This is a genomic window from Streptomyces sp. NRRL F-2664, assembly GCF_000719345.1.
Taxonomy (GTDB): Bacteria; Actinomycetota; Actinomycetes; order Streptomycetales; family Streptomycetaceae; genus Streptomyces.
In genome coordinates, this window is the sequence record NZ_JOFX01000009.1 from 1 (window position 1) to 57,671 (window position 57,671).

The 57,671-nt window shown below is 73.9% G+C and carries 45 protein-coding genes and 1 pseudogene (1 of these 46 running past the window's edge); 23 read left to right on the forward strand and 23 right to left on the reverse strand.

Going from position 1 to position 57,671, the window contains the following annotated elements; genetic code table 11:
* Positions 1-94: 94 nt before the first annotated feature.
* On the reverse strand, positions 95-319 hold the full coding sequence (locus IF89_RS0111790; RefSeq protein WP_030765212.1) for a DUF397 domain-containing protein: 225 nt from the start codon (positions 317-319) through the stop codon (positions 95-97).
* A gap of 13 nt (positions 320-332) precedes the next feature.
* Complete coding sequence (locus tag IF89_RS0111795; RefSeq protein ID WP_030765215.1) at positions 333-1,214, reverse strand: helix-turn-helix domain-containing protein; 882 nt, start codon at positions 1,212-1,214, stop codon at positions 333-335.
* Between the two features lie 196 nt (positions 1,215-1,410).
* Between IF89_RS0111795 and IF89_RS0111800 the strand changes: the two genes are divergently transcribed.
* The 7 genes from IF89_RS0111800 (at position 1,411) to IF89_RS0111830 (ending at position 6,793) form a co-directional block, all read left to right on the forward strand.
* On the forward strand, positions 1,411-1,860 hold the full coding sequence (locus IF89_RS0111800) for an ATP-binding protein (protein ID WP_030765218.1): 450 nt from the start codon (positions 1,411-1,413) through the stop codon (positions 1,858-1,860).
* Positions 1,861-2,239: 379 nt separating this feature from the next.
* A complete protein-coding gene (locus IF89_RS0111805; protein ID WP_030765221.1) occupies positions 2,240-2,542 on the forward strand; it encodes an urease subunit gamma in 303 nt (100 codons plus the stop codon).
* A gap of 16 nt (positions 2,543-2,558) precedes the next feature.
* Positions 2,559-2,870 carry an urease subunit beta gene (locus IF89_RS0111810; protein ID WP_030765224.1) on the forward strand — a complete coding sequence of 104 codons (312 nt, stop codon included), beginning with the start codon at positions 2,559-2,561 and terminating at the stop codon, positions 2,868-2,870.
* Positions 2,863-4,584, forward strand: coding sequence for an urease subunit alpha (locus IF89_RS0111815; RefSeq protein ID WP_030765227.1), 1,722 nt, complete (start codon positions 2,863-2,865; stop codon positions 4,582-4,584). Before IF89_RS0111810 ends, IF89_RS0111815 begins: the two co-directional genes overlap by 8 nt.
* A 13-nt stretch (positions 4,585-4,597) precedes the next feature.
* Positions 4,598-5,272 (forward strand): urease accessory protein UreF, encoded by a 675-nt coding sequence (locus IF89_RS0111820; protein WP_030765230.1) that lies wholly within the window; start codon positions 4,598-4,600, stop codon positions 5,270-5,272.
* Positions 5,273-5,312: 40 nt separating this feature from the next.
* Positions 5,313-6,008 carry an urease accessory protein UreG gene (gene ureG, locus IF89_RS0111825; protein ID WP_030765233.1) on the forward strand — a complete coding sequence of 232 codons (696 nt, stop codon included), beginning with the start codon at positions 5,313-5,315 and terminating at the stop codon, positions 6,006-6,008.
* Positions 6,005-6,793 (forward strand): urease accessory protein UreD, encoded by a 789-nt coding sequence (locus IF89_RS0111830; RefSeq protein WP_051806988.1) that lies wholly within the window; start codon positions 6,005-6,007, stop codon positions 6,791-6,793. The genes ureG and IF89_RS0111830 overlap by 4 nt, the downstream gene beginning before the upstream one ends.
* Positions 6,794-6,828: 35 nt before the next feature.
* Here IF89_RS0111830 and IF89_RS0111835 read toward each other — a convergent pair whose 3' ends face one another.
* The 6 genes from IF89_RS0111835 to IF89_RS0111860 form a co-directional block, all read right to left on the reverse strand.
* Positions 6,829-7,536, reverse strand: a complete 708-nt coding sequence (locus IF89_RS0111835) for a lysophospholipid acyltransferase family protein (protein WP_030765239.1) — start codon at positions 7,534-7,536, stop codon at positions 6,829-6,831.
* Positions 7,537-7,620: 84 nt separating this feature from the next.
* Positions 7,621-7,776, reverse strand: a complete 156-nt coding sequence (locus IF89_RS46965; RefSeq protein WP_030765242.1) for a hypothetical protein — start codon at positions 7,774-7,776, stop codon at positions 7,621-7,623.
* 32 nt (positions 7,777-7,808) lie between these two features.
* Positions 7,809-8,765, reverse strand: a complete 957-nt coding sequence (locus IF89_RS0111845) for a cytochrome c oxidase assembly protein (protein WP_030765245.1) — start codon at positions 8,763-8,765, stop codon at positions 7,809-7,811.
* 126 nt (positions 8,766-8,891) lie between these two features.
* Positions 8,892-9,917 (reverse strand): 6-phosphofructokinase, encoded by a 1,026-nt coding sequence (locus IF89_RS0111850; protein ID WP_030765248.1) that lies wholly within the window; start codon positions 9,915-9,917, stop codon positions 8,892-8,894.
* A gap of 215 nt (positions 9,918-10,132) precedes the next feature.
* Positions 10,133-10,861: a type 1 glutamine amidotransferase gene (locus IF89_RS0111855; protein ID WP_030765251.1), complete on the reverse strand. Its 729-nt coding sequence runs from the start codon at positions 10,859-10,861 to the stop codon at positions 10,133-10,135.
* A 28-nt stretch (positions 10,862-10,889) separates the two neighbouring features.
* Entirely contained in the window at positions 10,890-12,128 is a 1,239-nt protein-coding gene (locus IF89_RS0111860; protein ID WP_030765253.1) for a MurT ligase domain-containing protein, read from the reverse strand.
* Positions 12,129-12,251: 123 nt separating this feature from the next.
* Here IF89_RS0111860 and def point away from each other — a divergent pair, with 123 nt between their 5' ends.
* Positions 12,252-12,806, forward strand: a complete 555-nt coding sequence (def, locus tag IF89_RS0111865; protein ID WP_030765255.1) for a peptide deformylase — start codon at positions 12,252-12,254, stop codon at positions 12,804-12,806.
* 27 nt (positions 12,807-12,833) lie between these two features.
* Here def and IF89_RS0111870 read toward each other — a convergent pair whose 3' ends face one another.
* Positions 12,834-13,478, reverse strand: coding sequence for a TetR family transcriptional regulator (locus IF89_RS0111870; RefSeq protein ID WP_030765257.1), 645 nt, complete (start codon positions 13,476-13,478; stop codon positions 12,834-12,836).
* A 214-nt stretch (positions 13,479-13,692) separates the two neighbouring features.
* Here IF89_RS0111870 and IF89_RS0111875 point away from each other — a divergent pair, with 214 nt between their 5' ends.
* Positions 13,693-14,922: an acyl-CoA dehydrogenase family protein gene (locus tag IF89_RS0111875; RefSeq protein ID WP_030765259.1), complete on the forward strand. Its 1,230-nt coding sequence runs from the start codon at positions 13,693-13,695 to the stop codon at positions 14,920-14,922.
* An 842-nt stretch (positions 14,923-15,764) separates the two neighbouring features.
* On the opposite strand, the gene IF89_RS0111880 is transcribed toward IF89_RS0111875, so the two are convergent.
* The gene (locus tag IF89_RS0111880) at positions 15,765-16,490 is read right to left on the reverse strand and encodes an LppU/SCO3897 family protein (RefSeq protein ID WP_078628238.1); all 726 of its coding nucleotides are present in this window, start codon (positions 16,488-16,490) and stop codon (positions 15,765-15,767) included.
* A 61-nt stretch (positions 16,491-16,551) separates the two neighbouring features.
* Entirely contained in the window at positions 16,552-16,989 is a 438-nt protein-coding gene (locus IF89_RS0111885; RefSeq protein ID WP_030765263.1) for an SRPBCC family protein, read from the reverse strand.
* Between the two features lie 154 nt (positions 16,990-17,143).
* Between IF89_RS0111885 and IF89_RS0111890 the strand changes: the two genes are divergently transcribed.
* The gene (locus IF89_RS0111890; protein WP_030765266.1) at positions 17,144-17,329 is read left to right on the forward strand and encodes a DUF5999 family protein; all 186 of its coding nucleotides are present in this window, start codon (positions 17,144-17,146) and stop codon (positions 17,327-17,329) included.
* Between the two features lie 156 nt (positions 17,330-17,485).
* Here the strand turns inward: IF89_RS0111890 and IF89_RS0111895 are convergent, their stop codons facing one another.
* Together IF89_RS0111895 and IF89_RS0111900 are read right to left on the reverse strand one after the other, a co-directional pair.
* Positions 17,486-19,582, reverse strand: a complete 2,097-nt coding sequence (locus IF89_RS0111895) for an ATP-binding protein (protein ID WP_234327731.1) — start codon at positions 19,580-19,582, stop codon at positions 17,486-17,488.
* 64 nt (positions 19,583-19,646) lie between these two features.
* Positions 19,647-20,612 carry a fibronectin type III domain-containing protein gene (locus IF89_RS0111900; protein ID WP_030765271.1) on the reverse strand — a complete coding sequence of 322 codons (966 nt, stop codon included), beginning with the start codon at positions 20,610-20,612 and terminating at the stop codon, positions 19,647-19,649.
* Between the two features lie 180 nt (positions 20,613-20,792).
* On the opposite strand from IF89_RS0111900, the gene IF89_RS0111905 reads away from it, so the two are divergent.
* From IF89_RS0111905 to IF89_RS0111960, 12 genes are all read left to right on the forward strand, one after another.
* Positions 20,793-22,391 carry an ABC transporter substrate-binding protein gene (locus IF89_RS0111905; protein WP_030765276.1) on the forward strand — a complete coding sequence of 533 codons (1,599 nt, stop codon included), beginning with the start codon at positions 20,793-20,795 and terminating at the stop codon, positions 22,389-22,391.
* Between the two features lie 46 nt (positions 22,392-22,437).
* Positions 22,438-23,403 (forward strand): ABC transporter permease, encoded by a 966-nt coding sequence (locus IF89_RS0111910; protein ID WP_030765279.1) that lies wholly within the window; start codon positions 22,438-22,440, stop codon positions 23,401-23,403.
* Positions 23,396-24,265, forward strand: a complete 870-nt coding sequence (locus tag IF89_RS0111915) for an ABC transporter permease (RefSeq protein WP_030765282.1) — start codon at positions 23,396-23,398, stop codon at positions 24,263-24,265. The genes IF89_RS0111910 and IF89_RS0111915 overlap by 8 nt, the downstream gene beginning before the upstream one ends.
* Positions 24,266-24,324: 59 nt before the next feature.
* Complete coding sequence (locus tag IF89_RS0111920) at positions 24,325-25,239, forward strand: ABC transporter ATP-binding protein (RefSeq protein WP_051807016.1); 915 nt, start codon at positions 24,325-24,327, stop codon at positions 25,237-25,239.
* A complete protein-coding gene (locus IF89_RS0111925) occupies positions 25,232-25,891 on the forward strand; it encodes an ABC transporter ATP-binding protein (RefSeq protein ID WP_030765288.1) in 660 nt (219 codons plus the stop codon). Before IF89_RS0111920 ends, IF89_RS0111925 begins: the two co-directional genes overlap by 8 nt.
* Before the next feature lie 97 nt (positions 25,892-25,988).
* Complete coding sequence (locus IF89_RS0111930) at positions 25,989-26,183, forward strand: hypothetical protein (RefSeq protein WP_030765290.1); 195 nt, start codon at positions 25,989-25,991, stop codon at positions 26,181-26,183.
* Positions 26,184-26,336: 153 nt separating this feature from the next.
* A complete protein-coding gene (locus tag IF89_RS0111935) occupies positions 26,337-27,887 on the forward strand; it encodes a hypothetical protein (protein WP_030765293.1) in 1,551 nt (516 codons plus the stop codon).
* A gap of 207 nt (positions 27,888-28,094) precedes the next feature.
* Complete coding sequence (locus tag IF89_RS40740) at positions 28,095-28,670, forward strand: streptavidin (RefSeq protein WP_030765296.1); 576 nt, start codon at positions 28,095-28,097, stop codon at positions 28,668-28,670.
* A 227-nt stretch (positions 28,671-28,897) separates the two neighbouring features.
* On the forward strand, positions 28,898-30,049 hold the full coding sequence (locus IF89_RS0111945) for an MFS transporter (RefSeq protein ID WP_030765299.1): 1,152 nt from the start codon (positions 28,898-28,900) through the stop codon (positions 30,047-30,049).
* 52 nt (positions 30,050-30,101) lie between these two features.
* Complete coding sequence (locus IF89_RS0111950; RefSeq protein WP_234327739.1) at positions 30,102-30,923, forward strand: SDR family NAD(P)-dependent oxidoreductase; 822 nt, start codon at positions 30,102-30,104, stop codon at positions 30,921-30,923.
* Between the two features lie 25 nt (positions 30,924-30,948).
* Entirely contained in the window at positions 30,949-35,661 is a 4,713-nt protein-coding gene (locus IF89_RS0111955) for a non-ribosomal peptide synthetase (protein WP_051806989.1), read from the forward strand.
* Positions 35,658-37,367, forward strand: coding sequence for an AMP-binding protein (locus IF89_RS0111960; protein ID WP_051806990.1), 1,710 nt, complete (start codon positions 35,658-35,660; stop codon positions 37,365-37,367). Before IF89_RS0111955 ends, IF89_RS0111960 begins: the two co-directional genes overlap by 4 nt.
* A gap of 53 nt (positions 37,368-37,420) precedes the next feature.
* Here the strand turns inward: IF89_RS0111960 and IF89_RS0111965 are convergent, their stop codons facing one another.
* Complete coding sequence (locus IF89_RS0111965) at positions 37,421-38,776, reverse strand: cytochrome P450 (protein ID WP_051806991.1); 1,356 nt, start codon at positions 38,774-38,776, stop codon at positions 37,421-37,423.
* A 131-nt stretch (positions 38,777-38,907) separates the two neighbouring features.
* On the opposite strand from IF89_RS0111965, the gene IF89_RS0111970 reads away from it, so the two are divergent.
* Entirely contained in the window at positions 38,908-39,615 is a 708-nt protein-coding gene (locus IF89_RS0111970; RefSeq protein ID WP_051806992.1) for a 4'-phosphopantetheinyl transferase family protein, read from the forward strand.
* On the opposite strand, the gene IF89_RS41985 is transcribed toward IF89_RS0111970, so the two are convergent.
* From IF89_RS41985 to IF89_RS0112020, 9 genes and pseudogenes are all read right to left on the reverse strand, one after another.
* Entirely contained in the window at positions 39,575-41,593 is a 2,019-nt protein-coding gene (locus IF89_RS41985) for an MFS transporter (protein WP_158717850.1), read from the reverse strand. The genes IF89_RS0111970 and IF89_RS41985 overlap by 41 nt on opposite strands.
* Entirely contained in the window at positions 41,590-43,011 is a 1,422-nt protein-coding gene (locus tag IF89_RS41990) for a polyketide synthase dehydratase domain-containing protein (protein ID WP_078628242.1), read from the reverse strand. Before IF89_RS41990 ends, IF89_RS41985 begins: the two co-directional genes overlap by 4 nt.
* A pseudogene (locus tag IF89_RS49030) lies at positions 42,990-46,970 on the reverse strand (type I polyketide synthase); the annotation flags it as partial. The pseudogene IF89_RS49030 and the gene IF89_RS41990, both read right to left, overlap by 22 nt.
* A complete protein-coding gene (locus IF89_RS0111995; RefSeq protein WP_030765322.1) occupies positions 46,967-52,063 on the reverse strand; it encodes a non-ribosomal peptide synthetase in 5,097 nt (1,698 codons plus the stop codon). The pseudogene IF89_RS49030 and the gene IF89_RS0111995, both read right to left, overlap by 4 nt.
* Before the next feature lie 62 nt (positions 52,064-52,125).
* The gene (locus IF89_RS0112000) at positions 52,126-53,343 is read right to left on the reverse strand and encodes a 3-deoxy-7-phosphoheptulonate synthase (protein ID WP_078628243.1); all 1,218 of its coding nucleotides are present in this window, start codon (positions 53,341-53,343) and stop codon (positions 52,126-52,128) included.
* A gap of 73 nt (positions 53,344-53,416) precedes the next feature.
* Positions 53,417-54,691 (reverse strand): MFS transporter, encoded by a 1,275-nt coding sequence (locus tag IF89_RS0112005; RefSeq protein WP_030765328.1) that lies wholly within the window; start codon positions 54,689-54,691, stop codon positions 53,417-53,419.
* Positions 54,688-56,061, reverse strand: a complete 1,374-nt coding sequence (locus tag IF89_RS0112010) for a hypothetical protein (RefSeq protein ID WP_158717852.1) — start codon at positions 56,059-56,061, stop codon at positions 54,688-54,690. The genes IF89_RS0112005 and IF89_RS0112010 overlap by 4 nt, the downstream gene beginning before the upstream one ends.
* Positions 56,058-56,966, reverse strand: a complete 909-nt coding sequence (locus tag IF89_RS0112015) for an aminotransferase class IV (RefSeq protein WP_051806995.1) — start codon at positions 56,964-56,966, stop codon at positions 56,058-56,060. The genes IF89_RS0112010 and IF89_RS0112015 overlap by 4 nt, the downstream gene beginning before the upstream one ends.
* 5 nt (positions 56,967-56,971) lie before the next feature.
* On the reverse strand, positions 56,972-57,671 hold the 3' portion of the coding sequence (locus tag IF89_RS0112020) for an isocitrate/isopropylmalate dehydrogenase family protein (protein ID WP_030765339.1). Its footprint extends 368 nt past the window's final position; 700 of the gene's 1,068 nt are visible here — the last part of the coding sequence; its start codon lies off the right edge, out of view; its stop codon occupies positions 56,972-56,974.

The following is a 57,671-nucleotide window of genomic DNA, read 5'->3' on the forward strand; positions in this document are numbered from 1 at the left end:
ACTTCCTCCACACCTACAACCACCACCGCTGCCACACCGCACTCGACGGACACCCACCCATCAGCCGAATCAACAACACTGCGGGTCAATACACCTAGGCGGGTGCGTCCGCCCGTACGGAGGCGAGGAAGCCGTCCCAGGCCGGCCCGGTGAAGAGCACGGCCGGGCCGTCCGTCCGCTTGGAGTCGCGGACGGCCAGCAGGCCGTCACCGAGGACGGCCGCTTCCACGCAGTTGTTCATACCGGTGCTGCGGCTGCTTCGTCGCCACCGCGCGGTTCTGATCGAAAGTCCGCTGGTGCTTAACGGGGTTGCGGACACGGGGGTGCCTCCTCTACGCGTCGTCAGCGAGTGAGCTGATGAGTTCCGACGAGTCCTGGGGCGGGAGGGCGTGCGCCTGGATGGTGCGGAACGCGGCGCCGTACGCTTCTAGGTCTTCCTTCCGCTCCAGATAGAGGCTACTCGTCAAATGGTCGAGGACCACCACATCCAGATCGGCGATGTTCGTAAATGAGAAAATGACGAACGGTCCGGTGAGGCCGAGATGGCCTCCCACACTGAACGGAAGTACCTGCAGCCTCACTTGGGGAAGCCGCGCCACCCTGACCAGGTGCCGCAGCTGCTCCGCCATCACCCCCGGTCCGCCGATCTGCCGGCGCAGCACCGCCTCGTCCAGCACCGCGCTCAGCTCCAGCGGGGGGTCGGCCCGCAGCACCGCCTGCCGGGTCAGCCGTACGTCGACCAGTGCGTCCACCTTCGGCTCCGGAAGCCCGCCGAGCGCGGCGCGGGTCACGGCCCGCGCGTACTCCGGGGTCTGCAGCAGCCCCGGCACCACGGAGAGTTCCACCGTACGGGCCGACCGGGCCCCCGCCTCCAGGCTGATGAAGTCCCGGTACTCCTGCGGCAGCAGCCCCCGGTAGTCGTGCCACCACTGCCGCCCCCGCCCGTCGCCCCCTGGCCCGGGGCCCGCCGCGGAGGCCGAGAGGGCTTCCAGGAGCGCCCGCTGCTCCGGGCTCACGTACTCCCCGTAGGCGTCGAGGAGGCGCCGGATGTCCTCCGGTTTCACGCCGCTGCGCCCCGTCTCGATGCGGCTGATTTTCGACTGGTGCCATCCGACGATCCGGGCGGCCTCACCACTGGTGAGACCGGACCGGTCACGCAGGGCACGCAGTTCCTCGCCGAGCTTGCGCCGACGTACCGCGGGACCGTGCTGCACACCCGCCTCCTTCCACCGGCACAGCTCGCACCAGTCTGCCGTCCAAATACGCTCCTCCGTAGCAGAGTTCACCGCATCGGGCGACAGATATATGCATATCTTTGGGGAAAGGCTGATGTGGCGGCACGATGGGTGGCACTCTGGCGTCCAGCACAGATCCGGGGCGTTTCCGCTCCGGTGGGAAAGGGACGTCGCCATGGCAGACCACCAGGAAGCATCCGTCACTCTGCCGAGCGATCCCGCCTCGGTGGCCGCTGCCCGCCGCCATGTCGCGGAGGTGCTCGCGGAGTGGGGACTGCCCGATGACGCCGAGACGGCGGACAGCGTCCGGCTGATCGTCTCGGAACTCGCCACCAACGCCGTGCAGCACACCTTCGGCCAGTCGCCCACCTTCACCGTAGACGTCCGCCTGGAGCGCGAGGAGTGGCTGCGGGTCGGGGTGACCGACAGCCACCCGCGCTGGCCCAGGCGGCTTCCCGCCGCCGTCCAGCAGGACAACGGCCGGGGCATGGTCATCATCCGCTGGCTCGCGGCCGAGGCGGGCGGGCGGCTCTCGGTCGTCCCCACCGAGGACGGCGGCAAGACGGTCTGGATCGCCCTGCCCTGGACGGCGGGCACACCGGCCGCGGCGGCCGGGGGCTGCTGAGCGCCGGGACGCTGGACCACCGGGTGGTGGGCGACCGCCTGCGGTTGCACGTCGCCGGGCGGCCGACCCCACGGGGCGTATACGGCGCGCGGGAGCGCAGGGCCGCGGAGCCGAAGCGGGTACCTGCCCGAAACCTGGGTTAACCCGGCGGAAAAGAAGCGCACTTAACGTGGCGGCCAGGCCCGATCACCGACGACCACCGTCCGCCCCATGACCACCCAGGAGCCGGGAAAGCGGCGGTGGGCGGAACGGAAAGCCTTCCCCCGCGTTGGGACAGGAGGCGAAGGGGTCGGATACACGCAGGTCGACAAAGCGTGGAGGGCCCGCTGGGGTCACCCCGACGCGAAGCCGACTCTGTCCTGGAAGCTTGGTGATACGAGTGCAACTGACGCCCCACGAACGCGAGCGTCTGCTCATCCACGTCGCCGCGGACGTGGCCGAGAGACGGAGGGCACGCGGTGTGCTCCTCAACCACCCCGAGGCGGTCGCCCTGATCACCTCGCACCTCCTCGAAGGGGCCCGCGACGGACGGACGGTGGCCGAGCTGATGGCCTCCGGCCGCACCGTGCTGAGCCGTGCGGACGTCATGGAGGGCGTCCCCGAGATGATCCGCGACGTGCAGGTCGAGGCGACCTTCCCGGACGGCACCAAACTCGTCACCGTCCACGATCCCATCGTCTGACAGGGAGCACCCCCGCATGATCCCCGGCGAAACCGCCTTCGGCGAGGGCCCGGTACTCCTCAACGAGGGCCGCCCCGTCACCCGCATGACCGTACTGAACGCCGCCGACCGGCCCGTCCAGGTCGGCTCCCACTACCACTTCGCCGAAGCCAACCCCGGCCTCGACTTCGACCGCGCCGCGGCCCGCGGCCTCCGGCTCAACATCGCGGCCGGGACGGCCGTCCGCTTCGAGCCCGGCATTCCGGTGGCGGTGGAACTCGTCCCGCTGGCGGGCTCGCGGACCGTGCCCGGGCTGCGCGGGGAAACCGGAGGGCCGCTCGATGGCTGAGATCTCCCGCCGGGTGTACGCCGACCTCTTCGGGCCGACGGCCGGCGACCGGATCCGGCTCGCCGACACCGACCTCTTCGTCGAGATCGAGCGGGACCTCGGCGGCGGCCCCGGCCGCTCCGGCGACGAAGCCGTCTTCGGCGGCGGCAAGGTGATCCGCGAGTCCATGGGCCAGGCCCGCACCACCCGGGCCGAAGGCGCACCCGACACCGTGATCACCGGAGTGGTGATCCTCGACCACTGGGGTGTCGTCAAGGCCGACCTCGGCATCCGTGACGGCCGGATCTGCGGCATCGGCAAGGCGGGCAACCCCGACACCATGGACGGCGTCGACCCCGCACTGGTCATCGGCCCCGAGACCGAGATCATCGCGGGCAACGGGAAGATCGTCACCGCCGGCGCCATCGACGCCCACGTGCACTTCATCTCCCCGACGGTGGTCGACGAAGCACTCGCCTGCGGCATCACCACCCTGGTCGGCGGCGGCACCGGTCCCGCCGAGGGCACCAAGGCCACCACCGTGACCCCCGGACCGTGGCACCTGGCCCGCATGTTCGCCGCGCTGGAGTCCTACCCCGTCAACATCGGACTCCTCGGCAAGGGCAACACCACCTCCCGCGAGGCCATGCACTCCCAACTGCGCGGCGGGGCGCTCGGATTCAAGATCCATGAGGACTGGGGGGCCACCCCCGCCGCCATCGACGCCTGCCTGAGCGTCTGTGAAGAGACCGGCGCCCAGGTCGCCATCCACACCGACACGCTCAACGAGGCCGGCTTCGTCGCCGACACCCTCGCGGCCATCGCCGGGCGGACCATCCACGCGTACCACACCGAAGGCGCCGGCGGCGGCCACGCACCCGACATCATCACCGTGGTCTCCGAGCCGAACGTCCTGCCCAGCTCCACCAACCCCACCCGACCGCACACCGTCAACACCGTCGAGGAGCACCTCGACATGCTGATGGTCTGCCACCACCTCAACCCGGCCGTCCCCGAGGACCTCGCCTTCGCCGAATCCCGCATCCGGCCCTCGACGATCGCCGCCGAGGACGTCCTGCACGACCTCGGCGCCATCTCCATCATCTCCTCCGACTCCCAGGCCATGGGCCGGGTCGGCGAAGTCGTGCTGCGCACCTGGCAGACCGCCCATGTGATGAAGCGGCGCCGCGGCTTCCTCCCCGGAGACGGTCCCGCCGACAACCAGCGGGCCCGCCGCTACGTCGCGAAGTACACGATCAACCCGGCCGTGGCCCAGGGCATCGCACGCGACGTCGGCTCCGTCGAGACCGGGAAGCTCGCCGACCTGGTGCTGTGGAACCCGGCGTTCTTCGGGGTCAAACCCGAACTCGTCATCAAGGGAGGCCAGATCGCCTACGCGCAGATGGGCGACGCCAACGCCTCCATCCCCACCCCGCAGCCCGTTCTGCCCCGCCCGATGTTCGGCAGCCACGGCCGCGCCCCCGGCCTGAACTCCCTCAACTTCACCGCACAGGCCGCACTCGACGACGGCCTGCCCGAACGGCTGGGACTCGGCAAGCGGTTCACCGCCATGGAGTCCACCCGGAAGGTGACCAAGGCCGATATGCGCAACAACGACGCCATGCCCCGGGTCGAGGTCGACGCCGACACCTTCACCGTCACCATCGACGGCGAGGCGGTGGAGCCGGCACCGGCCGCGGAACTGCCCATGGCCCAGCGCTACTTCCTCTTCTGATGGGCAACCGCGCATGAGCCTCGCCGCGCTGCTCGTCCTCGCGGACGGCCGCTTCCCCGCCGGAGGCCACGCCCACTCCGGCGGGGCCGAGGCCGCCTGCGCCGCAGGCCGGATCCACGACGCCGCCACCCTGGAGGACTTCTGCCGGGGCCGGCTGCACACCGCCGGGCTCACCGCGGCGGCCCTCGCCGCGGCGGCCGCCCTCGGGCTCGACCCGGCCGTCCTGGACGCGGCGGCCGACGCCCGCACCCCGTCGCCCGCACTGCGCACCGCGGCGCGGCGCCTGGGCCGCCAACTGCTGCGGGCGGCGCGGGCCACCTGGCCCGACCCGGCGCTGGAGCGGCTCGCCGCCGCGTTTCCGCGCGGCGCCCACCAGCCGGTGGTGCTCGGCACCACCGCCCGGGCCGCCGGGCTCGGGCCGCTCGATGCCGCGCACGTGGCGGCGTACGAGAGCGTCGGCGGACCGGCGACAGCCACCGTACGACTCCTCGGACTGGACCCCTTCGAGGCGAGCGGGGTGCTGGCCCGGCTCACACCCGAGCTGGACGCCGTCGCGGCCCGGGCCGCCGAAGCCGCGCGGCAGGCGCTGCTCGACGGACCCGAGGCCCTGCCCGCGGCCTCCTCCCCGCTGCTGGAGATCGCGGCCGAGGTCCACGCCGGCCGGCCGGTCCGCCTGTTCGCCTCCTGACCACGCCACCGCACCCCTTCCACCCCCCCGGGAGCACCCGATGCACCTCGACCACGCCGGCGCGCACCCCCACCGCCACACCCACAGCGCCACACCCCTGCGGCCCGACGGCACCCGGCGCGCCCTGCGGATCGGACTCGGCGGACCCGTCGGCTCCGGCAAGACCGCCACCGTCGCGGCCCTGTGCCGCACCCTGCGCACCGACCTGTCCATGGCGGTGGTCACCAACGACATCTACACCCGGGAGGACGCGGAGTTCCTGCTCCGCGAGGCCGTCCTGCCGCCGGAGCGGATCGCCGCCGTCGAGACCGGGGCCTGCCCGCACACCGCGATCCGTGACGACATCTCCGCCAACCTGGAGGCGGTCGAAGAACTGGAGGAGGCCTTCCGCGACCACGCGCCGCTCGACCTGATCCTCGTCGAGTCCGGCGGGGACAACCTCACCGCCACCTTCTCCCGGGGCCTCGTCGACGCCCAGATCTTCGTCATCGACGTGGCCGGCGGCGACGACATCCCGCGCAAGGGCGGCCCCGGCGTCACCACCGCCGACCTCCTCGTCGTCAACAAGACCGACCTCGCCCCCCACGTCGGCTCCGACCTCGGCCGGATGGCCCGCGACGCCGCCGAGCAGCGCGGCGACCTCCCCGTGGCCTTCCAGTCGCTGCGCGGCCCCGACGGCGTGGCCCCGGTCGCCGACTGGGTCCGCGCGCGGATGGCCGCCTGGACCGTACGGTGACCACCGCGCCCCCCGCCGCGCCGCCCGCCACCGCAGTGCGCGCCACCGCCCGCATCCGCGCCGTGTCCGACGGGCGGGGCGGGACCGCGCTGCCCCTGCTCGCCGGGGAGGGCCCCCTCGCACTGCGCCGCACGCGCGGCGGGGACGACGCCGAGGCCGGGGTCGTGCTCGTCGGCGCGATGAGCGCACCGCTGGGCGGCGACCACCTCACCGTCCGCGCCGCCGCCGGGCCCGGCGCCCGCCTGGCGCTGACCTCGGCGGCGGCCACCCTCGCCCTGCCCGGCCGGTCCGGCGAAACCGCGCGCTACGACGTGGAACTGGACCTGGCCGACGGGGCCCTCGTGCGGTGGCTGCCGGAACCGCTGGTGTCGGTCCGCGGCAGCGACCTGCGGGTGCGCACCCGCGTCCGGCTGGCCCCCGGCGCACGCCTGCTGCTGCGCGAGGAACAGGTGCTCGGGCGCCACGGGGAGCAGCCCGGTCTGCTGCGCAGCCGCCTCACCGCCACCCACGCCGGCCGGCCGCTGCTGGACCAGGAACTCGCCTGCGGCCCCGGCGCACCCGCCGGCTGGGACGGCCCGGCCGGCCTGGCCGGCCACCGGGCCGTCGGCCAACTCCTCGTCGTGGATCCGGCCTTCGCCCAGGCGCCGCCGCCGTCCGCCGTTCTGGGGGAGTACGCCGTCGCGACCGCTCTGGCCGGCCCCGCCGTCCTCGTGACGGCCCTGGCCGACGACGCGCTCCGGCTGCGCGCACGCCTCGACGAGGCCTGCCGCACCTACCGGCACTGACCCGGGGCCGAGTCTCCGGGGGAGGGGGAGGAGGGTCAGCGCGCCGTGCGCCGGGCCTTCTTCCGCGCTTCCTCCTCCGCCTTCACGTCGGCCGCGTACCGGTCGACGTACTCCTGCCCGGACAGGCCGAGGATCGCGTACATGATCTCGTCGGTGACCGCCCGCAGGACGGCGCGCTCGCCCTCCATCCCGGCGTACCGCGAGAAGTCGAGGGGCTCGCCGAAGCGGATCGTCACCCGCCGGATCTTCGGGATCTTCCGCCCCGGCGGCTGGATCTCGAAGGTGCCCACCATCGCGCAGGGGACGACCGGCACCCCGGCGCCCAGCGCCATCGCGGCCACGCCCACCTTGCCCTTGTAGAGCCTGCCGTCGTGGGAGCGGGTCCCCTCCGGGTAGATGCCCAGCAGCTCGCCCTTGGCCAGCACGCCCAGCCCCTCGCGCAGGGCCGCCTGGCCGGCGTTCCTGCCGGACCGGTCCACGGGGATCTGCCCGGCGCTGCGGAAGAACGCGGCGGTGAGCCGGCCCTTGACCCCGGGCCCGGTGAAATATTCGGCCTTCGCGAGGAAGGTGATCCGCCGGGCCAGGATCGCCGGCATCAGGAAGTGGTCGGAGAACGACAGGTGGTTGCCCGCGACGATGGCGGCGCCCTGCGCCGGGATGTGCTCCAGCCCCTCGATCCGCGGCCGGAACAGCAGCCGCAGCAGGGGGCCGAGCAGCACGTGCTTGAGCAAGTGGTAGAACACCAGGCCGCTCCCGTCGGTATCCCGTTGTCACGGCCAGTCTACGGACCGTGCGTCCCGGGACGGAGGGGCCGGGCGCGGGCTTCCTCAGGTGCGGGAGGCGGCCATCCCCGCCGTCAGCAGCCCCAGGACCACCCAGCCGAACCACAGCCAGCCGTTGCTGCCGAGGACCACGGAGTACGTGGCGACGGCCACCAGTGCGGCGAAGGTCATGACTGCCATCGCCTTAACGGATCCGGTCATGCCCCATGGTGGCGCGCGGACGCCGGGTTCCGCTACTGGCCACGCGCTTGGAGCGAGGCGAGATACGCGTTGTACGCCTCCAGCTCCTGGTCGCCGTTGCGCTCGGCGGCCCGGTCGGAGCGCTTCGCGGCCCGCTGCTCCGAGTGGTACCACTGGTAGATCAGCGCGATCAGGACCAGCACCGAGGGGATCTCGCTGAACGCCCAGGCGATGCCGCCGCCCCACCGCTGGTCGAGCAGCGGATCGATGCCGAGGGAGGCCGGCGGGTCCGCGTACGTCCTGATCATGGGCTGGCTCGCCATCATCAGGGCGATGCCGAAGAAGGCGTGGAAGGGCATGCCCGCGAAGAGCTCCAGCATCCGCATGACGTAGCCGGGACGGTGCGGGCCGGGGTCGACGCCCATGATCGGCCAGAAGAAGATCAGGCCGACCGCGAAGAAGTGGACCATCATCGCGATGTGCCCGGTGCGGCTCTCCATCAGGAAGTCGAAGAGCGGGGTGAAGTACAGCGCGTAGAGGCTCGCGATGAACATCGGGATCGTGAACGCAGGGTGGGTGATCACCCGCATGTAGCGGCTGTGCAGCAGTGCCAGCAGGAGCTCGCGCGGGCCCTTGCGGCCGCGGCCGGCGGGCGGCAGCGCACGCAGCGCCAGCGTCACCGGGGCGCCCAGCAGCACCAGGATCGGGGTGATCATGCTGATCACCATGTGCTGGACCATGTGCACGCTGAACATGACCATGCCGTAGTCGTTCAGCTTGGTGCACATCACGAGGATCACGGTCAGCACGCCGAGGGTGAACGCGATGGTCCTCCCGAGCGGCCAGGAGTCCCCGCGGCGGCGCAGCCGCAGGACGCCCCACCCGTACAGGGCGAGCGCCAGCAGGGAGCCGAACAGGAAGAACGCGTCGAAGGAGAACTCCAGCCCGCGCCCGAGAGTGAACGGCGGCAGGTCCATGTGCATGTCCGTGCCGTGCCCGCTGTGGTCCATCTGTTCACTCCCTCGCCTGTGCTGCCCCACCACAGTAGTGCCGCCCCCGTACGCTCGTGCGCGCGGGGGCGGCTCAGGACAAAAGGGGCGCCCGAAAGGCGGCGCCGGCGCAGCGCCGGTGGGCCGTCAGAGGACCGTCTGGGCCTCGTCGTAGCGCTCGGCCGGGACGGTCTTGAGGGTCGAGGTCGCCTCGGCGAGCGGCACCATCTCGATGTCCGTGCCGCGCAGCGCGGTCAGCATGCCGAACTCGCCCCGGTGCGCCGCCTCCACCGCGTGCCAGCCGAAGCGGGTCGCGAGGACGCGGTCGTACGCGGTGGGGGTGCCGCCGCGCTGGACGTGGCCCAGGATCACCGGCCGGGCCTCCTTGCCCAGGCGGTTCTCCAGCTCCACGGCCAGCAGGTTGCCGATGCCGGCGAACCGCTCGTGGCCGTAGATGTCCTTGCCGCGCTCCTCGAAGGCCATCGAGCCCGGCTTCGGCTTGGCGCCCTCGGCGACCACGACGATCGCGAACCGCTTGCCGGCCGAGAACCGCTCACCGACGATCGCCGTCAGCTCGTCGATGTCGAAGGGACGCTCCGGCACGACGATCGCGTGCGCGCCGGCCGCCATGCCCGAGTGCAGGGCGATCCACCCGGTGTGGCGGCCCATGACCTCGACGACCATCACCCGCTGGTGGGACTCCGCGGTGGTCTTCAGCCGGTCGAGCGCCTCCGTGGCGACGCCGACGGCGGTGTCGAAGCCGAAGGTGACGTCGGTGGAGGCGATGTCGTTGTCGATCGTCTTCGGGACGCCGACGATCGGCAGACCGGCCTGCGAGAGCAGGTTCGCGGCCTTCAGGGTGCCCTCGCCGCCGATCGGGATGATCGCGTCGAGGCCGAGGTCGGCCACGTGCCCGCGGGCGCGCTCGACCCCGTCGCGCAGGTGCGCGGGCTGGACCCGGGAGGAGCCGAGGATGGTGCCGCCGCGGGCGAGGATGCCGGCGACGGCGTCCAGGTCGAGCTTGCGGTAGTCCGCCTCCAGCAGGCCCTTCCAGCCGTCGTGGAAGCCGATCACCTCGTCGCCGTGGTCGACGACGGCACGGTGCACGACGGAGCGGATGACGGCGTTCAGGCCGGGGCAGTCGCCACCGGAAGTGAGCACACCTATGCGCATGGCAGAAGAGACCTTTGCAACGTGGGCCGACGACCGGACCACGTCGTCCGGTGGGAACTACGGCCACCCTACAAGCGGTTTGGAGGTGCGCTGAACCATCCTCCACCTGCTGGTCGTGATCGTCGTAGAAAACGACGTCGGCCCGGTTCCCCCTAGGGAAAACCGGGCCGAACACATGATGCGGGGGCCGCCCCGATGAGCGGTCCGCGCGGCTGCTACGCGGGCTGCGTCGCCGCCGCGATGCGCTCCGCGCGCAGCGCCTCGTACCACCGGTCGTCTATGGCCGGCAGGGCGTTCACGTCGAGGGCCAGCTTCAGCAGCAGGTCCGCGATGTGCGGGTTGCGCGCCATCACGGGGCCGTGCATGTAAGTGCCGAACACCGTGTCGTTGTACGCGCCTTCGGTACCGTCGCCGGTGCCGTTGCCGCGGCCCATCGTGACCCGGGCGAACGGCTTGGCCGTCGGGCCGAGGTGGGTGACGCCCTGGTGGTTCTCGAAGCCCGTCAGCTGCGGCAGGCCCAGCCGCGGGTCGATGTCGGCGAGGACGTCGCCGACGCACCGCTCGCCCTCGCCGCGCAAGGTGACGACGTCCAGCAGGCCGAGGCCCTCCTGGCGCTGCCCCTGGTCGTTGACGAACTCCTTGCCGAGGATCTGGTAGCCGGCGCAGACGGAGAAGACGATCGCCCCGTTCGAGACGGCCCGCTCCAGACCGCCGTCGCGCAGCAGGCGCTCGGCGGCCAGGCGCTGCGGCCGGTCCTCGCCGCCGCCGATCAGGTAGATGTCACCCGAGGTGGGGATGGGCTGGTCGCTGCGCACGTCCACGCGCTGGACGTCCAGGCCTCGCTGGCGGGCCCGGCGCTCCACGACGAGGGCGTTGCCCTGGTCTCCGTACGTGCTGAGCAGGTCGGGGTAGACCCACACCAGACGCAGGCTGTTGTCGCTCATGCTCGTGTGTCCTCTGGGGGTATGAGTACTAGTTGCCGACGCGGCGGCGCACGTCCTGGAAGGCGGTGTAGTTGGCGATCAGCTCGATCTGTCCGGGCGGCGCGAGCTGCACGGCCTCGTCGAGGGTCTCGCACACCCGGAAGTCCAGTCCCGCGACCTCCAGGCGGACCGCGAGGTCCAGCTTGCGGTCGCCGATCACGAAGATCGGGTGGCCGGCCAGGCGCGGGTAGTCGACGTCCCACAGCCAGGAGGTGTCGGTCCCGTCGGCGCCGCGGGCGTTCACGGAGAGGATCACCGGGGTCGGCGGCGGGTCGATCAGCGAAAACGTTTCGAGCCAGCCGGCCGGGTTCTTCGCGAGCAGGAGCCGCAGCTCACGGCCCTGGAAGGTGATCACGTCGTAGCGGCCGGCGACGGCCTGCACCTGGTACATCCGCTCCAGTGCGACCTGCGGCGGGACACCGAAGACGGCGGCCACGGCGGCCGAGGTGGCGGCATTGGCCTTGTTGGCGCGGCCCGGCAGCTGGAGGTGGATCGGCCAGGCCGAACCGTGCGGGTCCAGCACGTGGTCGCCGGAGAGCACCCAGGTCGGGGTCGGCCGGCGGAAGCCGCACTCGCCGCAGAACCAGTCGTCGCCCGGGCGCTGCATGACGCCGCCGCAGGAGGGGCACGACCAGGCGTCGTCCTTCCACTCCTGGCCGGCCGCGACCCACACCACGTTCTGCGAGGAGGAGGCGGACCAGACGATCAGCGGGTCGTCGCAGTTCGCGACGATGACGGCCTTCGAACCCTGCAGCCCCTCACGCCACTTCTCCGCGAGCATGCGGGTCTCGGCGGCGCGGTCCAGCTGGTCGCGGGAGAGGTTGAGCAGGGCGATCACCTTCGGGGTGACGTCCCGGGCCACTCCCGCCAGGTACTTCTCGTCGACCTCGATGACGCCGTACTTGGCGTCCGAGCCGCCCGCGAGCGCGGAGGTGATGCCCGCCGGCATGTTGGCGCCCAGGGCGTTGGAGACGACCGGGCCGCTGGCGCGCAGGGCCTCGGCGATCAGCCGGGTCGTGGTGGTCTTGCCGTTCGTCGCGGAGACGAGGACGACGTCGAGATGTTGCGCCAGCGCGCCGAGAAGATCGGGGTCGAGCCTGAGTGCGACCTTGCCACCGATCACCGATCCGCTTCCGCGTCCCGCGGCCCGCGACACCGCCGCCGCGGCCTTGCCCGCCGTCACGGCCAGCTTGGCCCGCGGCGAAAGCGGCTCCGTGTTGCCTGCCATCGTCCCTTGTCCTCCTAGCGTCGGTCGGCCCCAGCCTATCCAGTACAGGCCGCAGCCTTGACCGCGGCGCCCCCGCCCCGCCGCGGATCTCCTCATATAGTCGCCCGTCGTACGCTTACGGCCATGCGACAGCGCCTCATCCCCGGCACCTCGGGACTCGTCCGCACCATGAGCCTGCTGGGTGATCCGGTGCTCCACTCGCCCTGCCCGGAGGTCACCCGGTTCGGGCCGGACCTCGACCGCCTCATCGAGGACATGTTCGCGACGATGTACGCGGCGGAGGGCGTCGGCCTGGCCGCGAACCAGATCGGCGTCGCCCAGCGGGTGTTCGTCTACGACTGCCCCGACGACGAAGAGAACCGGCACGTCGGGCACGTCGTCAACCCCCGTCTGGTGGCCGCCGACGGGGAGGAGTTCCTCGGACCCGAGGGCTGCCTGTCCCTGCCGGGGCTGGAGGCGGGCACGGTGCGCTTCGACCACGCGGTGGTGGAAGGGGTCACCTCGGACGGCGCGCCGGTCCGCATCGCCGGTACGGGCTTCTTCGCGCGCTGCCTGCAGCACGAGTGCGACCACCTCGACGGGACCGTGTACGCGGACCGCGTGACGGGGATGCGGGCCCGTCGCCTGCGACGGGCGATCCGCAAAGCCCCCTGGGGCACCGGAGCGGCGCGCGGTTAGCGTGCCCTCCCGCCACCGGGCCGGAGGTCAGAAGCCCGGGCCGTTGGCGCGGTTGCCCGCGGTGGAGAGGCGGCCCCAGAGGAGGTCGGTGAGGCCTGCGACCAGATCCGCGCGGGCGCAGGGGCGCTCGCCGAGCCACCAGTCGCCGGCGGCGTGCATCATGCCGACGATGCCGTGGCCCCACACCCGGGCGAGCTGTTCCCCGCCGGGGCCGAGATCGACCCGCTCGCTGATCACCTGGGCCAGCTCCTCACCCAGCCGGCGCAGCAGCGGCGCCGAGTGGAGGCCGACGTCGAAGCCCCGCTCGGCGGTGTGCGAGTCCTCCGCGGGGTGCATCAGGAAGCGGTAGACCTGCGGGCGGGCCTCGATGGCGGCCAGGTAGGTGTCGAGGGTCGCCTCCACCCGCCGGCGGCGTTCGGCGGGCGCGTCCAGCGCGGCCCTCAGCGAGTGGAGCAGGGCGTCGGTGTGCCGCACGGCGAGGGCCTGGTAGAGGCCCGCCTTGTCCCCGAAGTGGCGGTAGAGGATGGGCTTGGTGATGCCGGCCTCGGCCGCGATGGCGTTCATGGAGGCTTTGGGGCCGTCCCTGAGCACGACCCGGTCGGCGGCTTCGAGCAGCTCCCGCCGGCGGCGTTCGGCCGCTCCCGGTTCGCCGGTCTGCTGCGTGGTCTCCATGACGTGTTCTCTCCCCGCCCTTGCGATGTGCGTGACGCCCACGCAACGTAACACCCGAGGCGCTCCGACGATCGAACCGGCGGACGGGAAGCGGAGGCCGTCGACGGTTTCGGCCGAGCTTGACAGTGCTTACTCGCCGGTAACAGACTGTGGCGCCCACGTAGGTTACCGCTAGTAACCTCCGGAGTGACGAGTACGGACAGGTGGAGGGGACATGGCGGAGTTCACCATGGAGCTGAACGAGGACCAGAAGCAGGTGCGGGACTGGATCCACGGCTTCGCGGCCGATGTGATGCGACCCGCCGCCGCGGAATGGGACGAGCGCGAAGAGACTCCGTGGCCCGTCATCCAGGAGGCCGCCAAGGTCGGCATCTACTCGCTGGACTTCTACGCCCAGCAGTTCTTCGACCCGACCGGCCTCGGCATCCCGATGGCCATGGAGGAGCTCTTCTGGGGCGACGCGGGCATCGCGCTGTCCATCGTGGGCACCGGGCTGGCGGCGATCGGGGTCGTGGCCAACGGCACCGAGGAGCAGATCGGCACCTGGATCCCGCAGATGTACGGAACTCCGGACGAGGTGAAGGTCGCCGCCTTCTGCTCCTCCGAACCGGACGCCGGCTCCGACGTCGGCTCCATGCGCACCCGCGCGGTCTACGACCGGGCCAAGGACGAGTGGGTCCTCAACGGAACCAAGACCTGGGCCACCAACGGCGGTATCGCCAACGTCCACATCGTCGTGGCGGTCGTCGACCCGGAGCTCGGCTCCAAGGGGCACGCCTCCTTCATCGTGCCGCCGAACACCCCCGGCCTGTCCCAGGGCCAGAAGTTCAAGAAGCACGGGATCCGCGCCTCGCACACCGCCGAGGTCGTCCTGGAGGACGTCCGGATCCCCGGCTCGTGCCTGCTGGGTGGCAAGGAGAAGCTGGACGAGCGGCTGGCCCGGGCCCGCGAGCGGGCCCGCAGCGGCGGGGGCGAGCGGGTGAAGAACGCGGCCATGGCCACCTTCGAGGCTTCCCGGCCCGCCGTCGGCGCGATGGCCGTGGGCACCGCGCGCGCCGCGTACGAGGTCGCCCTCGACTATGCCAAGACCCGTACGCAGTTCGGCCGCCCGATCATCGACAACCAGGGCGTGGCCTTCCAGCTCGCCGACATGCGCACGCAGATCGACGCCGCCCGGCTGCTGGTGTGGCGGGCGTCCTGGATGGCGGTCGCCGGCCGGCCGTTCGAGTCGGCCGAGGGCTCGATGTCCAAGCTCTTCGCCAGCGAGGTCGCCAAGAAGGTCACCGCCCAGGCCGTCCAGATCCTCGGCGGCAACGGCTTCACCCGCGAGTACCCGGTCGAGCGGATGCACCGCGACAGTGCGATCTACACGATCTTCGAGGGCACGAGCGAGATCCAGCGGCTGGTGATCGCGCGCACGATCTCCGGCATGCCGATCCGCTAGCCGCGGGGGCGGGAGGGGTTCGGTGCCGGGGGCCGGCCGGGCCCCCGAGCCGCCCGGCCCCGGCGGCCCGCGCCACCATCGGCCGGCCCCGGGCCCTCCGGGCCCCGGCCGTGTCCGGCCCGGCCCCCGGCCGTCCGGCACCGGCCCTCGGCCGTCCGGCCCCGGCCTCCGGCGTCGTCCGGCGCCCAGGCGTCCGGCCCTGGCGCCCGGCCGTGGCCTTGACAGGCCCTGGCCTTCGGCGTTGTCCGGTCCACGGCCGTCGTCCGGCGCCCGGCCGTCCGTCCCGGCGCCCGGCCGTCCGTCCCGGCGCCCGGCCGTGGCCTTGACAGGCCCTGGCCTCCTGCGTTGTCCGGCCCGCGGCCGTCGTCCGGCGCCCGGCCGTCCGGCCCGGCCCCCGGCCGTCCGGCCCTGGCGCCCGGCCGTGGCCTTGACAGGCCCTGGCCTGCGGCGTTGTCCGGTCGACGGCCGTCGTCCGGCTCTCGGCCGTCCGGCCCCGGCCTCGTCCGGCCCCGGGCCGTCGTCCGCCATCGGTCGGTTCGGTCCCCGGCATCGTCCGGCCCTCGGATGTCCGGTCCGGCCTCCGGCCGTTGTCCGGCCCTCGCCGGTCGCCCCGGGCCGGGTTCGGCTGTACGCGCGACTGTCGGCCGTACCGGGCCGTCCGGACCGGGCCTCGGGCGGTAGGCGGCCCTCCGTGCGACCATCCTGCGGTGCTCGGCCGTCGGCCCCGAAGCGGGACCCGGCTGTCCGTGTGACCGCGGCCGGTGTCCGGGGTCGGCCAGGGCCCAGGACGTGCGGGCGGTCGTCGGCGGGGCCGGCTGCCGGTGCGGTGAGCGGGACGCGGCTCAGCGGAGACGGGCGAGGCAGCTCGTGGTGGTGCCGCCGGGGCCGTACTCGGGGTAGGCGTAGAGCTCGCCGTCCGCGCAGGTGGTGCCGGGTCCGAGGTGACGGGTGACGCGGTACTCCGCGTCCGGGGAGTTGCAGGGCTCCACGAGCAGGGTCTGTCCGGAGCCCTCGGCCACGTCCCGTACGCACTGGCCGACGCTCAGCCGCGTCGGCTCGCCGTCCCCGGCCAGCAGGCCCAGGACGATCAGCGTGGGGACCGCGAGGGCGACGAGCGCGACCGGTACGAGGACCAGCAGGGCGGGGGTGCGCCGCCACAGCGGCCGGCCCGGGTCGCGCGCCGGGCGGAAGCCGTCGGCCGGGGGAGCGAGCCGGCGGAAGGCGGCCCGCGGGCCGAGGTTCATCAGCAGGGTCACGGGTGCGGCGACCAGGGACAGCGGGCTCCACCAGCCCTGCCACAAGGTGTCGGAGGACATCTCGCGGTAGGTGGCCAGGCCGCAGTCCCGGCAGAACGGGCCGCGGCGGCTCAGGAAGCGCATCAGTACGACCAGGCCCTGATGGCCCCGCACCGTGGCGGGCGCGGCCGGCCAGGCCCCGCACAGGACGCAGCCGTGGCGGCCCGGCTGCGGATGCGAGCCGTACGCCCCGTACGCGGCGCCGTACGGCTGCCCTGCGGCCTGCGGGGGCCCGTACGGGCCCGGGGGCGGCGGCGGGGGCGGAATGGCCACGGACTCTCCTCGGTCGCGTCATGATCACCAGCCGGTGATCACGGAACCCTAACCAGGGCGGTCAGCGCTCCAGCAGCCGGGTGAGGGCGCGCGAGAACAGCAGGCGGCCGGCCGCCGCCACGAGGGGGTCCAGGACCCGCGGCAGGCCCCGCAGGCGCAGTTCCTCGCGCCAGTGGACCTCCGAGCCCCTGCCGGGAAGGGGGCGGATCTCGATCTCCGCCCACCCCGTCACGACCCGGCCGCGCTTCTCCAGCCGGACGAGACCCGGCGAGTCCGCCGCGGGCGGGTGCCAGAGGACGACCTCCATCGGATCGTCGAATGTGATCCTGCCCACACCCGTGCGGGCGATGAAGATCGTTCCCTGGTGCGTCGGAGGCGCGGTCTCGATGATCGTCCGCGTGAGGGGGACCTGCGCGCCGTGGCGCTCCCAGTCGGTGAGCCTCGACCACGCCTCGGCGGCCGGTGCGGACGTACGGTGAACGATCCGGATAACGGGCATGAGCGCATCGTAATCGGGCATACACACCGTGAACTGGACGGCGAATATGGGTTCCGTCCAGGGGTGGCGATCAGCAATACTCGCCGCCACCGTGGATCGCGGATTCGCCGGGTGACCACCGGCCCTCCCGCCCCACATCGCGAGGAGGTGCGCCATGTGCTCCCACCAGCCCCCCTGCCCTGCCGCCGACAGCGCCGACCACGACGCCGCGCGCATCGTGGTCTCCCGTCCCGAACAGGGGTGGAGCCTGCTCTGCAACGGAGTCGTGATCTTCGACGACACCGGTGAACTGCTCCCCGACCGCCGCACGGTGGAACCCCGCCGCCCGGCCCTGGTCTGAGCGAGGAGGCAGCATGCGCCAGCAGCTGATCCGCAAGCCCGTCCCCAAGCCCGCCCCCCGAGAGCTGGACCTGCGCACACCGTCGGGCAGACCCCTCCCGTACTGACGGGAGACCCGACGCCGCAGTTGCCCGGCGTGCCGTCCACGGGCTGAGCCTCAGCTCGTGGACGCCGCCGCTCCGCCCCGGAACGCCGCCTCGAAGGCCGCGTCACCGATGGCCGCCCGCGCCTGCCGTTCCCCCTGGTCCCGCAGCGCCGTCAGGGAGGGCGAACCCATCTGGGGCCGGCCCACCGTCCGCCACCACGCGTGTCCGGTGCCCAGCAGGCGGGCCGCCAGCTCGCCGTCGCCCAGCCCGGCCACCGCCGTGGCCAGCAGGTCCAGGCCCAGCGCGATACCCAGCCGGTCGCCGAGGAGCCGCTTCCCGGAGAGCATGGACCGTACGTGGCGTGCGGCCTCCCCGTGGTCGCCCAGCCCCAGTGCGGCCACTGCCAGGACGTAGTCCGCGTAGGCCCGCATCCAGCGCTCGCCCAGCTCCGCGCAGGCCTCCCGCAACGACCGAGCCTCCTGCATGGCCTCCTCGAAACGCCCGAGGGCGTACAGGGAGTAGCTGGCGGTCAGCTTGCACAGGAGCCAGCCCGGCCCGGTGGTCCGGCCGCCGTGCGCGGCCCGGGCCCGCGGCCCCGACAGCTCCAGGGCGCGCACCGGGTCCCCCGGCATGAGGACCGACGCCGCGTGCAGGTGGGCCGCGCGCAGCTCCCGTTCCGGGTCCGCCAGGTGGGCGGCGTCCCGCGCGCACTGCTCCCCGACGCGCCGGGCCTCGTCCATGTCGCCCTGGAGCACCATCGTCAGCCCGAGGGACCACAGGGCCTGGTTGTGGGTGGCCTCGGTGCGCGGGGCGAGCCGCAGGGCCCGTTCCAGGACGGCCCGGCCCTCGTGCACGTGCCCGCAGGCGAACCAGTAGAACCACAGGTTCCCGGCCATCTCCAGCGCGGCCGTCGGGTCGGCCGTGAGCAGGTGCTCCAGGGCGGTGCGCAGTTGTGCGTGCTCGGCAGTGATCCTGCGGTACCAGTCGACCTGCCCCGGGCCCATCCAGCCCCGGTCGGCGGCCTGTGCGAGCGCTGCGTACCAGTGCGCGTGCCGGTCGGTGACCAGGTGCGTCTCGCCGAGCTCGGCCAGCCAGTCGTGTCCGTACTCGCGGATGGTGTCCAGCAGCCGATAGCGGGCGCCCGCGCCGCGCTCCTCGGAGCGCAGCACCACGGACTTGGCGGTGAGCCCGGCCAGTACGCGCTCCACCCGGGCGGCGGGCAGCGGGCCGCCCGCGCACACGGCGCGTGCCGCGGCCGTGTCGAAGTCGCCGGTGAACACCGAGAGGCGGGCCCACAGCAGGCGCTCCAGCGGCTCGCACAACTCGTGGCTCCAGCCGATCGTGGTCCGCATCGTCCGGTGCCGGGGCGGCCGGGGCACGCGGACCTCGGACAGCATCTCGAAGCGCTCGCCGATCCGCTCGGCCATCTGCTCGACCGTCCACAACCGCATCCGGGCGCCGGCCAGTTCCAATGCCAGGGGGATCCCGTCCAGCCGACGGCACACCTCGGCGGCGACCTCGGTCCGTGCCGGGTCCGCGAAGACGGCGGCGGCGCGCGGGGTCGCCGCGAGAGCTCGGGCGCGGAAGAGGGCCAGGGCGTCGCTGTCGGGTCCCTCGCAGGGCAGCGGCCTGACCTCGACGACCTGCTCGATCGCGCAGCGCAGCGGCTCGCGCGAGGTGATCAGGATGGTCAACCCGGGTGCGGACTGAAGGAGTTCGCCCGCCAGATGGCGGCACTCGGAGACGAGGTGCTCGCAGGTGTCCAGGACGAGGAGGAGCTCCCGGTCGGCCATCCACGCGCACAGCTCCTCGTCGAGCGGGCGCGGGGAGTGGTCGACGAGGCCGAGGGCGTGCGCGACGGTCGCGGTCAGCAGGGCGGGGTCGCGCAGCGGTGACAGCTCCACCCACCAGACGCCGTCGGGCCGTGCGTGGCGGGCGTCGGCGACGGCGCGCAGGGCGAGCCGGGACTTCCCGACGCCGCCCACCCCGGTCAGGGTGATCAGTCTGCGCTCGCGCAACAGCTTTCCGATCAGCCGCAGTTCGGGCTGCCTGCCGATGAAGCTCGCCGGCTCCGGCGGCAGGTTCCCCGGGGGTGTCCGGGCGGCCGGCCCGGGCACGCCGTCCGTGGAATCTGGCTGATTGTCATTGACCGAGTACTCACCGAACACGGGAGTATTGTGCGTGATCTTCTCATCCCACCGTGCCGTCGGGACGGGATCGGTGCTTCCCGGTTCACCCGACGAGGGTGATCCGGCGTTCCGCCGAGAAGGCTCCCCAGTTGCCGTCGGGCAGCCGGGCTCGCAGTTTGACGGCCCATTCGGTGCCGGCCGGTTCGGTCGCCGTGAGGCGGTGCTCGACCCGGCCGACGGGTACCGCGCCGGCCCCGAACTGCAGGACGGTGGTGGGCCGTCCGTTGACGAACAGCTCGTACTCGGAGGTCGCGCGCCCGGTGTCCGGGGCGGTCCAGGTCAGGGTGACGGCGCCCGGTGAGGCGGTCGCGGTGAGGCCGGCGGGGGCGGTGCCCGGGCCGTCGCCGGACGCGGGCGGCGTGCTGACGTCCACGGCCGGACCGTCCGGGGAGGAGTTGTCCGCGCCGTCCCGGGCCCGGACCGTGAAGGTGTAGACCGTGTCCGGCTGGAGGCCGGTCAGTGTGGTGGCGTTGTCGCCGGGGCCGACGGTGTGGATGCGTACGCCGCCCTGGTGGACGTCGTACGCCGTGACGCCGGTGTCGTCCGTCGAGGGCGCCCACGTCAGCCGGGCGGAGCGGGGGCCGGTCGCCGTGGCGGTCGTCGTGGCCGGGGCGGTCGGAGCGAGGCGGTCCTCGGCCCGGGCGGCAGGGGTGGTCACGAGCGCCGCCGGTCCGGCCTCGGAGAGGTTCCCGGCCGCGTCCTCGGCCCGCACCGTGAAGGAGTAGCCGGTCTGCGGTGCGAGACCGGTGACGTCCACCATCGTCTTCTCCGCGGGGAGTTCCCGCACCGGCCGTCCCGCCTCGAAGACCCGGTAGCGCTTCACTCCGGCCCCGTCCGCCGCCGCGTCCCACATGACGTGCACGGACGTGGCGCTGCCCGCCTGGGCGGTGAGACCGGTGGGTGCCGGCGGCGGCTCGGTGTCGGGGGCGGTGCACGCGGTGGGGCCTGCGAGGCCGACGAGGCCGGTGAGGGCCAGGAGGAGGACGGGCGTGGGGGCGCTGCGTCGCACGGGGTGCCTACCTCGGCTTCCGTAAAGGTCTAGACATATATGGCACGAGAGGCGGGAGGGCGACAAGACCTGTGCATCACTGACCGGCGGTGTGACCCGATTCGTCGACTTCTGATCACGTCTGGCATTATTGCCAGCTCTTTGCAATAACGGATGAACGCGAACAGGGATGTGCAGCGCATGACGGCCCGGACAGTACGGGGAGCGACCAGGGCGACGGTGGCCGCCGCACTCATCACGGGCGTGGCGGCCTGCTCCACCCCCGGAGCCGGCCCGGGCGGCGCCGCCGGCGCCGACTCGGTCGTCGTCGGCATCGCCACCGAACCGGAGAGCCTCAGCCCGCTGCTGGGCTACGGCAAGGACGGCAACTCCAAGATCTTCGACGGTCTGCTCACCCACGACGCGGACATGAAGCTCAAACCCGCCCTCGCCCGGTCCCTCCCGGAGGTCTCCGCGGACGGGCGCACCTACTCCTTCGCCCTGCGCCAGGGCGTGAGGTTCAGCGACGGGGCGCCCTTCTCCGCCAAGGACGTCGTCTTCACCTACCGGACGATCCTCGACGCGGGGACGAACAACGCCTCCAAGACCGAACTCGACGCGATCGAGCGGGTCGAGGCGACGGGGGAGGACACCGTCGTCTTCACCCTGAAGTACCCCTACGCCCCGTTCGCCGAACGGACCGTGCTGCCCATCGCCCCGGAGCACATCGCCGGGAAGCAGGACGTCAACAGCGGCGACTTCACCACCCGGCCCGTCGGCACCGGGCCCTACGTACTCACCGGCTGGTCCAGGGGCGAAAAGCTCAGCTTCAAGGCCAACCCCGGCTACTGGGGCGGCGAGCCCGCCGTCAAGAAGTTCACCATGGCCGTCGTCAAGGACGACGACGTGCGCGCCACCCGGCTGCGCTCCGGCGAGCTCGACGGCGCCATCCTGCCGCCCGGCCTGGCCGCGGGCTTCGCGAAGGACGCCGGGCGCCGCACCTACGCCGCCAGGACCTTCGACCACCGCAGCGTGACCCTCCCCACGCACCACCCGGTCACCGGCGACCTCGCCGTCCGGCGGGCGCTCGACATCGCCGTGGACCGCACGGCCATGGTCGACAAGCTGCTGGAGGGCGCGGGCAGGCCCGCCTTCGGCCCCGTGCCGACCGACAGCCCCTGGTTCACGGCCGGCACCGAGCGCCGCCACGACCTCGACGGGGCCCGCCGGATCCTCGACGACGCCGGCTGGAAGGCCGGCGCGGACGGCATCCGGGTCAAGGACGGCGTCCGCGCCTCCTTCCCCCTCTGGTACACCGCCGGCGACAAGATCCGCCAGGACCACGCCCTCGCCTTCGCCTCCGACGCCAAGAAGGCCGGCATCGAGGTCAAGGCCGAGGCCGGGACCTGGGAGGTCATCGAACCCCGGATGAAGACCGAGGCCGTGCTCGCGGGCGGCGGCTCACCGGCCGACCCGGACTTCGACCAGTACCTCATGCTCACCTCCTCCCTCGGCGGCGACGGCTTCAACAACATGGCCCGCTACGCCGATCCGGCCGTGGACGCGGCCCTGGCCGAAGGCCGCCGCAGCGCCGATCCGGCGGTCCGCAAGGCCGCGTACGACACGGTGCAGCGCCGACTCGCCGAGAACCCGGGCTACGTCTTCCTCACCCACATCGACCACCTCTACGTCGTGAACGACGGGTGGGACGGGCTCGGCACCCAGGTGGAGCCGCACGACCACGGTCTCGGCGCCGGGCCCTGGTGGAACGTCGAGAGCTGGAAGCCCAAGCAGAAGTGAGCCCCACCCCGTGACCACCCGCTCCGTCCGCCTCCCCTGGAGGCCGATGGCACGCAGGGCGGGGCGGCGGACCCTGTCAGCCGCCCCCGTCCTGCTCGCCGTCACCTTCGGCGTCTTCGCCCTCGCCGCCCTGTCCCCCTTCGACCCCGTCAAGGCCTACGCCGGCACCGCCGGACTCACCGCCTCGCAGGCCGAACTCGACCAGCTGCGGATCAACCTCGGCGTCGACCGGCCCCTGGCCGCCCGCTGGTGGGACTGGCTGACCTCGGCACTCACCGGCGACCTCGGCGCCTCCGCCGTCATGCGCCAGCCCGTGACCGACGTCATCACCGAGCGCGTGGGCTGGTCGGCGCTGCTCGCGGCCTGCGCCTTCACCATGGCCGTGCTCGCGGGCACCGCCCTCGGCGTACTGGCCGCACGCCGGCCGGGCGGCCCGCTGGACCGCGCCGTCTCCGCGCTCGCTTACACCCTCGAGGCCGCCCCGGCCTTCTGGACGGCGCTGCTCGCGATCTGGTTCTTCTCCGTACGCCTCGGTGTCCTGCCCTCCGGCGGCCTCACCGACGCCGGCAGCGACACCGTCACCCCCGGGCAGGTCGCCTCCCACCTGGTGCTCCCCGCCCTGGTGCTCGCCGCCACCCAACTGCCCTGGTTCTTCCTCTACGTCCGTCAGGGCGTCGCCGACGCGCTGGGCGAGGACCCCGTACGAGGGGCCCGCGCACGGGGCCTGTCCGAGCGCCGGATCCTGCTCGGCCACGCCCTGCGCTCCGGCATGCTGCCGATGCTGACGCTGATCGGCTCCCGGGTACCCGAGCTGATCACCGGCGCCCTGCTGGTGGAAACGGTCTTCAGCTGGCCCGGCATCGCCGCGGCGACCGTCCAGGCCGCCACCGCGGTCGACTTCCCCCTGCTGGCGGCCCTGACGGTGCTGGCCACCGCGGCCGTGCTCGCCGGGAACCTGCTGTCCGACCTGCTGTACGGGCTGGCCGACCCGCGGGTGGGCTTCGATGGCTGAGACCACGACCTGGCGCCCGCGGGGCCGCCCGCACCGCTCCACCCGCACCCTGCGGGTCCGCACCTCGGCCGCCGTCATGGCGGTCGTCGCACTGGCCGTACTGGTCGTGCCGCCGCTCGCCCAGCTGGACCAGCAGGCCGTGGACCTCGCGGCGAAACTGCAACCCCCCTCGTGGGCGCACCCCTTCGGTACCGACGACGTCGGGCGGGACCTGCTGCTGCGGTGCGTCCACGGACTGCGCGTCTCCCTGTTCGTCGGCCTGGTGGCCGCACTGGCCGCCACCGTGGTCGGCACCGCGGTCGGCGCGGCCGCGGGCGCTTTCGGCGGCTGGACCGACCGGCTGGCGATGCGGGCCGTGGACATCCTCTCCTCCGTCCCGCACCTCCTCCTCGGGATCTTCGTCGTGGCGGTGTTCCGGCCGGGGATCTGGCCCGTCGTGGCCTCGGTTGCGGCCACCCACTGGCTCTCGACGGCCCGGATCGTCCGCGCCGAGGTCCTCTCCCTGCGCGGCCGGCCCTACATCGACGCCGCCGTCTCCGGCGGAGCCTCACGGTGGCGGGTCGCCGTACGGCACCTGGTGCCCGGCATCCTCCCGCAGGCCGGCCTCGCCGCCGTGCTGATGATTCCGCACGCGATGTGGCACGAGTCCGCCCTGTCCTTCCTCGGCCTCGGAATGCCCGCCCACCAGGCCAGCCTGGGCGGCCTGGTACAGAACGCCCGCGGCTCGCTGCTCGCCGGGCACTGGTGGCCCACCCTCTTCCCCGGTCTGCTGCTGATCGTCCCGACCCTGGCCGTCGCCGGCCTCGCGGGCGCCTGGCGCGACCGGCTGAACCCGCGCCGCCGTTCGGAGCTGACCCTGTGACCCCGCCGTCCACCGCCCCGCCCGTGCTCCGCGTCGAGCAGCTCTCCGTCCGATTCCGCATGCCCGGTGGACGGTACGTGGAGGCCGTCACCGACGCCTGCTTCACCCTGGCGCCCGGCGAGAGCCTCGCCCTCGTCGGCGAGAGCGGCTGCGGGAAGTCCGTACTCGCCTCCGCCCTCCTCGGCCTGCTCCCCGGCAATGCCGAGACGGCCGGATCGGCCCGCCTCGCCGACGGCCTCGACCTCCTCGCCGCCGACGAGCGCACCCTGGCCCGGACCGTACGGGGCCGGCGCGTCGCTCTCGTCCCGCAGAGCCCGGCGGCGCACCTCACCCCGGTCCGCACCGTCCGCGCCCACCTGGAGGAGACGGCCCGCGAGCTGACCGGCACCGGATCCGGCCGTCGCCCACGCTCCGCGCGGACCGCGCTGCGCGCAGCGGCGCAGGCCGCCGCAGACCGCGCCGCATTCCCCGGCTCCCACCTCGACCGCCACCCCCACGAACTCTCCGGCGGCCTCGCCCAGCGCGCGGCCACCGCCCTCGCCCTCGTCGGCGACGCCCCCCTGCTCCTCGCCGACGAACCGACCACCGGCCTGGACCGCGACCTGGTCGAGCGCACCGTCGACGAACTGCGCGCCCACACCCGTGCCGACGGCCGCGCCCTGCTGATGATCACGCACGACCTGTCCGCTGCCGAGCGGATCGCCGACACCGTGGCCGTCATGTACGCGGGGCGGATCGTCGAAACAGCCCCGGCCGCCGCCTTCTTCGGCCGCCCCGGCCCCCGCCACCCCTACGCCCGGGGCCTGCTCGAAGCCCTCCCCGAGCGCTCCTTCACCCCCGTTCCCGGAGCACCGCCCGAGCTCGGGGCCCTCCCGCCCGGCTGCGCCTTCGCCGCCCGCTGCGCCGCCGCCGACCCGCTCTGCCGCACCCGGCGGCCCGCGCTCATCGAAGGGGTGGCCTGCCACCATGCTTGAGCTCAAGGACATCACCGCGGGATACGACCGCCGTGCCCCCGCGGTCCGGGGCGCCCACCTCACCCTGCACGCGGGGCAGTCCCTCGGCCTGCTCGGGCCGAGCGGCTGCGGCAAGTCCACCCTGGCCAGGGTCGCCGCGCTGCTGCACCGGCCCGACCGGGGGACCGTGACCCTGGACGGCCACGTCGTGACCGGCTTCTCCCACCGCGCCCCGCGCTGCCTGCGCACGGCGATCGGCGTCGTCTTCCAGCAGCCGCGACTCGCCGCCGACCCCCGCCTGAGGCTCGGCGACCTCGTCGCCGAACCCCTCCGCGCGACCGGTCGGCGTACGGAAGCGGCGGCGCGGGTGGCCGAGTTGGCGCAGCAGGTGGGCCTCGGCGCGGACCTGCTCGCGCGCCGCCCCCACGAGGTCAGCGACGGCCAGCTGCAACGCGCCTGCCTGGCCCGTGCCTTGGCGCTGCGGCCGCGCTGGCTGGTCTGCGACGAGATGACCGCGATGCTCGACGCCTCCACCACGGCCGCCCTGGTGGCGGTCGTCGAGGACTATCGCGCCGGGACGGGCGCCGGCCTCCTCGCGGTCGGCCACGACCCGGTGCTGCTGGGGCGCTGGTGCGGGCGCACCCTGCACTGGGACGAGATCGTCAAGGACTGACGCCCGTCACGGACGGTCAACACCCGTACGGCGGACACGTCGTTCGCCCGGAAGCACGCGGCGTTGCGCCACCATGACGGTGACTCAGGAGGTCTCGATGGTGCTCTCCCTCTCCGTGGTCGTCCTGCTCCTCGTCCTGGCCTGGATCTTCCTGCGCAGCGGCGGGCTGAAGCTCTCCCACGCCCTCGTCTGCGTCCTGCTCGGCTTCTACCTCGCGAGCAGCAGCATGGCCGCGACCATCCACAGCGGCCTGACGGCCACCGCGAACGCGGTCTCCTCCCTCAACCCGTAGGGCGTGCGCCGTTGACTGTTGCGCCTTCGTGAAGCGTGCGGCGCGTGCATGGACTCCTCCGGCGGCGCCGTCTAGCGTCTGGCCGCGGCGGATGTCAGACGCGAGGTCAACAGGCTGGTGCGACAGGAGGGGAGCCCCGTGTTCCGAAGAGCGCTGAACTGCGCCGTCCTGCCCGCCGTGGTCGCCTTCACGGTGCTCCACGGCGGCGGTCCGGCCCGGGCCGAGGAGATACCCAAGGCCCCCGGGCACCGGCTGATCACCCCCTACGAAGGCGCCCCGGCGGCCGCGGCCCCGCTGCAGGGCGAGGCCCCGCCGCAGCACCCCCACCTCGCGCCCAACGGCCGCAGCGGCATGCACTCCGACGCGGCGGGCAGCGCCACCTCCCCCTGGTCCGGGCCGCTCGGCAAGAACCCCGGGGTGACCAGCGAGAAGATCGCGGCTCTCGGCGGCGAGTGCGCCACCGCCACCTTCGACGCGGGCGGCCGGCTGGTCACGGTGTGCGGCACCTTCTCCGGCTTCACGGTCAAGCTCCTGGAGCCGCGCACCCTCGCCACCCTCGCTGAGTACCGGCTTCCGCAGCGCTCCTCCACCGTCGAGGCGATCACCTCACTCGACTTCGCGAAGATCTTCAAGGACACCTCGGGCGGCGCCTACTTCTACCTCGACGACCGGGACCGGGCGGTCCTGGCCGACTCCCGGCAGCACGTCCTGCGCCTCGCGCACGTGCAGAACCCCGACGGCAGCTGGCAGTTCACCGTCGAGAACGACTGGGACCTCACCGGGCACGTCCCGCACGACTGCACGACCTGGACCAACCTGCGGCCCAGCGGCACGTGCGACCCCGTCACCTCGGTGATGCCCGACTGGGACGGCCGCATCTGGTGGGTGACCCGCCAGGGCCGGGTCGGCACGGTGGACCCGGCGACCTCGCGCATCCGCTCCCTGCGGCTGGACGGCGAGGAGATCCAGAACTCCTTCTCGGTCGCCGAGGACGGTGTCTCCATCGTCTCCGACCACGCCCTCTACGGCTTCCGCGCCGCCGCCGACGGCACCCCCGAGGTGCAGTGGCGCCAGACCTACGACCGGGGGACCGGCACCAAGCCGGGCTCGGTGAACCAGGGTTCGGGTACGACGCCGGACCTCTTCGGCGACGGCTACGTCGCCATCACCGACAACGCCGACGACCGGATGAACGTCCTGGTCTACCGGCGCGGCGCGGACGTCCCGGCGGACCGCCGGCTCGTCTGCAAGGTGCCCGTCTTCCGCTCCGGCGCCTCCACCACCGACAACTCGCTGATCACCTGGGGCAACAGCATCGTCGTCGAGAACAACTACGGTTACGAGAACCCCACCAGCGTGCTGCTGGGCAGGTCCGTCGTGGGCGGCGCAGCCCGCATCGACGTCCGCGCCGACGGCAGCGGCTGCGACACGGTCTGGGAGAGCCCCGTGCGCGCCCCGTCCGTGGTCCCGAAGCTCTCCACCGCGAACGGGCTCATCTACTTCTACGAGAAGGAGCCCCATCCCTGGGGGATCGACGGCTGGTACCTCACCGCCGTGGACTTCCGCACCGGTGAGCGGCGCTGGCGGCAGCTGACCGGCACCGGCCCGCTCTACGACAACAACTGGGCGCCCATCACCCTCGGCCCCGACGGCACCGCCTACGTCGGCGTCTTCAACGGCATCGTCGCGGTTCGCGACCGCTGACCGCCGGCGGACCGCCGGCCTCCGGAATTCCCCGGGGCCGGCGGGCGAACACATCACGCCGAGTCTCCGCAAGAACTCCGACAATTCACCGGACGGAACCCGGCGTACCGCCGGTCACGACACTACGCTTTTCCCGAAAGCGCCCGCGACCGCGCACCATCGCGGGCGACCGACGGGCCCTCGGCCCTCACAGGGGGAAATCATCTCGTGACGCGTTTACGCCAAGTCCTGACCGCACTGTGCGCCCTGTCCCTGACCTTCGTCACCGTATCCGCGAGCGCATCCGCGGACCCGCGGGAGACGGTGGCCGCGAACGCCGCGGAAACCGCTTCCTCGGCGGACTCCCGCCCCGGCATCCTGGGCACCTGGTACAACCAGCTCGGCTCGGTCATGGTCGTGACACGGGCCGCGAACGGCGGGTTCGTCGGCACCTACGAGTCCGCGGTCGGCAACGCCGAGAAGCGCTACGCCATGACCGGCCGCTACGACAGTGCGCCCGCCGACGGCACGGGGACCGCGGTCGGATGGACCGTCGCCTACCACAACGCCCACCGCAACGCCCACTCCGTCGCCACCTGGAGCGGCCAGTACGTCGGCGGCAGCCAGGAGCGCATCGTCACCCAGTGGCTGCTGAGCTACGGCACGACCCCCGCCGACCAGTGGAAGTCGACCTTCCTCGGCCACGACGAGTTCACCCGGGTCAAGCCCTCCGCCGCCGACATCGAGCAGGCGCGCCGGTCGGGCGTGACATCTGCGAATCCGCCGGCCTCCGACGGGGAGTGATCCGGCCGCACCGACCGAGCAGGCGATCCGCCCGCAGCGTGGGGTCCCCCCACGGCGGGCGGGTCCCGCATGCCCGCGCCCGGTGAGGTGATCTTGGCGCAAAACCTCCGTTGGCCTGCAACTTCCGTTGTGGGAGTGTGGGACGGACTCCGGTTCGCGCGGCCTCCACGACCCGTGCCATGATCACGAGCGGCACCGACCAGCCGGGGGGCAGGGGGGTTCATTTCGTGTTGCACAAGGTCTCCACGCTTGCGCTCGGAGCGTTCGCAGTGGGAACGAGCGGCTATGTCGTCACCGGTGTGCTGCCGCAGCTGAGCGAGGAGCTGTCCGTCCCCCTGTCCACGGCGGGACTGCTGACCACCTCCTTCGCCGTGGCCTATGCCGTCGGCTCCCCGCTGCTCGCCGTGGCCCTCGGCGGGTGGCGCCGCCGCCCGCTGATCATCACTGCCCTGCTGGTGGCGGCGGCGGGCAACGTGCTCGCCGCCCTGGCACCGGACTTCGCCACCCTGACGGCCGCCCGCATCGTCACGGCCGCGGGCGCCGCCGTCTTCACCCCGGCGGCCACCGCGGTCGCCGCCGAACTGAGCGGCCCCGAACGCCGGGCACGCGCCGCGGCCTGGGTCTTCGGCGGGCTGGTGACCGCGACCGTCGTCGGCGTTCCCGCCGGGACGCTGCTCGTCGGACCGCTCGGCTTCCGCGGTGTCTTCTGGCTCGTCGCCGGCTTGTGCGCGCTGTCCGCGGCGGCCGTGGCAGTGGCCGTGCCCGAGGTCGCGGCGCCGCCGCGGGTGAGCCTGCGGCAGCGGGTCGCGGTCGCCTCCGACAGGCGGGTCGTCGCCGTTCTCGGGATCACCCTCGCGGCCGCCCTCGGGGTGTTCACCGTGTACACGTACGCGGCCCCCGTGCTGGCCGAGACCGTCGGGGCGCACGGCACAGGACTGAGCCTGCTGCTCTTCGGCTACGGTATCGGCGGCGCCGTCGGCAACGTTGTCGGCGGACTCGCGGCCGACCGGTACGGCTACCGGATGCCGCTGCTGGTGGCCGTCTGCGGCAGCGTGGTCGCCCTCTCGGCCCTCTCCGCCGTGCACAGCACCGCGGTCGCGGCGGTCCTGCTGTTCCTGTGGGGAGTGTCGAGCTGGGGGTTCAACCCTCCGGTCCAGCGCCGGCTGCTCGAACTCTCCCCGGACGCCGGGGCGCTGCTCCTGGCGCTCAACGCCTCCGCCCTCTACCTGGGCATCGGCCTGTCCGGGGTGGTCGGGGGCGCGGTGCTCGACCACGCCGGCATCACCTCCGTGGCCCTGACCGGGGCGCTGCTGTGCTGCGTCGCGGTAGTCATCCAGCTGTTCTCCGGCAGGCGTGCTGCACTGCAGCCGACCCGCTGACATCCGCCCCTCTCGGCAAAGGACGACGCCTGTGCGCGAATTGAAGAACGTTGTGGGAATCGTCACAGGGGCCTCGCGCGGTGTCGGGCCCCGGATCGCCGAGGAATTGGCCCGGGCGGGTGTGCAATTGGCACTCGTCGCCCGGTCCGAGGACGGACTGCGGGCCACTGCGGAAAGGATCGGACGGATCGGTCCCGAGCCGCTCGTGGTGCCCGCCGACATTTCCGACGAAGCGGCGCAGCGGCGGGTCGTGGAAACGGTCCGCCGCGAACTCGGGCCGGCCGGGATCCTGGTCAACAACGCCGGTATCGAGCACATCACCCGGTTCCAGGACGCCTCGGTGGAGAGCATCCGGCGTGTCCTGATGGTGAACCTGTTCGGTGCCGAGGCCATGACCCGGCTGGTGCTCCCGGACATGCTGGAGGCGAGGCGCGGGCACGTGGTCAACATCGGCTCCGTGGGCGGGCGCACGGCCTACCCCTACGCCACGATCAACTCCTCGGCCAAGCACGGGCTCGTCGGCTTCACCTGGTCCCTGCGCGAGGAACTGCGGGGGACCGGGGTGGGGGTGTCCGCGGTGTACCCGACGCTGATCGCCGACGTCGGCATCTCCGCCGGCTGGCAGGCAGGCCGGCGTCCGCCGCTGCTCGGCCGGGTCGGGCCCGAGGAGGTCGCCCGGGCGGTCCTCAGGTGCATCCGGGAGGACAAGGTGGAGATCACCGTGGCTCCCGCCATGGAGAAGGTCGCGGACGTCGTCAGCGCCCTGTCCCCGCGCCTCACGGCGTGGATCGCCCGAACCGGTGGTATTTACACATACTTGCGCGGGGTCGCCGCCGCGCAGACACGTTCGCAACAGAACTCTGAACCAGCCTGACCCGCTGGCCGATACGGGGGAACCGATGTCCGAACCTTCCACTGCGCCCCTTCCCGACCGGGACGAGGGCCTGACCACGCTCCGCGACCTGCTCGCCGCGGTCAACCGCGACTACGACCGACCGGTCCCTCCACAGGAGCCCCTGGTCCTCGACTCGCTCGATGCCGTACGCCTCAAGTCCGCGATCGACACCGCCTGCACGACCGACCTGCCGCTGGAGGTCTTCTTCGGCCACTGCACGCTCGAAACGCTCGCGGCGGCGCTGCTCAACCACGCCGCCGACGGCGGGCCCGTCCCGCAGCTGGTCGCCACCCCGGGGCGTGACCACGAGCCCTTCGAACTCACCGACGTCCAGCAGGCGTACTGGCTGGGCAGCCGCGGCTTCGACCTCGGCGGGCGCTCCGCCCACTTCTACGTCGAGGTGGACCTGTTCGCCGCCGACCACGCCCGCGTGGAAGAGGCGTTCAACACCCTGATCGGCCGCCACGGCATGCTGCGCGCCGTGCTGCTGCCCGACGGCCGCCAGCAGGTGGCGCAGCACGTCCCGTACTACCGCTTCCGCCACGCCGACCTGAGCGGGCTGCCGCAGGCCGAGGGACGATGTCGGCTCGACCGGACCCGCGAGGAGATGGCCGCCCAGGTCTTCGACCCGCACACCTGGCCCCTGTACGACATACGCACCCACCAACTGGACGCCGCAAGGCTGCGCCTCCACCTCAGCATCGACCTCCTCTTCGTCGACGCGGGCAGCATCCAGGTCCTGCTGGCCGAGTGGATCCGCCTGGTTCTCGACCCCGAGTCCCTCGACCCGGCACCCGCGGCCACCTTCCGCGACTACCTCGACTGCGTGGCCGCCCACCGCGCGCAGCCCGGCCACCAGCAGGCCCGGGCCTACTGGCTGGACCGCCTCGACACCCTGCCGCCCGCACCCGAACTGCCCGTCCGGGCGGTCGCCCACGCCCAGGCCCCCGCCTTCGTGCGCCGCGAGCGCCGGCTGCCCGGCCGGGTGTGGCGGCAGATCCGGGACCGGGCGAACACCCTGGGCGTCACCCCTTCCGTGCTGCTGTGCGCCGCCTACGCACAGGTGCTGCGCACCTGGAGCCGCTCCTCCCGCTTCACCCTCAACCTGACCTTCGCCGACCGGCCGCGCTGGCACGCCGACATCGACCGGATGATCGGCGACTTCACCAGCACGATCCTGCTGGAGTGCGACCTCGCCGGCGCACCGGACCTGGCCGCGGCCGCCGGCAGGATCCAGCGGCAGCTGCGCCGCGACCTCGCGCACGCCCGCTTCAGCGGGGTGGAGGTGCAGCGGGAACTGGCCCGCCGCGGAGACGGCACCCAGGCGCGGATGCCCGTCGTCTTCACCAGCCTGCTGCGCGAACAGGACAGTCTCGGCTCCCTCGAAGGCATGGTCTTCGAGACCGGGTACGCGGTGTCGCAGACCCCCCAGGTCTACCTCGACAACCAGGTCGTGGCCCGCGGCAGCGACCTGCTGATCAGCTGGGACGCCGTCGAGGAGGTCTTCCCCGAGGGCGTGCTGGACGACATGTTCACCGCCTACGTCGACCTGGTGGGGCGCATCGCGGAGCAGGAGCAGCCGGCACCCGTCGGTCTCCCTGAGCGGCAGCTCGCCGTCCGCCGGTCCGTGAACGACACCGCGGGCCCGCAGCCCGGCGAACTCCTGCACGCCGCGATCGGCCGGCAGGCCGCCGCCCAGCCGGACGCGCCCGCCGTGATCACCGCCGGGACCACCCTCACCTTCGGCGAACTCGACCGCAGCGCCGACGAGATCGCCCACCGGCTGCGCGCGCTGGGCACGGCGCCGAACACCCTGGTCGCCGTCCTGATGCACAAGGGATGGGAACAGGTCCCCGCCGTGCTGGGCGTGCTCCGCTCCGGCGCCGCCTACCTGCCCGTGGACGCCGGCCTGCCGCGCGAGCGCGTCGACCAGCTGCTGGAGGCCGGCGGGGTGAGCGTGGCCGTCGTCCAGCCCGGTGCCTACGTGCCGGACGGCGTCACCGCCCTGACCGTGGCACGGGAGCCCGCCCGGGACGTGCCCGACGGGCCGCCTCCGGCCGCGCCCACCGGGCCGGACGACCTCGCCTACGTCATCTTCACCTCGGGATCGACCGGCCGCCCCAAGGGGGTGATGATCACCCACCGGGCCGCCGTGAACACCGTCGACGACATCAGCACCCGCTTCGCGGTGGGCCGCGAGGACCGGGTGCTGGGCCTGTCCTCGCTGAGTTTCGACCTGTCGGTGTACGACATCTTCGGCGTGCTCGGGGCGGGCGGGGCGCTGGTGCTGCCCGCGCCCGGCGAGTCCCGCGACCCCGGACGCTGGGCCGCCCTCGCCGACGAGCACCGGGTGACGCTGTGGAACACCGTCCCGCCGCTGCTGGAACTGCTGGTGGAGCACTGCGAGCAGCGGGGCACGGCCTTCCCGCGGTCGGTGCGGACGGCGCTGCTCAGCGGCGACTGGATCCCGCTGAGCCTGCCCGGGCGGGTCCGGGCCGTCTCCTCCGGCGGCCCCGAGCTGATCAGCCTGGGCGGTGCCACCGAGGCGTCGATCTGGTCCATCTGGCACCCGATCGGGGCCGTCGACCCGGAGTGGCGCAGCATCCCGTACGGCACCCCGCTGCGCAACCAGACCTTCCACGTCCTGGACGCCGACCTCACCGACAAGCCGGACCACGTCACCGGCGACCTCCACATCGGAGGCGTGGGCGTGGCCCGGGGCTACTGGGGCGACCCCGAGCGCACCGCCGCGCAGTTCATCGTCCACCCGGCCACCGGCGAACGGCTCTACCGGACCGGTGACCTCGGCCGCTACCTGCCCGACGGCACCCTCGAACTCCTCGGCCGGGACGACTTCCAGGTCAAGATCGGCGGTCACCGCATCGAGCTCGGCGAGATCGAGGCCGTCCTCGGCGGACACCCCGGGGTCCGCGCCGCCGTCGTCGTGGCGCAGGACGGCAGGAGGCTGATCGCCTACGCGGTGCCCGAGAGCGGGGCCGACCTCGCAGGGGAGGAACTGCGCGACCACCTCGCCGCCAAGCTGCCCCCGTACATGGTCCCCTCCGTCGTCATCACGCTGGACCGGCTGCCCACGGGGGCCAACGGAAAGCTCGACCGGCGTGCCCTGCCGGTGCCGGAGGCCGCTTCCGAGGAGCACGAACCGCCCGCCACCGTCGTCGAGGAGGCCCTGGCCCGCGCATGGGCCGCCGTACTCCCCGTGGAGCGCATCGGCCGCCACGACAACTTCTACGCACTCGGCGGGGACTCCCTCCTCGGCGTACGCGCCGTGGCCAAGGCGGCCGAGCAGGGACTGCACCTCACCCTCACCGACTTCTTCGCCCGGCCGACCATCGCCGAGCAGGCCGGCTGCGCCACCGACCGGCCCGCCGCCGTCCAGGACCAGTCGGAGGTCACCGGCCGCGCCGGCCTGTCGCCGAGCCAGCTGTGGTTCTTCGAGCAGGACTTCGCCGCCGCCGACCACTGGAACGGCATGTGGCCGGTCTTCGAGCTGGACCGGCGGCTGGACCCGGACGCGCTGCTGCGGGCACTCGCCACCGTGCTCGACCACCACGACGGGCTGCGGGCCCGGTTCCGCACGGACGAGCACGGCCCCTACGCCGAACTGCCTCCCCGGCAGCCGCCGGCCGGCTCCCAGGTCGCGGAGGTCGACCTCACCGCTGTCGCGGACGCCGACCTGGAGGCCGAGATCGCCCGGCACGTCGCGCTCCGCAACAGCGCCCTCGACCTGGCCGACGGCACGACCGTGCAGCTCACCCAGTTCGACCTGGGCCCCGAGCGCCGGCCCCGGCTGCTGGTCAGTGCCCACTGGCTGGTCATGGACTACTACTCCTCCCGCGTGTTCTACGAGGACCTGCGCACCGCCTACGCCGCCGTCGAGCGGGGCGACGAACCGCACCTGCCGCCCAAGACCGCCTCGCTGCCGCAGGCCGTCGAGCAGCTCCGCGCGCACGCCGCGAGCGCGCAGGTCGCCGCGGAACTGCCCTACTGGAGCGCCCTCGCCGACCTCGCGCCGCCACCGCTGCCCGTCGATCACCGCCTCGGCCCCAACAGCCAGGCCTCCGCCGTCCGCCTCTTCACGGAGGTCACCGGCGAGACCGCCGCCGCCGTGACGACCGGTCTGCCGCGGCGGCTCGGGGTCGAGATCCGCGAGGTCCTGCTGACCGCCCTGGCCCGCGCCGTCACCGCCTGGACCGGACAGCCGGAACTGGTCGTCGAGATCGAGGGGCACGGCCGGCAGACCGCCTTCGGCCCGCTGGACATCTCCCGTACGGTCGCCCGCTTCTCCACGCTGTCCCCGCTGGTCCTGCGCCCCGGCGAACTCGCCGACGTGCGCGACCGGATCCGGGAGATGCCCCACCACGGCGTGGGCTACGGGCTCCTGCGCCACCTCCACCCCGATCCGGGGGTACGGGCCCGGATGGCCCAGGTCCCCGTCCCGGAGATCGGCTTCAACTACTGGGGCGACGTCAGCGAGTACTTCACCGGCGACGCCCGCCCCGTCGTGGACTCCTTCGGCCACCACCGCAGCGACCTCGGCCACCGCACGCGGACCCTCGACCTGATGGCGATGGCCTCGGACGGCACCTTGCGCCTGGTGTGGACCTACAGCAGCAACCTGCACACGGAAGCGACGGTGCGGGCCCTGGCCGACCGCTTCGTCGACGAACTGCACGCACTGGCGCGGAGCGCCGGATGAACGGGGAAGAGAAGACCATGGACCACCCGCGTCCCGAGGACATGTTCGGCGCGGTGACCGTGCCGGAAGCCCTGGAACGATCCGCCACCACCCCCCGCGGCATCACCGTCGTGAACCGCAGGCTCGACCGGACCCCGCTGCCCTACGCGCTGCTCGCCGCCGGAGCGCGGCGGGTGGCCGGCGGGCTGGTCAGGGCGGGCGTCACCAGGGGCGACCGCGTCGCGATCGTCTCCTCGACCTCGCCGGGCTTCCTGCTCAGCCTGTTCGGTGCCTGGCGGGCGGGCGCCGTGCCCGTCATCCTGCCGCTTCCGCACCGGCTGTCGGACCTGCCGGAGTTCGTCGCCGAGGTCAACCGCCGCCTCGACCACGTGGACGCGCGCTGCGTGGTGGTGGCCGACGCCTTCGGCGACTTCGTGACGGGCCGGATCACGGGCGACCGCCCCGTACTGACCTGCGGTGACCTGGCGGCGGAGCGTGAGGAGATCAGCGGTCCGGTCGAGACCCGGCCCGACGACCTCGCGTACCTGCAGTTCACCTCGGGCACCACGGGCCTGGCCCGCGCGGTCGCTCTCACCCACCGGCAGATGCTCACCAACGCCGCCGTCTGCTGCGAGCGCCTCGAACTGGAGCGGGACCGCAGTGTGCACGTGAGCTGGCTGCCGCTGTACCACGACATGGGCCTGATCTCCGTGCTCGCCGGCATGTCCTACGGGATCAGGCTGGTCCTGCAGCCGCCGGAGGACTTCCTGGCGAGCCCCGACTCGTGGGTGGACGCGCTGTCCCGGTTCGGGGCCACGAGCACGGTCGCCCCGAACTTCGCCTACGGCCTCGCCGCCCAGGGCATGCGGCTGCGCCCGCGCGACCTCGACCTGTCGAAGCTGGAGGTGTGCGGGGACGGCGCCGAGCCGATCCGCGCCGGCACCCTGGAGCAGTTCGCCGAGGCCGGCGCCGTGTACGGCCTGCGGCCGCAGGCGATGACCCCGATGTACGGAATGGCCGAGGCGACCCTGGCCGTCGCCATGGGGGAGGCGAAGCGGCCGCTGGTCTGGGACCACGTCTCCCGCGACGGCCTGCAGGCGGGCGGACTCGCCCGCCCCGTGCCCGCCGACGCCCCGGACGCCCGCGCACTGGCGGTCTGCGGCCCCCCGGTTCCCGGCGTCCGCGTCGAGATCCGGGATCCGGACGGCAAGCCGCTGGGCGAGCGGGAGGTGGGGGAGATCTGCGTGCAGAGCCCTTCCCTGATGCAGGGCTACTGGCAGGACCCGGAGGCGACCGCCGCCGTCCTGCGCGACGGACGACTGCACACCGGTGACCTCGGCTACCGGACCGAGGACGGCGGGGTCGTCGTCTGCGGCCGGATCAAGGACATGATCATCGTCTCCGGCCGCAACCTGTACCCCGAGGACTACGAGCACGTGGCCGCCAAGGTGGAGGGCGTACGGCCCGTGTGCGCGGCCTTCGCCGTGCCGGACACCGAACGCATGGTCGTGGCCTTCGAGTCCGCCAAGGACGTGGAGGACCATCAGGAGGTGGCCGCCCGGGTGATGCAGCGGCTGCGCGAGCACCTGGGCCACGCCCCCGACAAGGTGGTGGCCCTGGACAAGGGCGCGATACCGCGCACCTCCTCCGGCAAGGTCCAGCGCGGCCTGTGCCGGGAGCGGTACCTGACGGGCAGCCTGCACCCTCTGGCGGAAGTCGCCCGCTGACACCGGCTGCGGCCGCCCCCGGTGCGGGGCGGCCGCAGCGCGGAACCGGCCGCTCAGCGGCGGCGGCTCACCACCAGGCGGGCACCCCGGGAGGGGATCAGCGTCACGTGGTGGGCCTTCTGCTGCTCCGGAGCCGGCCGGTCGGGCCGGATCTCGAACCGCTGGAGCACCTCGCGCAGCGCCACGGTCGCCTCCAGCAGCGCGAAGCCGGCGCCGATGCAGCGGCGGGCGCCGCCGCCGAAGGGGATCCACGTGTGGGCCGGCGGCTGGCCGTCGAGGAAGCGCTCGGGACGGAACTCGTCCGGCCGGTCGTGGTAGGCCGGGTCCGACTGCACCATGCCGATGGCCGGCATCACCGTCACTCCGGCGGGCAGCCGGTAACCGCCGACCGTGAGCGGCCGGGTGAGCTGCCTGGCCACCTCGTACACCACCGGCTTGAGCCGCAGCGCCTCCTTGGCGACGGCCGTGAGGTACGCGTCGTCGCCCTCGTCCGCCGCGCGCTGCGCCCGGCGCAGCTGTTCGGGCCGGCGGACCAGCTCGTGCAGGGCCCAGGCCAGACCCGTCGCGGTGGTCTCGTGCCCGGCGAGGAGGAGCGTGATCAGCTGGTCGCGCAGCTCCGCGTCGCTGAACCCGCCGCCCTCCTCGTTCTCCGCGGCCTGGAGCAGCCGCGACAGCACGTCGGTCCGGCTGTGCAGGTCGGCGGCCCGGCGCCGGTCGGCGATCTCCGCGTACAGCAGCTCGTCCAGCCCGCGCTGCAGCCCGATGTGGCGGCGCCACGGCCCGAAGCGCTGCAGCAGCGGGTAGGGCAGCCCGAGCAGGGTGACCGGACCGATGTCCGCGATGCCGCGCACGAGCGGCCGCATCCGCGTCAACCGGGCTTCGTCGGTCACCCCGAACACCACCTGGAGGATGACCTCCAGGGTCAGTGCCTGCATCCGCTCGTGGGCGCTGAACACCGTCCCCTCGGGCCAGCTCTCCACCTCCGCCCGCGTCAGCCCGCCGACCATGTCCTGGTAGCCGGCGAGCGCCGCGCCCGTGAAGGCGGGCATCAGCAGCCGGCGGGACCTGCGGTGCTCGGCCTCGTCGGTCAGGAGCACCGAGTGCTCTCCGAGGGCCGGCCCCATGATCGCGTTGCCCTCGCCCGCGTGCAGGACCTCCACCGGACCGCCGAAGACCGTCTTGATGTCCTCCTGCCGGGTGAGGATCACCAGGTGACGCGTCGGCGTCGTCAGCCGGAGCGTGAAGACGTCCCCGTGCCGCCGCTTCAGCAGCGGGAACAGCCGGTGCCGGTACTGGGCGAACAACAGGGTCTGGACGACCGCGGGCAGCCGCAGACCGGGCGGGCGTTTCGTCGAGCCGGTGACGGGCGCCGATATGGAGGTCGGCAGATCATCAATACCGCTGGTCATTGCGGAAATCCCCCTCGGAGAACGAACATGTGTGTTTCGTTCGCATGCAATTGCCGGTCCCGACTCACGCTAGCAGCCGCAACCACCCGCAGAAATGGCGGAAGAACGGTTCCGGTCGTTAGGGTCCCGACGTGCTCGAATTGATCCTTCCGGCCTCCGTGGCATGCGCCGAGAGCTTTGCCGACGTACCCGAATCCACGCTTCTCCCCGAGGAATGGGAAGTGCTGGAGAAGGCCCGCCACGAGGGCCGCCGAAGGGAGTTCACCACGGTCCGCCACTGCGCCCGCACGGCCCTCGCGGACATCGGCGTACCGCCCGTCCCGGTGCTGCCCGGCGAGCGCGGAGCGCCGGTGTGGCCGCACGGAGTGGTCGGCAGCATGACGCACAGCGCCGGGTACCGGGCGGCGGCCGTGGCGCGCAGCGTCCACGTGCGGGCCGTGGGCATCGACGCCGAGCCGCACGCGGCGCTGCCCGGGCGGACGCTGGGGGCGGTCACCCTCCCCGAGGAGCGGGAGAGGCTGGCCGCCCTCGCCGCGGACTTCCCCCGCGTGCACTGGGACCGGCTGCTGTTCTGCGCCAAGGAGGCCGTCTACAAGGCGTGGTTCCCCATGACGCGGCGCCGGCTCGGCTTCCGGGACGCCTCGGTCACCTTCGACCCCGCCCGGAGGACCTTCCGCGCGCAGATCACGGCCGCCCAGGGGGACGGGCCGCCCGCGCCCCTCCTCTACGAAGGACGCTGGGCGGCCGCCCCGGACCTGCTCCTGGCCGCGGTCGCCGTACCCGCCGCCCCCGAGGCCGTCACGGATCGGCCCGACCCCGCTGTCCCGCCGAGGAGTTGAGCGGCGACAGCAGCGCACCGAGACCGACGAGCAGACGCAGGCCGCCCGCGATCGCGATGATCAGGTACATGTTGTGCCACTGCTGCTCCAGCACACCGCCCAGCACCGAGGCGACCGGGATCGACATGAAGGCGATCATGCGGGTGGTCGCCACGACCCGGCCCAGCAGCTGCGGGGGTACGGTGCGTTGACGCAGGACGAACCAGCTCACCATGTTCACCGTGCCGATGCCGTAGATCAGCGCCCACAGCACGGAGATGCTCACGACGTCCCGCAGCGGGACCAGCAGGACGATGCCCGCGCCCGCCAGCACCGTCCCCGCGATGACGACCCGCCCCGGCGCGAACCGCCGGCCCAGCCAGGGGCAGACGGCGGCCCCCAGCACCGCCCCCGCGCCCTGCGCCGCGAAGACCACACCGATCAGGGCCGGCGACATCGACCGGTAGTCGCTCAGGTAGTAGACGAGGTTCGCCTGCACCAGCCACGTGCCCAGATTGGCCAGGGCGAACAGGACCGCCCCGCTGAGCAGCGGCCGGTTGTCCCGTGTGATGTGGACCAGCGCGTCCTTCACCTCCCGCAGCAGGTTGCGGCGTACCGGGTCCGCCCCCGCCTGCTCCGCGCCCGGCGGCCTCGACCTCGTCCTGATCGCGACCATCGCCAGCGCCGAGACCGCGAACGTGCCGGCGTCGGCCCAGATCGCGCCCTCGTAGCCGACGGCCGCGATGAGCACGCCGGCCACGGCGGGGCCGGCGAGGCTCATCACGTTGTCGCCCATCTGCATCCACGCGTTGGCGCGCTCCAGGTCCTTGTCGGGGACCAGGTCGGGCACCATCCCCTGGAACGCCGGGTAGTACAGCGGTTCCACGCACGCCAGCAGGAACGCCGCGAGGTACACCAGCAGGACCGACGAGGACCCGGACGTCACGACGAGCGCGAGGATCCCCGCCAGCACCGTCGCCGCGAGATCGCCCGCGACCAGGATCCGCCTGCGCTCGAACCGGTCGGCGATCACCCCGCCCGGCAGCGAGAGCAGCAGCAGCGGCGCGTACTCCAGGGCGTACACCACCGCGGTGTTCAGGGCGGAACCGGTCAGCTCGAACACCATCAGCGGCAGCGCCAGACGGTAGATCCAGTTGCCGAGCCCGGACACCACGAAGGCGAACAGCAGCAGCTCGTACGGCGCGCCGAGCCGCCGCTTCGCGGGCGCGGCGCGGACGTCCGTGCTCATGAGGCCACCGCGCGCACCAGGCCCAGTACGGCGGACCGCTGCGGCCGGAGGTAGAAGTGGTCGCCGGGAAAACATCCGCACGCCGAACGGCCCGGACAGGTGCTCCCGCCACGCCTCCAGCTGCGCCAGCGGGATCGAGTCGTCGGTGCCGCCGAGCACGGTCGCCGGGACGGGCACCGGCGCGGCCGGAGCAGGCCGGTACGTCTCGATGACCTCGTAGTCGGCCCGGAAGTACGGCAGCACCATCGCCCGCAGCTCGGGGTGGTCGCGCAGCCCCGCCGGGACCCCGCCGTGGCGGCGGTCCATCACGTCGAGGAAGTCCTCCTCGGGCAGGTCGTGGATGCGGCCCGGATGCGTCACCAGGCCGGGCGCGGGCCGGGCGGAGAGGAAGAGGTGCAGCGGCACCGGCCCGCCTGCGCCGGCCAGCGCCCGGGCCAGTTCGAACGCGACCAGCGCGCCGAAGCTGTGCCCGAAGAACACCATGGGCAGGTCCGCCTCGACCTGCTCGGCCAGCTCGGCCACCAGCGGGCGCATCCGGGTGTGCGGCCGCTCCTTGGCGCGCGCTCCGCGGCCGGGCAGCTGGACCGCGCACACATCGACGTCCTCCGGCAGATAGCGGTGCCAGCGCGCGAACTCCGAGGCGGACCCGCCCGCGTGGTGGAAGCAGTACAGCCGCAGCCGTGCCCGCGGCCGGTGCTCTGCGCGGACCGACCAGCGCGGCCGTTGGTCGTGGCCCACGGGCGCGTTCACCGGGATCCCTCCGTCCGGCCGCGCAGCTGGGCGGCGAGGGCCGAGATGGTCGGGAACTCGAAGAGCATGCCGATGCTCAGCTCGACGCCCAGCCGGTCGCGGACCTCGGCGATCAGACCGACGGCGCTGAGCGAGTCCCCGCCCAGGTCGAAGAAGTCGGCGTCGTGGTCGATGGACCCCATGCCGAGGGCGGCCCGCCATGTCTCCTCCAGCAGCCCGGCGACGTCGGGGGTTCCCGCGCCGCCGCCGCTGCCGGCGGCCGGTACGGGAACGGGCCCGGCCGCCGGCTCCGCCGCTGCGGGAGCCGGTGTTGCCGAGGGCGCCGGCTCCGGGTCGGGTGCCGGGGGAGCCGCCGCCAGGGGCGCACGCGGTACCTCGGGCGGTACCGGTACCCCGTCGCGGTAGGGGCGCACGGCGACCTGGCGCACCCGGCGCCCGCCCAGCACGTCGAACAGCAGGGCCACGCCCTCGCCGGGCGGGATGCCGTCCGAGGGCGGCAGTCCCGCGGACTGCGCAGCGGGCTCCGCCGCGGGCCCGCCTGCGGAGCGCTCGCCGTGCCGCGGACCGGCCTCGAAGGGATTGCCCTCCACCTTGCGCATCGTGAAGCCGCGCACGGAGACCGCCACCACCCCGTCCCCGTCCACCAGGTCGATGTCCGAGACCAGGACCCCGCCGTCACCTCCGCCGCCCACGTGCCGCACATGGCAGGTGAACTCCGCGGGCAGGTCCCGGTACACCGTCACCGCGGAGTACAGCAGCGGCAGGTGGTGCGCGTCCTCCCGGCGCCGGGTCAGCGCCGTGGCACTGTCGAGCAGCGCCGGATGCAGCGGGCGCCCGTCCGTCTCCCCGCGGAAGCGCTCGGCCAGGGCGAGCGAGCCCAGCTGCTCCTGCGCCGAGCGGCGCAGCGCGGTGACGTTGAGCCAGTGCGGACCCAGCTCCGCCAGGTCCCCGGCCCCGGACGCGTCGACGCTCTCCGTCATCCGCGCGGCCACCGCCGCAAGGTCCACCTCGGGCGCGGACGCCCCGGCCGCGGCCCCGATCCGCCCGTCGCAGTGCACGGCGGAGCCGGTCCGTACCGAGAACGCCCAGGCGTCGTCGCCGCGCGGCTCCAGGACCACCCGGACCCGCTCCGTCCCGTCGACGAACAGCGGCCGGCGGAACACCACGTCGCCCAGGCCAACGGGCACGCCCGCGAGCCCCGGGCACAACTCCCGGGCGGCGCGCACCACCAGGTCGAGATGGCCGGTGCCCGGCAGGACCGCGCGCCCGGCGAACCGGTGCTCGTCGAGCACCCAGTCCTCCTCCGACAGCTCCTCCTCGTACACCAGCGCCTGCGGGGCGCGCCGCTGCCCGGGTCCACGGTGGACCGGGCGGCCATCCCCACGTCGGCCCAACTCGGCCAGTTGACGCTCACGCACCGCTGCCGGGAGACCGCGGCGTGCGCGTCGAGGAAGGCGTTGGCCGCCGCGTAGTCGGCGCTGCCGACCAGGCCGGAGATCGAGGCACGGCTGGAGAACGACGTGAAGAAGTCCAGCCGGGGCCGGTCGGCGAACAGCCGCTCCAGCACGAGCGTCCCGAGCATCTTGGGCCGCAGCACCGCCCGTACCTGCTCGGGCGTGCGGAAGGCGATCAGGCCGTCCCCGGGCAGGCCGGCCGCGTGCAGGACGCCGTGGATCTGCCCGGCCGCGTCCTCGACGCGCCGCACCAGGGCCCGCATGGACTCCTCGTCGGTGACGTCGCCGCGTTCGGCCAGCACGCGCGCACCGAGTCGTTCCAGACCGGCCACGTCCCCGGCGGCGGCCCCGGTGGGGCCGGAACGGCCGATCAGGACGAGGGTGGGCGCGAGGCCGGTCTCGGCGAGCCCCCGCGCGACGGCCAGCCCGAGTCCGCCGAACCCGCCGGTGATCAGGTACGTCCCGCCCGGGCGGACCGGCGGTTCGGTGGCCGGCTCGTGCGGGACGGGCACCTCCACCGGTACCCAGCGGCGGTCGCCGCGCAGTGCGACCACCGCCGGCCAGTGCGGCTCCTGCACCTGCTGGGTGACCAGGTCCGCGTCCGTGCCGGACGACACGTCGAGCAGCATGCACTGCGCACCGGGCACTTCGAGCGGAACGGTCCGGGCCAGCCCCGCCAGGGCCGCCTTGGCCGGGTTGACGGCCTCCCCGCCGGACACGTCGGCCGCCTCGGCGGCGAGCAGCAGGAACCGGGCGGGCAACCGCAGCCGGGAGTGCCGCAGCACCGTCCGGACGAGGGCGTACGCGCTCTCCACGCCCGCGGCGGCCTGCTCCCCGAAGGTGTCGGGGGTGGCCTGCGGCCAGGGCTCGGCGGCGAGGGCGTGCACGTAGACGGCGGGCTCCTCGCCGCGGGCCAGCAGCCCGTCCAGCACCGAAGGCAGGCTGTCGGGGCGGGCAGGCACCACCCGGTGACCGGCCCGGCCCAGTACGGCCGTCACGTGGCGGGCGGCGTCCGGGTCCTGCGGCAGCAGCGCCAGCGCGACGCTGCTGCGGTGGCGCGGCGACCGCGCCCCGGTGGGCACTTCCTCCCAGCGCATCACCGACAGCGGGGACGGCGCGGGCACGGCTGCGGCCGCCGGTACGGGCGCCGGTGCGGGCCGCGCCGCCTCGGACGGTGCCTGCGCCCGCACACCGTCGGCGGCCGGTTCGGGCTGCCGCGGTGCGGGCACGCCGGGCTCCGCCTCCTGCGGCGCGGGCGGGCTGATCCAGTGCCGCTCGCGCTGGTACGGGTACCCGGGCAGGGAGATCCGGCGGGCCGGCCGCTGCGGGCCGACCGCGTCCCAGCGCAGGTCGTGGCCCTCGGTCCACAGGGCCCCCGCCGCCGCGAGGACGGCCTCCCGGTCGCTCCCGGCCGGGCCGAGGCCGGGTACGGCCAGCACGTCCGCGCCGTGCCGGCGCGCCAGAGTGGACAGGGCGCGTCCGGGTCCGGCCTCCAGGGTGGTGAGCCGCCGGCCGTCCAGGAGCCGCGCCAGCGCGGGACCGAACAGCACCGGGGCGGTCAACTGGCCCGCCCAGAAAGCGGGGTCGACGGCCTGGGCGTCGGTCATCGGCAGGCCCGTGGCAGCCGAGACCACCGGGATCCGGGGCGCTGAGAGGGACACCCCGTCGAACGCCTCCAGGAAGCGTTCGGCGGCCGGTGCCATGGCCGGGCTGTGGAAGGCGTGCGAGGTCGCGAGGAGCGTGCACCGCACGCCGTCCGCGGCCAGCCGGGCCTCCACGGCCGCGACCGCCTCCGCGGGCCCCGCGAGGACGCTCTGGCGGGGGCCGTTCACGGCCGCCAGCACCACACCGTCCGCGAGCAGCTCCCGGGCCTCGCGCTCGCCCAGGGACACCGCGAGCATCGATCCGGCGGGCATGGCCTGCATGGCCTGCGCCCGCGCGGTGACCAGCCGCAGTCCGTCCTCCAGTCCCGTCACGCCCGCCACCACGGCGGCCACCAGCTCACCGACGCTGTGGCCGAGCAGCGCGACGGGGGACACGCCCCACGCCCGCCACATCGCGGCCAGCGAGACGCCGACCGACGCCAGCACCGGCTGCGCGTACTCGGTGCGCCGCAGCAGTTCGGCGGAGTGCGGCCCGCGCCACACCGGTTCGAGGTCGAGTCCGAGCCCCGCCACGGTGTCCAGGCACCGGCGCATCGTCTCCGTGAACGTCGCGTCGTACCCCATCAGCCCGGCGGCCGCCTCCGGCCGCTGCGAGCCCTGCCCGGGGAACAGCAGGGCGACCGGGCGGGCGGCCGCCTCCTGCGCCGGGCGGATCACGCCGCGCCCCTCTGCGTCGCAGAGCAGGTCCACCGCCTCGCGCGCCGATCCGGCGACGGCCGCCCGGCGCTCCCGGTGCGCGGTCCGCCCGCCCCGCAGCGTCGAGACGGTGTCCACGAAGGCGTCCTCGCCCCGCCAGGTGAGGTGCCGGGCGAGCCGTGCCCGGACCTCCGCCTCGGCCGGTTCCGTACGCGCCGACCAGACGAGCAGTTCGGGCCCGTCGGCCGGGGTGCCGGGCGGGGCCGGGGGCCCCTGCTCCAGCAGCACGTGCGCGTTGGTGCCGCCCACGCCGAACGAACTCACGGCGGCGGTCCTCGGCCGCCCGTCCCCGTCCGGCCAGGCATCGCGCCGGCCCACGACCCGGAACGGGGTCGCCTCCAGATTCAGCTTCGGATTGGGCTCGGTGAAGTGCACCGTGGGCACCAGCTCGCCGTGCTCCAGGCACAGGACCGTCTTGACGAGTCCCGCGACACCGGCGGCCGGGCCGAGGTGGCCGATGTTCGACTTCACGGACCCGAGGGCCACGCTGCCCGGGGCGGGCCCGTCGCCGCCGGCCAGGAACCGGTACGCCGAGGTGAGCGCCTCGATCTCGATGGAGTCGCCGATGTCCGTGCCCGTGCCGTGCGCCTCGACGTAGTCGATGTCCGCGGGTGACAGCCCGGCGACGGTCATCGCCTCCACGACCGCCCGGGTCTGCCCGTCCACGCCCGGCGCGCTGAAACTGACCCGGTCCGCACCGTCGTTGGTGACGGCCGAGCCGCGGATCACGGCCCGCACCGGGTCCCCGTCCGCCAGCGCGTCGGCGAGGAGCTTGAGGACGACCACTGCGCCGCCGTTGCCGAAGACGGTGCCGTTCGCCTTCGCGTCGAAGGGCCGGCACACGCCGTCCTGCGCGTAGATGCTGCCCGGCGCCCAGCGGTAGCCGTGCCCGTACGGCAGCTCGATCTCCGTACCGCCCGCGAGGGCGACGTCGCACTCGCCCGAGCGCAGGGCCTCGCACGCCAGGTGCACGGCCACCAGCGAGGTGGAGCAGGCGGTGGCGACCGACAGTGCGGGCCCGGTCAGCCCCAGCCGGTAGGAGGCGGTGCTGGCGACGTAGTCGTTGTTGTTGTAGATGTCCAGGGACAGGGCACCCGCCCGGGCCGCGAGCTCCTTGTTCGCCCGGATGTTGTACTCGGCGTACCGGTTGGAGGCCGCGCCGCCGTACACGCCCACGGTGCCCGGCACGGCGAAGGCGTCGTACCCGGCGTCCTCCAGGGCCGTGTGCGCCAGCTCCAGGAAGAGCCGCTGCTGCGGGTCGCGCATGGCGGCCTCCCGCGGGGTCATCCCGAAGAACGCGGCGTCGAACCGGTCGGCGTCCTCCAGCAGCGGCACCCGGCGCACGTAGTGCGGGTCCGCGAGGTGGTGTTCCTCGACGCCTGCGGCCCGCAGCTCCTCGTCGCCGAGGGTGCTGAAGCAGTCCTCGCCCTCCGAGAGGGCCAGCCAGAACTCCTCCAGGTTCCGCGCCCCGGGGAACCGGCCGGCCATGCCGACGATCGCGACGGGTGCGGCGGTCCGGTCGTCGGCCGTCGCGTCCATGTGCTGCTTCTCCGGCTGGTTCATCGCTGAGTGGTCCTCTTCTGGTCGTTCATGCGCCGGCGGACCGCACGCCGCGCCGCGGCCGTACCGGTCAGTGCGGCGCCGGCCGGCGCGGTGGGTGCGGTGGGCCGTGCGGGGCCGGGCGGGCCCGAGGCGTCGCCGCGCAGGTGTCGGGCGAGCAGCCGCGGGTTGGGGAAGCGGAACAGGTCCACGACCTCGACGGGGAGCCCCCGCGCCCGCAGCCGCTCGTGCATGCGCAGCAGCGACAGCGAGGTCAGACCGGCGTCGAAGAAGTTCATGGCCTCTTCCGGGCGGCCGGGTGAGCCGGGTCCCCCGTCCGGTACGCCCGGCCCGTCACCGAGCTGCTCCCGCAGCGCGGCCACGATCACCTCCTCGGTGTCCGAGGGCGCCGGCCCGGCGAGCGGCGCAGGGTCCGGGGCGGCCGCGGCCAGGGCCGCCGCGGCGGCGCGGACGTCGGCCTTGCCGTTGTGGTCGAGCGGGAGCTCCTCCAGGACGGCGATCCGGTGCGGGACCGCCCACGCCGGGAGCACGGACTCCAGCTCGTGGCGCAGCTCCTCCCCGAGCAGGGGACCCGCCCCGGGCGCCGCGACGAAGGCGGTGATCTCCGTCCCGGACACCACGACGGCGCACTGCGACACCGCCCCGTGCGCGCGCAACGCGGCCTCGACCTCGGCCGGTTCGAGCCGGTGGCCGCCGACCGACACCTGCCGGTCGCGCCGCCCGACGAACTCGATCAGCCCGTCGGGCGTGTACCGGCCGAGGTCACCGGTGCGGTACGCCGTCACCCCGGGCTGCCCGTACGGATCCGGCACGAACGGCGAGGGCTCCTGCTCCGGGCTGGTACCGGTCGCCAGTCCGCGCCCGCGCACGACGATCTCCCCGAGCTGTCCGACGCCCGCCCCCTCCACGAGCAGTTCGCGCCAGGGGCTGTGGGCGGCCAGCGGCACACCCGCCCGGTCGCGGCGGCGCCGGACGGGGTCGCGGGCCGGGTCGCGCCAGCGCAGCCAGGAGCTCAACTGGGGGGTCTCGGTGGTCCCGTAGCCGTGGTGGATCTCCGCGGCCGGGGCGACGCGCCGCAGCTCCCGCGCCACCGGGTCGGTGAGCAGCGCCCCGGAGAGCACCACGTGCCGCAGCCGGTCGAGGCGCCGGCCGGCACCGCGCGCCGCCGACGCGAGCAGCTGCGCCAGGCCCGGGGTGGCGTGCACGGCCGTGATCCGCTGCTGCGCCAGCAGTTCCACGAGCGCCTCGGGCCCGGCGCCCGCCGCCGGGAGGTGGAGGGCGGCGCCGGTGGTGAGCGGGACCAGGACGTCGCGGAGCACCGGGTCGTGGCCCGGCGCGGACAGCATCAGGAACCGGTCCTCGGGACCGGTCCCGAACTCCTCCCGGTACCAGTGCAGTGCCTCGGGCAGGGCCTCGCGCGGCGCGAACACCACGCTCGGCTCCCCGGTCGTGCCCGACGTGCACAGGGCGTGGCCCCAGTCCAGGGCCTGCGCAGCGGTGGTCGGACGCGGCAGGTCCGGCCCGGTCAGCACCGGCACCGGCCAGTCGGCGCCGCCGCCGGCGAGCACCGCCTCGGCGCCGGAACCGGCGAGCGCCGCCCGCAGCCGGCGGGCCGGGAGGGCCGCGTCCACCAGGGCCACGGAGCACGCGCAGTGCCAGGCCGCCAGCAGTTCGACGACCGTTGCGGGCGACCGGTCGCCCGGCAGCAGCACGGCGCGGCCCGCCCAGCCGGCCGCGCGCAGGGCCTGCGCGCGCGCCGTGACCCGGCCGTGCAGCTCCGCGTACGTCATCCGCCCGCCGGGGTGGCTGATCGCCACCCGGTCGGCGTGCTGGGCGGCCGCCCGGTCGAAGGCCTCGGCCACGCCGGTGAGGGCCGGACGCGGGACCGGGCCGAGGGCCGGCCGGTCGCCGCCCAGCCGCCAGCCGGCCGGGGCCCGCCCGGGATCCGCGGGAGCTTCCCGCAGGAGCCGTACCACCTGGCCGAGCAGGTGCCGGGCGGTCTCGGCGTCGAAGACGTCCAGGGCGTGCACCAGCCGGAGCCGGTAGCCGGACTCCCCGTCGCGGTGCAGGTACAGGCCCAGGTCGAACAGGGAGCCGGTGGTGTCCGGATCCACGGGCACGGCCGGCACCCCGTCGAAGGAGGGGGCCGCTGCGGCGTGCGTGAGGTCGTTGAACCAGATCTGGTGCAGGGGGTTGCGGCTGAGGTTGCGGGGGAGGCCCAGTGCCCGGACGATCTCCTCGAAGTCGGCGCCGGCGTGGCCGTGGGCGTCGACCATCGTGTCGGAGACCTGGCGGACCAGCGCGGAGAAGCTCTCCGCGGACCCCACGTCGACCCGCACCGGCAGTGTGTCGATCAGGAACCCGATGACGTCCTCGCTGGGACCTCCGTCACGGGAGGACCACGGGACGCCGACGACGACCTCCCCCTGACCGCTCCACGAGGTCAGCACGGTGGCGAAGGCCGCGAGCACCACGGCGACCGGAGTGACCCCGGTACCGCGCGCCACCTCGTCCAGCAGCCGCGCCTGCGCACCGCCCACCACGGCGTCCACGGCTCCGCCCCCGAAGGTGGTCACCGCCGGGCGGCGCGCCTGGAAGGGCAGCCCGTGCGTGCGCGGCGCGTCGCGGAGCCGGTCCACCCAGTACGCGAGGTCCGCCTGCCGCTGCGCGGGGTCCTCCCGGCCCGCCCGGTCCACCAGCAGGTCGCCGAAGTGCGGCGCCTCCTGCGCCGGCGGGAAGCCGCTGTACGCGGCCGCCAGTTCGGCGAGGAAGACGTCCACCGAGCGCTGGTCGGCGACGGCGTGGTGCAGTACGGCGACCAGGCAGCCGTCACCGTCGCCGCCCTGCGCGTACAGGACCCGCAGCAGCGGGGCGCGGTCGACGGGCAGCGGCTCGGCCGCGGCCCGGGCCGCCAGCGCCCGGCACCGCTCCTCGGTCAGGGACCCGTCCACCACCCGGGTCTCCAGCGGCGGTTCCACCCGCTCGGCGACCGCCTGGTACGGCCCCGACGCGTCGCTCAGGAGGGCCGTGCGCAGGGACTCGTGCCGCTGCACGACCACGGTCAGCGCCTCGTGCAGCCGGCCCGTGTCGAGGCCGCCCGCGATGCGCACCGCGGCGACGACGTTGTAGGCGCTCAGCCGCGGATAGAGCTGCTCCATCAGCCACAGCCGGCGCTGCCCGCCGGAGACGGGCGCGCGGGCCGGGTCGGGCCGCCGCGGCAGGACGCCGCCGGCCGGCCCGGTGGCGGCCGGGCCGGCCGCGGCGGCCGCGCGCCGGCGCAGACCGGCCAGGGTGATCCGCTCGCGCAGCAGTTCCGCGAGGGTGACCCGAAGGCCGTACGAGCGCAGCAGCTCCCCGCGCAGCCGGACGGCGGCAAGGCTGTGCCCGCCCAGCGCCAGGAAGTCGGCGTCCTCGTCGACGGAGTCCAGTCCGAGCGCCTGCGCCCAGAGCCGGGCCAGCGGGTCGCCCCCTGCGACGGCGGCCGCGGGGGCGTCGGCCAGGGGCGCGAGGAGGGCTGCCGCCCGCTGCCGCAGCAGCACCCGGTCCTGCTTGCCGCTGCGGGTCAGCGGCATCGTCTCCAGGGCGACGAAGTGCGAGGGGACGTAGGCGGAGGGCAGCCGGGCGGCGACGTGGGCGCGGCACTCCTCCTGCCAGTCCGCCCCGCCGGACGCGCCCCCGGGATCCGCGCCGTGCGGGCGGACGAACGCGACGAGGCGGGGCGCCCCTTCACCGGCGGCGACCACGGCGCACTCGTCGACCCCGGGGTGCTCGCGCAGGACGCTCTCGACCTCGCCGGGTTCCACGCGCACGCCCCGGATCTTGACCTGCTCGTCGATCCGGCCGTGGTAGCGGATCTGCCCGTCCACCACGCGGACCAGGTCGCCCGTCCGGTAGACGCGGTCCAGGCCGCTGCCCTCGGGGGCGGGGACGAACACCCGCTCCGTCAGATCGGGACGACCGAGGTAGCCGAGCGCCAACGGCACCCCGCCGATGCACAGTTCACCCGCCTCCCCCTCGGCGACGGGCCGCCCCTGCCCGTCCAGCACCAGGAGCTCGCAGTTGTCGACGGCCCGCCCGATGGGCACGTCGTCGATCAGCGAGGGATCCTCGGGGCTGTCCCAGTAGGTGACCTCGATCGACGCCTCGGTGGGACCGTAGAGGTTGTGCAGCCGCGCGGGCAGCGTCTTCACGCACGTCCGCGCCAGGGCCGCCGGCAGCGCCTCGCCGCTGCAGAACACGTGCCGCAGGCTGGTGCAGTCCGCGGCGTCCGGCCAGCGCAGGAACTCGTCCAGCATCGAGGGCACGAAGTGGCAGACGGTGACCCGGTGTTCGGTCACCGCCTTCAGGATCGCGGCCGGGTCGGCGTGCTCACCGGGGGCGAGCAGGACGAGCCGCGCGCCGACGATCAGCGGCCAGTAGATCTCCCAGCCGGACACGTCGAAGGTGTAGGGGGTCTTCTGCAGGACGCTGTCCCCGGCGGTCAGCCCGTAGTGGCGCTGCCCCCACAGGAGCCGGTTGGTCACGCCGCCGCTCGGCACCACGACCCCCTTGGGCGTGCCCGTGGAACCGGAGGTGAAGATGATGTTGACCGGCTGGTCGGGGGCGACGGGCCGCAGCGGTTGCGGCAGGTGGGCCGGGTCGGGACCGGCGGCCAGCGGCTCCACGTCCAGCAGGGCGACCCCCTCCGGCCCCCGCCAGCCGGCCAGTGCCGCGGTGGTTCCCACGACCAGGTCCGGCCGGGCGGTGTCCAGGATCAGCGCGAGCCGCTCGGCCGACTCGTCGGTGGCCAGCGGCAGGTAGGGCAGTCCGGCTTTCAGCACGCCGAGCAGCGCGGCCACCATGTACGGGCCGCGGTCCGCCAGCACCCCGACGGGCCGGTCCTCGGACGGGCCGCGCCGCAGGAGTTCGGCGGCGAGGCGGTCGGACACCTCCTCCAGCCGGCGGTAGGTCCAGGTCTCCCCGGCGCCCGTGCACGCCACGGCGTCGGGCGTGCGCTCGGTCGCGGAGCGGATCAGGCCCGGGATGCCGTACGGCGCGGGATGGTCGACGGACGGTCCGCGCAGCGCGCGGACCGTCCGGTCGCAATGGTGGTCCATCTCGGAATTCCCCCGTTGCAGAAACAAGTCGGAAGCCGGCTCGTGGATGGTGGCGGCGGTGCTCAGACACGCCAGGCGGACACGGCCGTGAGCGCCTGCTCCAGGTTCAGCCGCGGGTCGCACAGCGGTCCGGGCCGCCCGTCGAGCCCGCCGATGCCGCCGGCGTCGGCCACGCACTCCAGCACGTCGTCCGGCGTGGCCTCCAGGTGCAGACCACCGGCGGTCCCGCCGGCGGACGCCACGGCCTGCCGGAACCCCCGGACCTCGCGGACGACCTCCTCGACGAAGCGGGTCTTGCGGCCGGCCGCGGTGGTGACGGTGTTGCCGTGCATCGGGTCGCACATCCACACCACGGGATGCCCCGCCCGGCGTACGCACTCCACCAGCGCGGGCAGGTGGTCCCGTACCGCCGCCGCCCCCTGGCGGGCGATGAGGGTGAGCCGGCCGGGCCGCCGGTCCGGGTCGAGGAGCCCGCACAGCTCCCGCAGCTGCGCCGGGGTCGTCGCGGGCCCCACCTTGCAGGCGACCGGGTTGTCCACGGTGGCGAGGAGTCGTACGTGGGCCCCGCCGGCGGATCGGGTGCGCTCGCCGATCCACGGCCAGTGCGTGGAGGAGAGGAAGGCCCGGCCCGCTCCGTCCCCGCGGACCAGGGGCAGTTCGTAGTCCAGGACGAGCGCCTCGTGGCTGGTCCAGGTCGAGGAGCGGGTCCAGGCGCTGTCCGGCCGCAGCTCGGCGTGTACCGACAGGGCCGACCGGTAGCAGTCCGTCAGCCTGCGCGGGTCGTGGACGCGGGCGGCGGCCTCCGGCTCGGGAGCGTTGACCATGTGGCCGCGGAAAACCGGGAGTTCGCGGTCCCCGTGGCGTTCGGTGGGCCGCGAGCGCGGCTTGGCGTACTGCCCGGCCATGCGGCCGACCCGCACCGTCGGCCGGCCGGTGACCTCCGAGAACGCCGCGGCGAGCACGTCGAGCATGCGGACCTTGGCGCGTACGGCGCCGGGCGTGCTGTCCGCCGGATCCTCCGCGCAGTCGCCGGCCTGCAGGATGTTCAGGTTGCCGTGGGCGGCCTCGGCGACGAGCTGTCCGAAAGCGCCCACGTCGTCCGGGCCGACCAGGCCCGGCGCGGAGCGCAGTTCCCGGACGGCGCCGGGGAGGTCCGCATGGGCGGCCCAGTCGGGCTGCTGCAGGGCGGGCAGCGCGGTGATGTGGTCGAGTGCGTCGGCCGGATACGGTTCTCCGCCGTACCAGCCCGGTTTGTCGACGAGAGATGTGCCGTGCGGCATGGTGGTCCCCCTGATGGTGGTGCCGGTGGTGCCGGTGTTGCTGTGCGGCGCGGCCGTGCGGCGGAGGTCGCCGTCATGCGGCCACCTCCCCGGCCGGCAGGTGCGGCGGCGCGGCCGGCTTGACGGTCAGGCGGCGCACGCTGGAGCTGCACAGGGCGAAGCCGGTGGCCGCGACGACCAGTACGGCCCCGGCCACGAGCGTGGTGTCGATGCCCGCGTGCAGCGCGATCGGGCCCGCCGCCACCTCCCCGAGCGGAATGGCCACGAAGGAGCCGAGCGCGTCGTAGGAGTACACCCGGGCCAGCCGCTCCTGCGGAATGTTCTCCTGCAGGGACACGTCCCAGGCGACGGCCAGTTGTTCCAGCGCCACCCCATTGATGAACATCGCGGCCGCCAGCAGGGCGACGTGCGAGGTCGTCCCGAGAGCGAGCAGCGGCACCGCCTCGAACGCTCCGACGGCCGCGCCGATGCGCAGGGCGTGGCGCGGCCGGGTCCGGGCCGCGAGGAATCCGCCCGCGAAGGCGCCGGCCGTCTGCGCGGCCAGCAGCAGTCCCCAGGTGGTCCGCCCGAAGGACTGGTCGGCGATGGTCGGTCCGAGGACCTGGAGCCCGCCGGCGACCACCGCGTTGATCACGAGGAACTGGAGCACGACCACCCACACCCAGGTGCGGGAGGTGAACTCCTTCCACCCGTCGCGCAGTTCGGCCAACGGACGGGCCGGGCCGGCCGGCGCCGCGCTCGCCCCGGCCGTCGTCCGGAGCCCGGCGAAGGACAACCCCGCCAGCAGGAACACCACCGCGTTGCAGGCGATGCCCCAGCCGGGGCCGGCGAGGCCCACGACGATGCCGCCCGTCGAGGCACCGAGGACCATGCCCGCGTTGACGGCCATCCGGACGACCGCGTTGGCCGGCCGGATCATCTCGTGCGGGACGGTCTGCGGCACCAGGGCGGCGGCGGCCGGCAGGGACACCGCCGACACCATGCCGTTGACCACACTGATGACGACCAGCACCGGGATCGAGGCGAAGCCGAACAGCACGCTCGCCGCGATCACGGCCTGGGCCAGGCCCGCCGCCACGCTCGACCCCTGGAGCACCAGCCGGCGCGGCAGCCGGTCGGCGATCACCCCGCCGAACAGCAGCAGCGCCACGTTGGCGACCGACCGCGCTCCCACCACGATTCCCAGGTCGATCAGCGACCCCGTCAGGTCGAGCACCGCGAAGGAGAGCACGATCGGCGCCATCGCGTTGGCGAAGTAGGTGGCCATGCGCCCGCCCGCGAGGCAGCGGAAGTTCCGCTGCCGGAGCGGGTCCAGCAGGGTGGGGGCGCGGGTGCCGTCGGCGCTCATCGCCCCGCCGTCGCACTCTCCACGATCAGCACGCTGTTGGACGCAGCGCCCTGGTGCGTGTTGATGAGGTCTCCCGGCCGGGGACTGGCGTGGCGGACGTAGATCCCCGAGAGCTTCCGGCCGTACATCATGGGCCCCAGCACGCACGGGACGGCGGCGCTGCGGAACTCCCCGGTGCCCCCGTGCGCGAACTCGAAGGCGACGAGGTCGGCCTCCACCACCTCCTGGACGACGTGGTCGCCCGTCCCGGCGGCCGCCAGCACGCGCTCCCGCCACACCTCCTGCTCCACCGACCGGCCCAGGGTCACCCCGGCGCCGCCGTAGCCGTCACCGGGCTTGAGCACCAGCGCCCTCCGGTCCCCGTCCAGCGCCTGCGCCCCGGCGATCACCGTGTGCGGCACGTGTCGGCGTACGAACTCCCGGTCGGCCGGATCGAGCAGGCCGAGGTCCTCCCAGAGCCAGGCCAGCACCCGCTTGTCGCTGACCGGGCTGGTCGCCTCCGGGGTGTACATCCGGGCCGTGCCCGCCCGCAGGGCCGCACCCAGGGCGTCGAGCCCCGGACCCGGCTGCTCGACGGGCAGGAACAGCCGGAACACCCCCTGCGCGACGTGCTCGCCGGCCCGCAGCCGCTGCCGGTCGTCGAGGGTCAGCCCGGCCAGCGGGTACCCGACCACGGTGATGCCGTGCGCCGTGCCGCGGTCGGCCATGGGCGCGAGGAAGGAGATGAAGTCGTCGAGGTCGGCCAGGTGGTCGAGGCCGTCCTCGCGGAAGACGGGCACGACGAGGCAGTCGCCCTCGGCCAGACCCAGGAAGGACACCAGCTCGGTGAAGAACGCGTCGACCGCGGACGGCGCGGGGCGCAACAGTCCGGCCGGAGCACCCGCCCCGGCGGGCGCCGCGCCGGCGTACACCTCCTGGAACTGCCCGGCGATGAGGTCGGCCTCGATGGCTCCGCCGATCGCCCCGTCGATGTTGAGCTCGACGACCTTGGGGACGCCCCGCTCGACCATCACGTCGGCGCGCATCGACGTCAGCAGCCGTTCGCCGAGGGGTTCGGCCGGGTCGAGCAGCGGGAACTGGCTGCGGGGCATGCCGAGTGCCTCCAGCAGCTCCCCGGCCGTCGCCACCCGGCGCAGGCACGCCCGGAGCACCAGGCCCGCCGTGCGGTCGGCGACCGCGCCGACGAGTGCGTACGCCTCGGCGTCGAGCAGCAGGGGCCGGGTGGGGCACCAGGAGTCCGCGGGGCGCGGCACGCCGGCGTGCGCCCGCCGCCAGTGTGCGCGGCCGAGCGCGTCGATCCGGCCCCGCACCTCCTGGGGCAGCGCGTCGTACCGGTCGACCACGCGTACGTCGCCGCGGTCGCCGCTCACGGGCGGGCCGTCCACTGCTCACGGCCGGGCAGCAGGCCCAACTCGGCCTGTTGGTAGTCCCGCACGATCTCGGCGACCACGGCGTTGTCCGTGTCGAAGACGACGTCGTCCACACACCGGACGGGGCGCACCCCGCCGGCGGTGCTCGCCACGCACAGCGCGTCGCACGCCGTCAGGTCCGCCGGGGCCAGCGGTCCGCGGTCCACGTCGAGGCCGAGGGCGGCCGCGATCTCGATCACGGAGGCCACGGTGATCCCGTCGAGCGCGGCGGGGGAGTCCGGCACCAGCAGGGTCCGCCCGCGCACGCCGAAGACGTTCTGCACGGTGCACTCGGCCACGGATCCCGTGTCGTCCAGCAGCAGCGCGTCGTCGAAACCGCGCCGTCGGGCGTCCATCCAGGCCACCCGGGAGCCCAGGTAGCCGGCGGACACCTTCGCCTTGGTCGGGAAGGCGTGCGGGCTGAGCCGTGCGACCGGCGACAGGGTCAGCCGCGGCTGCTGGGCGCGGATCACCGCGTCGAAGGACGACACGTCGAAGGCCAGCACCGCCACCTGGGCCTCGGCGCCGGGCGCCGCCAGCCCCAGCACCCCGTCGCCGAGGAAGGCCACCGGACGCAGATACGCCCGACGCAGGCCGTTGGCGGTCACCGTCTCGTGGCAGGCGGCGGCCAGCTCGGCCGGGGACTGCGCGAGCGAGATCCCCACCAGGCGGCACGACTCGGCGAACCGGTTCAGGTGCTCCTCCAGCCGGAAGACGTGGTGGCCGTCCGCCCCGGAGGGGAAGGCGGAGATCCCCTCGAAGACGCAGATCCCGTAGTGCAGGCTGTGGTTGGCCAGCGTCAGGGCGGTGTCCCCGGCGGGGACGACACGCCCCTGCCACCACATGAGCTTCGCTGGTTCGTTCATCCTTCTCAGTCCTTGTCCTGCCGGGCGACCGCCCGGCACATCAGGTCGCCCACCTCGCCGGTGCGCGCGGTGCCGCCCAGGTCGGGTGTCAGCACGTCCCCGCACAGCACCTCGTCGACGGCGCGCTCGACGGCGGTGTGCGCCTCGCGCAGCCCCATCCGGTCCAGCATCAGCGAGTAACTCATCACCGCCGCCAGCGGGTTGGCCCGCCCGGTGCCCACCAGGTCGGGGGCGCTGCCGTGCACCGCCTCGAACACCCCCGCGAAGCCGGTGTCCTCGGGGTCGTAGCTCGCCGAGGGCGCCACACCGAGCCCGCCGGCCAGCATGGCGGCCTCGTCGCTCAGGATGTCCCCGAAGAGGTTGCCGGCCACCACGACGTCGAAGCGGGCCGGGTTGCGGATCAGCTCCATGGCCGCGGCGTCGACGTACAGGTGGTCGCACTCCACGTCCGGGTAGGACGCGGCGATCTCACGGAACCGGCCCTGCCACAGCGGGCCGGCGCTCGGCATCGCGTTGCTCTTGTCCACCAGGGTGAGCCTGCGGCGGCGGGTGCGGGCCAGCTCGAAGGCGGCCGTGACCACCCGGTCCACCGCCCAGCGCGTGTGGACGCCGACCTCCATCGCGACGTGTCCGGGGCCGCCGGCGCGGACCGCGCCGCCGACGCCCACGTACACGTCCTCGGTGTTCTCCCGCACCACGACCAGG

Coding starts and splice junctions, on each gene's coding strand:
- IF89_RS0111905 (WP_030765276.1), top strand. CDS start 20,793: ATGACGGCCCGGACAGTACGGGGAGCGACCAGGGCGACGGTGGCCGCC.
- IF89_RS0111920 (WP_051807016.1), top strand. CDS start 24,325: ATGCCCGGTGGACGGTACGTGGAGGCCGTCACCGACGCCTGCTTCACC.
- IF89_RS0111960 (WP_051806990.1), top strand. CDS start 35,658: ATGAACGGGGAAGAGAAGACCATGGACCACCCGCGTCCCGAGGACATG.
- IF89_RS0111800 (WP_030765218.1), top strand. CDS start 1,411: ATGGCAGACCACCAGGAAGCATCCGTCACTCTGCCGAGCGATCCCGCC.
- IF89_RS0111955 (WP_051806989.1), top strand. CDS start 30,949: ATGTCCGAACCTTCCACTGCGCCCCTTCCCGACCGGGACGAGGGCCTG.
- IF89_RS0111875 (WP_030765259.1), top strand. CDS start 13,693: ATGGCGGAGTTCACCATGGAGCTGAACGAGGACCAGAAGCAGGTGCGG.
- IF89_RS0111815 (WP_030765227.1), top strand. CDS start 2,863: ATGGCTGAGATCTCCCGCCGGGTGTACGCCGACCTCTTCGGGCCGACG.
- IF89_RS0111890 (WP_030765266.1), top strand. CDS start 17,144: ATGTGCTCCCACCAGCCCCCCTGCCCTGCCGCCGACAGCGCCGACCAC.
- IF89_RS0111860 (WP_030765253.1), bottom strand. CDS start 12,128: ATGGCAGGCAACACGGAGCCGCTTTCGCCGCGGGCCAAGCTGGCCGTG.
- IF89_RS0111820 (WP_030765230.1), top strand. CDS start 4,598: ATGAGCCTCGCCGCGCTGCTCGTCCTCGCGGACGGCCGCTTCCCCGCC.
- def (WP_030765255.1), top strand. CDS start 12,252: ATGCGACAGCGCCTCATCCCCGGCACCTCGGGACTCGTCCGCACCATG.
- IF89_RS0111845 (WP_030765245.1), bottom strand. CDS start 8,765: ATGGACCACAGCGGGCACGGCACGGACATGCACATGGACCTGCCGCCG.
- IF89_RS0111870 (WP_030765257.1), bottom strand. CDS start 13,478: ATGGAGACCACGCAGCAGACCGGCGAACCGGGAGCGGCCGAACGCCGC.
- IF89_RS0112015 (WP_051806995.1), bottom strand. CDS start 56,966: ATGAACGAACCAGCGAAGCTCATGTGGTGGCAGGGGCGTGTCGTCCCC.
- IF89_RS0111995 (WP_030765322.1), bottom strand. CDS start 52,063: ATGGACCACCATTGCGACCGGACGGTCCGCGCGCTGCGCGGACCGTCC.
- IF89_RS0112000 (WP_078628243.1), bottom strand. CDS start 53,343: ATGCCGCACGGCACATCTCTCGTCGACAAACCGGGCTGGTACGGCGGA.
- IF89_RS0111930 (WP_030765290.1), top strand. CDS start 25,989: ATGGTGCTCTCCCTCTCCGTGGTCGTCCTGCTCCTCGTCCTGGCCTGG.
- IF89_RS0111915 (WP_030765282.1), top strand. CDS start 23,396: ATGGCTGAGACCACGACCTGGCGCCCGCGGGGCCGCCCGCACCGCTCC.
- ureG (WP_030765233.1), top strand. CDS start 5,313: ATGCACCTCGACCACGCCGGCGCGCACCCCCACCGCCACACCCACAGC.
- IF89_RS0111965 (WP_051806991.1), bottom strand. CDS start 38,776: ATGACCAGCGGTATTGATGATCTGCCGACCTCCATATCGGCGCCCGTC.
- IF89_RS0111925 (WP_030765288.1), top strand. CDS start 25,232: ATGCTTGAGCTCAAGGACATCACCGCGGGATACGACCGCCGTGCCCCC.
- IF89_RS46965 (WP_030765242.1), bottom strand. CDS start 7,776: ATGACCGGATCCGTTAAGGCGATGGCAGTCATGACCTTCGCCGCACTG.
- IF89_RS0112005 (WP_030765328.1), bottom strand. CDS start 54,691: ATGAGCGCCGACGGCACCCGCGCCCCCACCCTGCTGGACCCGCTCCGG.
- IF89_RS0111850 (WP_030765248.1), bottom strand. CDS start 9,917: ATGCGCATAGGTGTGCTCACTTCCGGTGGCGACTGCCCCGGCCTGAAC.
- IF89_RS0111885 (WP_030765263.1), bottom strand. CDS start 16,989: ATGCCCGTTATCCGGATCGTTCACCGTACGTCCGCACCGGCCGCCGAG.
- IF89_RS0111910 (WP_030765279.1), top strand. CDS start 22,438: ATGGCACGCAGGGCGGGGCGGCGGACCCTGTCAGCCGCCCCCGTCCTG.
- IF89_RS0111810 (WP_030765224.1), top strand. CDS start 2,559: ATGATCCCCGGCGAAACCGCCTTCGGCGAGGGCCCGGTACTCCTCAAC.
- IF89_RS0111855 (WP_030765251.1), bottom strand. CDS start 10,861: ATGAGCGACAACAGCCTGCGTCTGGTGTGGGTCTACCCCGACCTGCTC.